This window comes from Paenibacillus etheri (genome assembly GCF_001012825.1).
Taxonomy (GTDB): domain Bacteria; phylum Bacillota; class Bacilli; order Paenibacillales; family Paenibacillaceae; genus Paenibacillus_AQ; species Paenibacillus_AQ etheri.
Window position 1 is genome coordinate 47556 of record NZ_LCZJ02000043.1, and the last position, 57671, is coordinate 105226.

Consider the following 57671-nt stretch of genomic DNA (forward strand, 5'->3'; position numbering starts at 1 on the left):
ACTGGCACTGCTATGATAAAATAAGAATACTGTTTATGTATCGTGATAACCTCAATTACCATAGATAGTGATGCTTAGGCGTAGGAGGTGGAAGTGAATGGATATCTTTTTGAAAGTTATGCTCCTGATTTTTTCCGTCGGTCTTATTGCGGTCGTTCTTCTGCAAAAGGGGAAAAGCGCGGGTCTTTCCGGTGCCATCTCCGGCGGTGCTGAGCATCTCTTTGGTAAAACAAAAGCTCGTGGTATGGAACTCGTACTACAACGTGTAACGGTTGGACTTGCTGCAGGATTCTTCATTATGGCGATTCTAGCTGCTGTTTTCATTGACTAAAGTACCTACAGTAAGCCCTCGCTCTGTTCTGAATGGAATAGAGCGAAGGCTTTTTTGTTATAATAAAAGGAGATAAAGCACCTGTAGGTGCTTTTCTTTGCATAGTAGAAAGAATAAGATTCGGTACGTTAGAGCCGTAATAAACTCGTTTTCTTCACTTTTGAATGAAATTTCGTACTGTGTTTACCTTTGGATAACAGTAACAGGGATGCGCAGGATTGATTTCGTGTATACTAGGGTATGAAGTAGGTAAAGGTAAATTTTACTTGGCACTATTACAGAGCAGGACAAGACATACATATTTGCCAGCGGCTTGGAGCCGCGGAGGGCTGGGGTGACGAACATGATAACACAAGAAATATTACTCGATTTCATGCGGGAAACTGCATATAAACCAATGACCTATGAAGAGCTGGTAAGCCATTTTGCTCTAGAAGATAGCACAGGGTTTAAAAAGTTCGAGGAACTACTAATTGAATTAGAGCAGGACGGAAGAATTGTACTAACTCGGAATGCACGTTATGGCGTGCCGGAACGGATGGATTTACTGAGAGGCCGGTTACAGGCTCATGCGAAAGGCTTCGCTTTTCTTATCCCGGATGATCGTGATCATCCTGACGTATATATCCATGCGAATGATCTTAAGGGAGCTATGAATGGAGATATCGTCCTAATCCGTATTACCTCTAAAAGTCCGTCCGGCGGACGTATGGAAGGTGAAGTAGAACGTATTGTAAAACGTGGCGTGTTACAGACAGTAGGCGTATTTCAAAACATGGAGACCTATGGCTTTGTGCTGCCTGATGATAAACGGATTAATCGTGATATCTTTATTCCGAAGCAATCCTTCATGGGGGCGGTAGACGGTCAAAAGGTCGTTGTACGTATCGTGAATTATCCAGAAGGACGATCAGCGGCAGAAGGCGAAATTATTGAGATCCTGGGTCATAAGGATGATCCAGGAGTTGATATTCTATCTATCATCCGTAAGCATCAGCTGCCAGAGGCATTTCCCGCTGAAGTGATGAACGAAGCGGACAACGCTCCGGATTCAATCACAGAAGAGGAAATTGCTGAGCAGGGACGACGCGACTTGCGCGGACTAAACATTGTCACGATTGATGGCGAAGATGCTAAGGACCTGGATGATGCGGTTAATGTTCAGCGGCTGGAGAACGGACATTACAAGCTAGGCGTGCATATTGCGGATGTAGGGTATTATGTGCGTGAGAGCTCTGAGCTCGATAAAGAGGCCTATGATCGGGGCTGTAGTGTGTACTTAGTGGATCGGGTTATCCCGATGCTTCCTCACCGTTTGTCTAACGGAATTTGTAGTTTGAATCCGCAGGTAGACCGCTTAACGATGTCCTGTGAGATGGAATTTAACGAACAAATGAAGGTCGTGAAGCACGATGTCTTTACAAGTGTGATTCGCACCAAGGAAAGAATGACTTATTCCAATGTTCGCAAAATTTTGGAGGATGAAGATCCCGAATTGCTGGAGCGCTATAGTCCCCTAATTGATGATTTCCGTCTCATGAAAGAATTAGCGATGAAGCTGCGTGATGCACGGATGCGGCGGGGTGCGGTTGATTTTGACTTTGAAGAGAGCAAAATCATCGTGGATGAGAACGGCAAGGCTGTAGATATTGTAAAGCGTGAGCGTTCTGTAGCCGAGCAGATTATCGAGGAATTTATGCTCGCGGCAAATGAAACGGTGGCTGAGCATTTCCATTGGTTGAAGGTCCCGTTCCTTTACCGGATTCACGAAGATCCGGACCCTGAGAAGCTGCAGAATTTTATGGCTTTTGCGGCCAATTTCGGATATCACGTGAAGGGCCGTGGCAATTCGGTTCATCCGCGTGCTCTGCAGGATCTGTTGGAGCAAATCCAAGGGACTAAAGAGCAGACCGTTATTAGCACAATGATGCTGCGCTCCATGAAGCAGGCGAAATACGATGCAGAGAGCACAGGCCATTTCGGACTTGCAGCAGAATACTATTCCCACTTCACTTCTCCGATTCGCCGTTACCCCGATCTGGTCATTCACCGCGTAATGCGTGAAGTGATTGAGAACGGGGGGGCGCTGAGTCAGAAACGACATGATTATTTGGCCGGCCGGATGCCTGACATTGCTCAGCAGTCCTCGGAACGTGAACGTGTAGCGGTAGAAGCAGAACGCGATACGGAGCAGCTGAAGAAAGCTGAATACATGCAGGATAAAGTAGGCGAGGAATTCGAGGCTATGGTCAGCAGTGTGACCAGCTTCGGAATGTTCATAGAGCTGGATAATACTGTCGAAGGCCTTATCCGTCTCAGTGCAATGAGCGACGATTATTATCACTTTGACGAGGCCCATATGGCGCTCATTGGCGAGCGCACATCACGGGTGTTCCGTATTGGCGACGAGGTAAAGATTCGAGTCGCCAAGGTAAATATGGATGACCACACGATCGATTTCGAGTTGGTCGATATGAAACCACGCGCGCCAGGCGAGCATCGCGGCGGTGGTTTTGGAGGCGGCCGCGGTGGCAAAGGCGGCCGTCCAGGTGGCGGCGGCTTCAAGGCGCCAGCCGGGGGTAAAGGCGGCGCGGGCAGCAAGGGCCGCGGCGGTAAAGGCAAGCCCGGCGCTGCTGTAGGCGCGGGCAAGGGCAAGCCGGGCGCTGGTGTGCGCGCCGGTGAAGGGCCGCGCGAAGCGGCCGGTGTTGGCGCACCGGGCGGACGCGGAAAGCGGAAGCGCGGGCGTAATGCCGGCGAGGACGCGAGCCGGGTAGTTACGACGCCGGGCGGAAGCACCGGCGCAGAGCGCGGGGGTGAAGCCGGCGGCAACGCAGGCGCGCCACGTGAGCGCAGCGGCGGGCGAGGCCGCGGCGGTGACAACGGCGGTGCCGGTGGTGGACGCGGCATCAGCTTCGGCTTTGGCTCCGGCAAAGGCGGATACGGCGTTCCTGCGTCCGAGTCTTCCGGCGGCGAAGTTCGCGGTCTGGACGGCAGCACGAAGTTCCGCAGCCGTGAGGACCGCGGCGGTAACTTTGGTGGTGGAGAAGGCCGTGGCGGCGCTCCAACAGGTAAAGGTCGCCGGAAAAAGAAGAACAAAAGCGGTGTTTTCATCGGTCAATCCGTGACACCGGGCAACATTCAGACGTCGGAACAAGCCACTTCTAAACGTAGTGACACTACAGGTAGCGCTCCAGACGGAGCTCCTCGTAAGAGAAAGAAGAAATAAATAACGTTTTTGGGCTACGTTTCGTAGCTCTATGATACAAGATTAAGCACCGCCCCTTTTGATGGGGGCGGTGCTTTTTTAATTTTTTTTTCATCTCAAGTGTGAAATTCTTCTGACCGAGACTATAGGCTATCACAAGTTTGTTTAGTACTAGTCAGAAGCTTTGTGACAGCGCAGTTTTGTCAATATGATATATGAATTGGAGCAAAGTGACCAATATTATCACGATGCTTATTTTAATTGCACTTTGTACATCTAAATCTGACCAGTATCTTCAAAACGGCATGATTTCAAGTTTTTAACTGCAGAAAGTACAATTAAACAACCTTCGAGCGTCTAAATAAGCTGAATAGATGTAATAAGTACATTTATATAGTTTTATCGTTAGCGTCGGGGGGATAGAGAACGAATTGAATTGGTTAAGAGGCGATTGTGTTTATGGGCAATATCGCAACACAAACGTCCATTTCGTAAACAAATGTAATTAAAGTTAACTATTGGGTAATCTTACTGACAAACAGTTGTCAAAATGGATGAGATAGGATTACCTGATCCTTCCTTGCGTACAATCGATTCCATTTGTTACAATATAGATCAGACGTTCGATGACTATGTCGGTTAAGATTAGAGAGACATGGTTCCTTTAACTTATGAATATGATTCAAGGAGTGATTCTCATGGGTAAAAAAGCAGACGGGAAAGTACTTGCCCAGAACAAAAAAGCTTCCCATGATTATTTTATCGAGGATACTTATGAAGCTGGCTTGGTGCTGACAGGCACAGAGATCAAGTCGCTGCGTAATGGCCGCGCTAATATTGGAGATGCTTTTGCTACGATCCGTAACGGTGAGATTCAGATTCACAACATGCATATCAGCCCTTTTGAACAAGGTAATCGTGCTAACCCTACTGACCCGACTCGCACACGTAAATTGCTAATGCATAAGGAGCAAATTCATAAACTGCTGGGCTTGTCCAAGCGGGATGGATTTACGATTGTGCCACTTAAGGTTTACGTGCGAAATGGCTATGCGAAGCTATTGATTGGTCTTGGTAAAGGTAAGAAGGAGTACGATAAACGTGACTCTGCTGCTAAGCGTGATGCTCAGCGTGATATCCAGCGTGTATTGCGTGAGAAGCAAAAGATCGCCAGATAATCTAGGTGTAGTAGACGATTCAAATGAGTTCCAGTTTCCACCTTCAATTCCTTTAACCCACGTGTTAAAGTATTGATAAATGTGCTATACTGAGTAAGTAAGATTATTGCTTCGTTACAGACTTCTTGAAGAAGAAGCTGTGGATTGGATCTCTCTTGCTTGGAAGATCCGCTTGATCCGAAGCGCCCTTTTTAATGAGGGGCCGTTCTTGGATTCGACGGGGGTAGTTCGAGCATGAGTAGCGAGTAGTGGGGACGCGTCCGCTTCATCAACGCTAAAGCCTATTAAACGGCAAACAACAAAACAACTACGCTTTCGCAGCCTAAGAAACTGCGCGCGTGCTTCTACCCTGCATCGCCCATGTGACAGGGATAGGGGCTAACAAGTAGTGGGATACGCCGTCTGGTCTCCGCCTGGGGTCAACGGAAGAAGATAATCAGGCTGACCCAACGTATAGCCGGTTACGGGGCGATACTCGGGTGACATCAAAACTGTGACTACACTCGTAGAAGCTTATGTGCCGTTATCTTCGGACAGGGGTTCGACTCCCCTCGGCTCCATATGGAGTAAAAGTAAAAGACACCCCTAAAGGTGTCTTTTTTACTTTTAAATATTTTTTAAAAAATGGTTAGTCAGCTTGTTATCATAATAGATTAACCTGCTACTATTTGTATTCTCATTATCTTGAATTTTGCCGCATGAAAATCGCTGGATGTAGGTGAAAAGAAGGGGGAGAGATTTCCTGTTCATTTAAGTGTTATGCTATTGGTAATCATTGAATGTAATAGGAATGGATCCAATTAAAATCACTGCATTCTTATCACTATATTTCTGAAACCATAATACTTCAAAGGTTAAGGAATTTACATGCAGTTTAGTGAACTCGCTCTTAGGAAAACTCAGGCCCAATTTAAATGTGGCTAAAGTATCACTAACACTGACTTGTTCAAAATCAATAGTCTTACGTAGAGAAATTAAATCATCAGGAAGAATTATATCAACATCTTGCTCCGCACTTTTCTCTTTGTAATTAAATTGAGCAGAATAAGTGATTTTGCCTAATTTATTTTGGAAATTTCCTGAATCAAGGAACTTAAGTTTGTTTTCGGGTATATTTTCTTGTGATATATACTTTTGTAAAATGTATTGACCCGTATTAATTATAACAGTTCTTCCATTATCAAGAGTTAGTTGTGCTTTATTAAAAGAAGGTATAAATTCATTCAAAGTAAAGTAAAGTTTGTTATCAAGAATGTTAGGAGAATTAACAGTAGTTTTATTGGTGACCTGCTCATTATCTTGAATAAGAGAAATTTCTTTAATATTCATATTGTCTACAGAATATGGTAGGAAAAGAGTGATTTTTTTATTAGCCGTTGTGGGGCTCTCCACAAACAGAAGATAATTTGATTCATTAAGTGTATATGATTGAATCTTTTTAAGAATAGTATCTTCAACTTGATCTTTTTTTGTAATATTTTTCTGCGAAGTGCAAGACACAGCTATAAATACAATTAGAACTAGAGACATTATAGTAAGTAAACGTTTCAATAGCGCACACATCCTTGTTTAATATTAAAAGAGAAGCCACTTTACTTAAAGTGGCCACCACTCTGTTCATTCTATTTAGTGAGGAATAGGATTACACCAGAACCAAAACTCAGAGCCTCCATTTAAATCAATGCTCGAAGAACGGAATGTTTCGATGATCCATGCAGTATCGTAATATACATAATTACGCTTAATGGTTTTTACAGCACTTTTTAAAGAGTAAACATGATATCCTTCAGTAGTAAACTCTTGAGTGAATGTTTTGGAAAAAGTCTGTCCTACAGCTAAACTCATGGATGCCTTTGCAACAGCAGAAAACCAATATTCAAGGCTGCCAGTTAATGTTGTGGTTAATGAAGAGCTTGTTTGAAGGGTGATTTTAATTTTACTATCAGAATCATTGTTGTAAGTATCCATATTTTGTCCTGAATAATATGTCTCTGATCCTTCCATAATCGAGGTGTTTGTAGGTGTAGCTAATAATGAAATGCGATTACTAACAGAGGGCTCAGAAGTCTGTTCTAGATCTTCTTGTGAGGCGTAGGGGGCGTAGAGGATACCATCAATGTATAACCTGCCATCTTCATCATATGTTTCAACAGGTGCTCTAAAGTGTCCGGTAACCTCAGTGTCTTCTGATGCTGCAAAAGCAGATGTAGAGATTGCACTTGATAATAACAATGCTCCCAGCAAGATTTTGGCTGTTTTTTTCATAATAACAACTTCGTTATCAATATTTGGTCGGCCAACCCGTTACCAAATATATCATATATACCAAAAAATACATCTATTTTTTTATTTGGATTATATTAAATATTTTAGGCGTTTTTGAGGGTTTCTCAATACGAAAGCGTTCAGTCTTCACTGATACTCCATATGAGCCGAGGGAGGACTTGAAGTCCAAAATCACATGTATCCAGTTTTACATCCTTTAAAAATTTTCCATTCAACTAATACTATCCATTCTTTGAAACAATCTATTAAAAATACTGATTAAAATTACCTTTAGGGTGTTTTTTCGTTTTAGGTTAGTTTTTGGAGTTGAAGAAATGCGTGACGACTAACATTTTTAACTATTAGGTCTTGAAGAATGAGCAGGAAAACCATAAGAATTTAAAGGCAAACCTATCAAACGCAAGGTATGACTAGTTTGAACCTGAATCGTTCTCCTAGACAACCAAAAAACTTACGGAGGAACAACGTCGTCAGTGAGCCTCGATGCTCGAACAGCAACAGCCCGCAAATTTGAAGCCCGGTACACCTAGACTCTTTCGTCGCCGAGTGGATCAAACGGTAATTTGGTGTCATTATGAGCGTTCCAGGATCAGTGCACGGATAAACTAACCTATACGCTTACCAATACCAACGAAGAGGCTCAAGCATTTTTAAAAAAGCAAACCCTCACAGCTCAAGAAGCAGGTGGAGGCTTAAAAGATCGATCATTTGCTCTTTGAAGACGAATCCATGATTCACTCTTATTAAGCAAATCATCTCTCTAGCTTTGTAAGGCTTATGATCACGCATGAAAGTTATAGATTAGTTGTTTAAGAAAGCATGGATTCTATACACTGTAACTACACTAGTAGAAGCTTATGTGCCGTTATCTTCGGACAGGGATTCGACTCCCCTCGGCTCAATACCCTTCCATTGCAAAAAGCATCGATCCACTAGATCGGTGCTTTTTGTATGTGGATAGCAGATTGATTCTGCGACCAGCGTGAAGGTACTTTCTACGTGAGGAACACGTTTATTTCAATTATTCATGTACAATTTACGAAGTAACTTGGCCGCGGATTTCTCCATTTGGATTTTGTATGGTGTGTACATTGACATAAGCATTGCCTCTTTCAAATTCACGGACTAGATCGCGGATCGTCTTTCCATCTAGAGGGCCGATTAAATCATTACGAGTCAGAGTCCCGCGAATAACTCCTCGTCTTACAGAAATTCCAAATTTCGACGGGCCGAATAGAAAGGCGACTATAGGACCGTTTTCATTTCTTCGTCCAAGATGAATATGGGCTTGGGTTACTCGGTTTATATTTCGGATGACAAGTCTAAAAAATAATTTATCACCAGCACGGTTAAGCTGAATAATAGTATTTCCAGTAGAAATTGTCCTTACAGGTGGTACTTCGTTTCTTCCTTTCAAGAAAGCCCTAAACGTTTTGATATTCCTCACCCCTCTTCGTTGATACGGTTATTCTATTCCGTATGGAAGGAGAGGATTGTTCAACCGTCTAGGGTTTGATTAATTTTTTGTAAATGAATAGGGCGATACTCGGGTGACATCAAAACTGTGACTACACTCGTAGAAGCTTATGTGCCGTTATCTTCGGACAGGGGTTCGACTCCCCTCGGCTCCATCGAAAACCCCGCTCCCAGAGCGGGGTTTTTACGTCTATAGATAGAAAATGTAGTCCAAATGTAGTCCGGACTATTTTGGCTACCCTATTGCTAGGGGGATCAGTAGTCCATTGTCCTCGGAAGCTGAAGCACAGAAACTGCTAAATCAATTCGAATATAACCAGCAGCGCAATTTATTGGTACAGACTATAAAGATGACGCTCTCTGAATTTCTGGAGCATTGGATGGAAAAATACGTTAAATATACTGTGAAGAGACAACCACTTAAGGATATAAGAATATTATCGAGCCTCCAGCTTGGCCTGCTTCTCTTCGAGCGTAAGCTCCCGTTTAAGAGGTCTTCCTGATGCTGGGCTTCTTGTATCCTGCAAACCTAAGATTCCGTTTTCCTAGTAGCTCGCACGCTATCTCTTTCCTGAGGATTCAACTCTTTGGATTCCAATGATGGTTACGTCAAAACCACATTCTTCAAATAATTCTCTCGGCAGCTTGCCCATGTTATTCTCTGAGATAAACAATTGCTTAAACGCATCCGTATACGTAATTGCCTTTGAAGACATGTTCCTCACATAAGGATTGTTAGTTAACTGCTTGATTTCTTTATCTGTGAACATTTTCTTGCTATAAACAAAAATACCCTACCGAGAGACTTTTTAAAAGTGTCTACTCGATAGGGTACAGTTTAATGCAGTGGAGCTGAGCTGTTTCTATTCAATTGCAGCTGCAGCCTGCATGATGAAAGGGAGAGAAAGGGCATTTGCAGATGCTGTAATCCAGTTATGGTCTTAAATTCGGTGTATGTACAGGAACTGTTCTTGCTTTCGTAGCTTGCTCAAAGGAATAAGCTAGGTTAAGCAGCGTTTGCTCGCTGTATGCTGTTCCCAAGAATGAGATGCCCACCGGTACGCCTGCTTTTACCGTTCCCGCAGGTACGGTTACTTCAGGGAAACCTGTAGCAGATGCTACGTAGCTCGCTGCATAAGTATCATACGCATTGCAGACATAAGTAGGGTCTTCTTTGTCAAAGCGGTTGGAAGCAGGGCAGGCCATCGTAGGGAAGACGATTGCGTCCAGGTTGTTTTTCTTCATAATCATTTCAATTTCTTTACGGGTCTCCGGCATTTCTTTCTTAACGATTTTCTTGTACTCGTTGGAATATAGAGTATCTGCTTTAGCCAATGCTGTCTTCAAGCCTTCTAAACGAGCAGGGTTAACAGGTGTTGCCGAGTTCAATACTTCAGGAGATTCACTAATATCGATTACTTCTCGCAGCGTTTTAGGTCCACCGGCAGGAAGCGAGCGCAAATATTTTTCAAACTGTATTTTGAATTCCGCATCCCCGACCGGTCCAAGAACTGGAGTCCAGAGGTACTTGGTTTGTTTGGAGAATGTGACAGGCACTACTTCCGTTCCCATGCTTTTCATTTTAGCAATCGCTTGATTCGTAATTGCATCTACTTCATCATTGCCGCCGAAGAAGTCAGTCGCCACACCGATACGCGCCTGCTTCAGCGAAGAAGCGTTCAGTGCTTTGGCGTAGTCTTGAACATAGCGGTTCGCGGATTTTGTCGCATAATCTGCTTTGTCTGTTCCAGCCATCGTAGTAAGCACTAAGCTAGCGTCTTCGACACTACGTGCCAAAGGACCAGTTACATCCAAAGAAAGGGAAGAAGGGACAACGCCGCTGCGACTAGTCAATCCCATAGTTGGTCTGATACCTACTAGCCCGGTAACATTGGCTGGACCTCTGACGGAACCGGAAGTATCCGTTCCAAGTCCGAATACTGCAAAGTTAGCCGCTACCGCTGCTGCACTACCGCTGCTGGAACCGGAAGCATCACGGTTCAGATTGTAAGGATTAATTGTCAAACCGCCCATGGAGCTATAGCCCAGTCTGCCATAGGAAGCGGCGAGCTCGGACATGTTTGTTTTAGCAATTACAATGGCTCCGGCATCGATAAGCTTCTGTACGGTGAATGAATTCTTAGTAGGGTTTTCATTCTTCAGAGCTACAGCCCCAGCTGTGGTCGGCATGCCAACCACATCATAGTTATCCTTTACGACAAAAGGAATGCCGTGAAGCTTGCTTCTTGGTCCTTTCGATTTTCGCTCGGTATCGAGTACCTTTGCTGTTTCAAGAGCTTGGTTGTTAACCGTAATAATAGAATTTATAACAGGGCCTTGTTTATCAAAGGCTTCAATACGTTTCAGATAGTATTCCACAAGCTCTTCCGATGTAATTTGCTTTGTGTCCAGAGCTTTTGTGACTTCATCGATGCTTTTCTCAAACGGATCAAACGTACTTTTTGCTATTTCGGCATTTGCATGATTCCATGGCAAAATCGAGAAAACTAGCAAAATAGCTAGTAAAGCTTTGAAGTTTATATATTTTTTTCTCAAGTGTCTTGCCTCCTGATGTCTTTTTTTTAATTAGTTCTTAATGCTCATTTTCTCTCCCTGTAACAGTTATCGTCATTTCTTCTGAATAAATGAATGGAATTCGACAATATATAACAAAAGCCATCCTTTTACCGATAGTTATGTATAGACAAAATTCATGTTTACATAACAAGATGGAGGAGAAACAACTTGAGAAAGAAACTACAGTGGAATCTAAAGCTTCAACTATTGGTTACGATGGTGGTCCTGGTATTGCTGTCAACATTATCAATGGGACTCGGGATCAACCGGCAAGTTAAGGAGGATATGACGGAGGATTTCTATGATGCAACTCGAAAGGAAATCGAACAAGTTAGCGGTGCTATAGACTTGTACTTTACTACCGTGAATGAATCGGTTGAATACTTTGCAAAGAGCTCACTCGTCAAGAAGATTGACAGTTCCATCACCTCTTATGTGGATGTAGTAGGAGCAGATGGAACTCTTCAGATGACTCCAGCTAAAAATGGAGGTATAGAAGCTAAGATTTATAACTTTTTCTTGGAATATTCTAAGACACATCTAAATGTGCCTTATATCTATTTGGGAACAAAGGATGGCGGATACATACAATGGCCGGATGGTACTTCCACCGATAAATTTGAACCGAGATCAAGAGCCTGGTACACCCAGGCGGTTGAGAATCCCGACAAAATTGTACGCTCGGGTGCTTACGCTGCCTTTACTACAGGTACACCGATCGTCAGCTCTTCGGTTACCATTAAGGATGACACAGGTAACATCGTTGGTGTCCAAGGTGTAGATGTAAGTTTGGACTTTCTGACCGATACCATCAATAACATGAAGATCGGTAAAGCCGGCTATGTCATCTTGGCAGACCAAACCGGTACGATCCTCGCAAATCCTAAGAACCCGGAAATCAACTTTACAAATCTAAAGGCTCTGGGTATAGCCGAATTTGCTGACATTGACAAACTGGCAGGTAAAAATTTGGACATCACCTTGAATAAGGAGAACTACAATGCTAGTGTCTACGTATCACCGGAGAATGGTTGGAAATATATTGCAATCATGGACGAGAGTGAAGTGGCGGAATCAGTCAATGCGATCCAAAACATTATTTTCCTCATCATGGTTGTTATCGCTGTTATCGCTATCGGAGTAGCTTTGTATTTAGCTGGCGCGATTACGAAGCCGTTAAATGCGGCTGTTCAGTATTTGCAGCAAATCGGCAGTGGTGACTTGGCGGTCGATATTCCGCAATCTATGCTGAACAAGCGAAGTGAAGTAGGCACCATGGTACGGGCTATTGATGCGATGAAGCAGGATATGCAGAACATGATCGGCGGCATTTCTACTTCGGGGAAAATTGTTTCTCAATCGGCGGATAAACTTACAGACAGCATGGATCAGACACAAAATGCTTCCTCACTCATTACCGAGTCCATCATTCAACTTGCTTCCGCTTCTAGTGATGAAGCTAACAATGTTATGGAGGGCTCTGAAAAAGTTGAACAGCTCGGCGGAGCGATCGATCAAGTTACTGCATCCGCTCAGGATATCCTGGATCTTGCTCGTCGTACAGCGGAATTGAACCAACGCGGTATCGTCATTGTACAGGAGTTAGTAGGGAAATTTAACAGCACACAACGAGCTTCTGAGGAAACAGCACAAGCTATTCATCATGTGAGTGGTAGTACTAGTGAAATCAGCGGCATACTCGGTACGATTCTTGAAATCTCCGGTCAGACAAATTTGCTGGCTCTAAATGCGTCCATCGAGGCTTCAAGAGCAGGTGAACATGGGCGGGGATTCTCTGTGGTAGCTGCCGAGATCCGCAAGCTCGCGGAGCAATCAGCTTCTGCTGCGAATAATATCAGTCACATTATTTCAACTGTAAAAAACCAGGTGGGAGCGGCTGTTCAGGCCATGGGCACATCCCGCGAACTATTTATAGACCAGGAAACGGCGGTTCGAGAAACCGAATCCATCTTTAACGATATTATGGTGTCCGTGAACAGCCAAATGGAAATGACAAACCAGGTTGACGGCCAGGTCCAGTTGATGGTTGAAAAACGCCATGAACTCACAGACATTTTCACCAGTATCTCAGCGATTACGGAAGAGAATGCTGCCATTACCCAAGAGGTGTCCGCGGCAGCAGAGGAACAGCTGGCTACGATTGATGACATAGCAGGTTATCTGACTCAGCTGCAGGGACTTTCTAAGGATCTGGAGGACAATATTAAGAAATTCAACATCCATAACCAATGATGTACTCCCCTCATGGGAGAGAAACTCTTTAGAACAAAACAAACCAGCCAGCCAGAGGAAGAGACTTCCTCTGGCTGTTTTTTCTAATTCCCTATTATTACATTCATAACTAGCTCAATACCATAACCAAGAATCTTTTAAGGAAAAGAGCAGTGGACACAGATGATCATCTGTGTCCACTGCTCTTTTTTCTTCTGTAATCAGCTTGGCCACTGTCGTGATAAAGTTGGATTACTTAATAATCTATCAAGGTTGTACAATTATGAGGAGGAGCCATGGCTATACAAAACCACTATCCTCCACCGCATGATGTTGAGATTATTTCATGAGGTGACTTAGGCATCATGTGGTTCACCGTGCTGTCTGTAACAGCATGTTCTAAAGTCATCCGTATCGGGCGGCTTTAACTAGATTTTTATCACATACGAGCAATTCATTTTATACTTTAAACTTCGTAACGAGAGCTTCCAAGCTTTGAGAATCTTTGCTAAGCAAGTCAGTAAGTGAAGCAACCTCCTGAACTAAGGAGTTTTGCTTGGCAGTCATAGTGTTCACAGCTTTAACTCCTGTAAGCGATTCTTCAGCTACAGTTGCCATTTCGGAAACAGATGCTGCAATTTCTTCTGAGCCTGCCGCCATTTGTTCGCTGATAGCAGAAACCTCATGAACTTGCAAAGCAACTCTCTGAGTGGATTTCAAAATGTTTTCAAATGATTCGATTGCTTCTTCCATCTTCTTTTGGCCTGTCAATACTTCTCCCGTCACTTGCTGCATCGCACGTTCAGTTTCTTGAGAGTCTTTCACAAGATCTTGAAGCAATTCGAATATTTGTCCTGTTGAAGTAAAGGAATGCTCTGCCAGCTTTCGGATTTCGCTGGCCACTACCGAAAAGCCTCTTCCATGTTCGCCTGCTCTTGCCGCTTCAATTGAAGCATTTAACGCAAGCAAATTCGTTTGACTCGATATTTCTGTGATGGTGCTAACAATTTTTTCAATATGAGAAGAGCGTTCTTTCAAATTAGATACGATTTCTACAGTAGAACTTACAGAATCGCTAATTTGGGCCATCTGCTTGCTAACTTGCTGTATAAAGTTCACACCGCTTGCTGCCTCTTTCTCCGTCTCCGTTGCGGCATCAGCAAGATCCTCTGCGGATTCGGCGACACGCTGCACACCTGTAGACATTTCATTGATTGCATGTGAAGCATCAAGTGTGCTTTGCACTGATGTTGCCGCCCCTCGCTCAATACTGGCTCCCTGTCTCGTAATTTCCTCTGTTGCACTTGCAGTTTCTTTCGTATTTTCAACCAGTTTACTCGACGAACTCAATACACTACGGGAGGTATCGCGGACATCTTTAATAATGGATTGCAGAGTCTCCAACATAGCATTTAAGGATTTTGAGATTTCTCCGATTTCATCCCTGCCGGAGTAATCCAGTCTTCCGGTAAGATCACCCCCGTTTTTCGCAATTTCGGCGATTTTTTCATTGACTAACTTAAGCGGTTTTAACTTAACAAAAATAATAATAAGTATTGCAAGTAATGCTGCAAATGTAATTATAAGTAAAAGAACAGTTGCCGTAAGCATCAAGCTTGCTTTTTGCTTTGCAGCGTTTGCTTCATTTTCCGCTCTAGTATTCATCTTTTGTTGAAACTGCTGCAGCGGCTTCATGATGATCTTTTTGTTTGCATCGTAATTGCTGTCAAACATGAGTTCCCGGGCTTTGGTAAAATCTTTGCCTTCCACAGCTTTCATTGCCGCACTTTCTGTTTTGACAAGAGTATCCGAATTTTGTTTTGACTGTGATATAAGATCCAGCTCTTCTTTGGGCGCACCCAATTCAGTTAATTTCTCCACTACATGATCTCTCGTTTTGGTCTCGTTTACTTCCTTCCAATAGTTGTCATAATGGACTTTATTTCCGAACTGCACGAAAGCTCTTGCTTCGTTAGTCAAATAGTCCGAAGAGTTGGCTAAATCGATACCTAATTGCTTGAATTCTACTTGCCTTTTTACAGCGACGCGTTCCTGCGCTACGCTCTTTTGAAGGTTATACATACTAATTCCGTTCAGGACCGTCAGAAAAATAAAAAATCCACTCATCGTTTTAAGCCAGGTAGAAATTTTCATATTAGCCCACTCCTTCATTATGAAAAAAGACCTTATTTCATTTTATCGGTTGACTTTATTCGACAAAAGATAGGTCTTTATACCTGTTTGAAATGATGTAATAAATAGTAAATGCAAATGTCTAAAACGAGCTTGTTGATCTTATTTTAATGATGCAGGTACCGGATAAGTAAAATCCACATAAAATTATGAAAAGTTACAAAAAAGGATAAATATGGTCATTACTATCTCTACTAAGGATAAGTGTCGTTCCTTTGGAAATGATGAGGAGCCTTATCGTAATAATCTTGAGCTATGGGAAAATGAAAAGTTAATTAAGAGTAAACAGTATGTATGTAGACCGAATGTAGACAAGGATTTATGGGGAACTAAATGTTTCATTATTGTAGACATGTTGTCTACATCAAAAATTATATCATTCACTTTGAGTTAATAATTAGTGGCATATTTTCCGAAACTACATCTATAAGAGCTCGAACTGTTATAAGATTATGGCATTAAGCATCCAAAAACAGTCGGAGGAATTACTATCATGAGTTTTACTATTGATTATGTTAAAAACAAAAACAGAATTATTGTAACATCGGACGGTATGGAAGTTGAGGATGCCCTTGCGTATGCGGAACAATTTCCGAAAGTACTGAAGAAAACTAAGCGAGGGTTTACAGGTATGACTGTAATTACTGGTGGCCTGGTATTTAAGCAAGAAGTGTTGGCAATTCTTGCTCCAACTGGTGAAGATGCTGTGAAAGCTGGGAGCTCTACAAAACACAAATGGGTGTATGTTGCGCCTACCGCGTTCTACAAAACGCAAATGCATCGTATGTTTAAAGATATTGCAAACTTGTACGAATCGATAGAAGAAGCTGAAGCGTATCTTGATTCTGCAGGCAATTAGCAACTTCTAAAAATTAAAAGGATCCAGCCATCGGCTGTAGCGGCAAAGGTACTTTCTGCGTATTGAAGAAGCACTGTACGAAGCTCGATATATTCAGGAATTCAGGATTAACTTATATAATTGCATCACTATACTAAGGAGTATTCCTATTATCAGACTGACTCATTAAATGCTGGTTAGAATGCTTCTAGGGTGACTTCAAAACTGTGACTACACTCGTAGAAGCTTATGCCGTTATTTTCGGACAGGGGTTCGACTCCCCTCGGCTCCATATGGAGTATCAGTGAAAGACACCTTGAAGGGTGTCTTTGTTCATGTTTTCAGAGTATGATCTGGACTATGCTTGGCGGTTTAAAAAAATGAGTATCTTGATAGTCCAGTATCTTTCGTATATGGAATTAAAGATTGCAGTGTAGAAGGCATGCTCCTCCTGTAATCAAAGATGATAAGCTCTGGGAATACTACTCATTCAGTCTTAGAGTTTGTGAAGACCAAAAAAATTTAAGGCTCTATTTATGGATAAAAAAGGCAAAGATAATATGGGATGAGTTAATAAGGAGATATAAATGAAAACCAGTATACTTATGCTATAATTTAATAAAGTGTTTCTGTGCTTTTAGAAAAATTGGATAAAGGATGCATTGACCAACCATGTATGAGAATCAGACTTCTATGCACCACAAGCTGTTTATTATCGGCGCAGGTGCTGCCGGACTAATGGCCGCCGTTACTGTGCGTGATATGGGTATCGATACTGCCATTCTGGAGAGTAACGACCGGATTGGAAAGAAGATATTAATGACAGGTGATGGCCGCTGCAACATTACGAATGAATCCACTGCAACGGGTACGGATGAAGCAATCGCTTTATCGCGTAAGTATCACAGTAATCAGGCCGGATTTCCACTTGCGGTATTGCAGCAATTTGGCATCCGTCAAACCATAGATTTTTTCTCCTTCCTCGGGCTTCCGCTTACAAGATTGAAGGAGGGCTTGATGTATCCAATGTCGCTGCAGGCAGCAGCGGTGCTGGATATTTTCCAGCTTGCGCTGGAGGATCGGAATGTTCCGGTATACCTCAATAACAAAGTGTTGGATGTTACTGTTTCGAAGAATCATCCGCGCTTCAAGATAAAATGCCAAACGGAGACAGAGGAGGAGGTTGTTTATACTAGCGACTATCTACTTCTATCTGCGGGTGGTCTTGCCGGTCCAAATGCGGGAAAAGAACCTCCTGGGTATACACTTGCCGAACGTCTGGGACACACCCTGATTGAGCCTTTGCCGGCCATTGTGCAATTGAAGCTGCAATATCCGAATATGAGGGCACTGACAACTATCAAATCTCAGGGACAAGCTCATATCATTGTGAACGGTAAAGTCATCTGCAGTGAACAGGGTGAAATTGCCTTCACGGATTATGGTATTACCGGCCCGCCAATTCTTCAGCTAAGCAGGAAGGCTGCGTATCATCTTGCAAGAGGAGAACAGGTAACATTGTCGGTTGATCTGATGCCGGGCCGCACGGAGGAAGAGTTGGTTGAGTTTTTAGAAAGGCTCTGGGAGACCTTTGGACACCGGACTGTGGCGGATTGCCTTGTTGGCATCTTCAATAAGAAGCTTGTTTCTGTCCTACTAAAAGAGACTGGCTTAGATCAACAGCCAGAGCTGCTTTGCCAGGATCTATCGATGAAAACCAAGGGGAAATTTTATCGAATCTTGAAGCGTTGGGAATTTAAAGTGACGGATACCAATGGCTTTACGAATGCGCAAGTGACAGCCGGCGGCATTGATACGTCGGAACTCATCGAAGGAACGCTGGAATCCAAGCTGGTGCCTGGGCTGTATTTGGCTGGCGAAGTGATGGATGTGGACGGAGATTTCGGCGGCTATAACCTGCAATGGGCCTGGAGTTCCGGATATGTGGCCGCCATGGCGCTAGCTAAGTCAATTCAATAAATTTATTAGGAAAAGGGATGCATCAATTAACATGTATAAGGATCAGACTTCTAAGCACCACGAGCTGTTCATTATCGGTGGGGGTGCTGCAGGTCTAATGGCTGCAGTTACAGCGAGGGATCAAGGTATTGATACAGCAATTATTGAAAGCAATGACCGGCTTGGGAAGAAAATAATAACGACGGGTAACGGGCGTTGCAACATTACGAACCAATCCACCGCCACCGGTACGGATGAAGCGGCCGCTTTATCACGCAAGTATCACAGTAATCAGGAAGGATTCCCAATACATGTATTGCGGCAATTCGGTGTCCGCCAAACGATCGAATTTTTCTCCTCGCTCGGGCTTCCTTTTGTAAGCTTGGAGAATGGCCGGATGTATCCGATGTCGCTGCAGGCGGCTTCGGTGCCGGGTGTATTTAAGCTGGCGCTGGAGGATCGGAATGTTCCCGTATATTATAAACATAAAGTGTTGGATGTTACCGTTTCGGCGGGACATCCGCGGTTCGCGATAACCTGCCAGACGGAGACAGAGGAACAGGTTGTGTATACCAGCGACTATCTTTTTCTATGTGCAGGCGGCCTTACCGCTCCCAAAACGGGAACGGACGGCTCCGGTTATACGCTTGTCCAACGTCTGGGGCACACCCTGATCAACCCGGTGCCAGGCATTGTACAATTGAAGCTGGATTATCCGTATTTGAAGGAACTATCGGGCATCAAATTTGAGGGAGAGGCCCATGTTATCGTAAACAATGAAGTCATCCGCACTGAGTCTGGTGAGATTCTTTTTACGGACTATGGTATCTCGGGCCCGCCCATACTTCAGCTCAGCAGAAAGGCTGCGTATAATCTCGGAATAGGAGAATCGGTGACATTGTCGGTTGATTTAATGCCGGAGCGCACGGAGGAAGAGTTAATTGATTTTCTGGAGATCCACTGGGGGATCTTCGGACACCGGACGGTTGCCGATTCTTTTGTGGGCATCGTCAGCAAGAAACTGATTCCAGTTCTGCTGAAGGAGGCTGGAATTGATCAACAGCTGCATCTGCTTTGTCAGGATCTATCGTGGAAAACCAAGAAAATATTCTATCGAATCTTGAAACGTTGGGAATTTAAAGTGACCGATACCAATAGCTTCACGAATGCACAAACAACAGCCGGTGGCATCGATACGACGGAGCTAATCGAAGGAACGTTAGAATCTAAGTTAGTCCCTGGGCTGTATTTGGCAGGTGAAGTGATGGATGTCGATGGAGATTGCGGCGGCTATAACCTGCAATGGGCCTGGAGCTCCGGCTATGCCGCAGCGATGGCACTTGCTAAACGACGTGTTAGCGCCACGTAAAAGGATAGATGGTTGCTGACTCTTGGCATGTTGCGGTGGAATACTTGCATGCATTGAACACAGGGCGGCTAATGGATTTACCGTGACACGCCTCGGTTCCATATAGAGTAAATAAAAGACACCTTGTGAGGTGTCTTTTTTCAATTAATTCTTATTCCAATATTCCCAGACTGCTCCCCCTGTTGCATTCGCTGAAAGGCTTGAAATGTGTCTTGTAAAGGATACACACTATCAATGATAGGGCGTATCGAGTGGAGTTCCATAAATTGAAGCATCGCAATAAACTCTTCACTGCTTCCCATTGAGGTGCCGATGATACTGATTTGGGGGTAAAATATAGATCGTACTGCTATTTCCATTCGATCTCCTGAGCTTGCTCCAAACGTAACGATACGGCCATTTGGCTTAATGATATCAAAGTACTGTTGGAACGTCGCTGGTCCGATACTATCCAGGATGAGATCCACTGTTGCTACGTTCATACTTTCCTTCCAATCACTATGACTGTCAAAAGCATGATCTGCTCCATGTGCAAGAGCAGCTTGTCTTTTTGTCTCACGTCGTGATGTGACACTGACTTGTGCACCCGCTGCTGAAGCCATAAGCATGGCATACGTCGCCACACCGCCACCAATACCTGGAATAAGGATATGTTCACCTTGCTGTAAGCGGCCTCTCGTGAACAAAGCCCGATAGGCGGTCAAGGCAGACAAGGGCAACACGCCCGCTTCTTCCCAAGACAAATAGGCTGGCTTGCGGACGGCATTTTGCGCAGGGATGATGATAGACTCGGCAAATGTACCATCTGAAGGGCCGCCCACTATGGCCGGAGCGTTCGGGACATCGTGGGTAATTTCCCATCCGATACACGGATTAATGATTACATCGGTACCTACTGTAAGGGATGTTATGCCTTCACCTACCGCTTCAATTATACCCGCGCCATCAGAACCCATAATCAGGGGAGCATCCTCATTTGTTCGATCCGCCATGAGAAATAAGTCTCGATGATTTAACCCTGCCGTTTTCAGTCTTACTTTTACTTCGCCGAAGCCCGGCTGTTTGTCAACAACGTCTTCATATGTCAGGCTCTTCAAGCCGTTCATCCCAGCATGTACGATTGCTTTCATCCTAATTCCTCCAGTAATTCGTATTTCGATGTATCTATTTGAATTGTACAGAGTGGGAATCATACAGTAAAATGAACAAAACCGAATGTGAGTATCATAAATGATCATACCAAGCAGGTGACTTAGAAATGGAAAGCGGAGATTTAAGAATATTTCAGGCTGTGGCTCGAGAGGGGAGCATAACCAAGGCTGCGCAAATGTTGAGCTACGTACAGTCTAATGTGACAACTCGAATTCAGTATCTTGAGGCTCAGTTGAAAACACCCCTTTTTCGGAGATCCAATCGAGGAATGACGCTAACTTTGGCTGGTGAGAATTTACTGGGATATACGGATAAAATACTGACTCTGATGGACGAGGCTGTGAAAACTACACAATACTCGGACCATCCTGCAGGGCCGCTTCGGATAGGCTCCATTGAAGCGACAGCAGTCATTCATCTGACGCCTCTATTGGCCGAGTATCAATCACGATATCCGGATGTTAATTTATCGCTCACTACGGGTGTGACACATGCGCTCTTACAAAAGGTGTTGGATTACGAGCTTGATGGAGCGTTCGTCTATGGTCCTGTTGATGATGCAGATATAGAACATATCGCGGCTTTTGAAGAGGAGTTGGTGTTGATCTCTGAGCCGGGACAAAATGAAATGTATGAGTTACTCATGAAGCCGATGTTGTTCTTTGACGTTGGATGTACGCATCGGGCAAAAGCAGAGAGTTTTCTTAGAGGCACTGGCCTGACCACATATCAGATTATGGAATTTGGCACATTAGCAGTTATTCTGGATGGCGTTTCCTCTGGACTTGGTGTGTCTATGCTGCCACAGTCAGCGATTGCCAAGGCGGAGGAGCAGGGCATAATCACTTCCCACCGCTTGCCTGAAGAGTACCGAGATTTGCAGGTATGGTTTGTGTATAGACATGACTCGATTTACTCAAGCGCGTTGACAAGGTTAATACAATTAGTTGAAACAAGGCAATAATAGTTAACCGCAACGATCGAAGCGTCGTATGTTAGTGCTAGACCATTTCATCAAACAATCTAAGTAACACGCAGCAGGAGGAAATGATGAATTTTATAAAAGATCAACTAGCAGGATACGGTGTAAGCGAACAAATGACAGGTTATCTTTCGAATATAATCATGGTCTTATTTATAGCACTACTCTCTGTACTGGCCAATTTAATAGCCAAAAAAATCGTACTGAAGATAATTATTCATGTCATTAGTAAGGACCGGTATTCGTGGGATAATATCGTTTTGGAGAAAAAAGTGTTTCACAAGCTGTCGCATCTGGCGCCAGCCTTCATCATCTATTATTCTGCGTCTATCTTTCCGCTATATCAGGCTTTTATTGAAAAATCCGCCCTAACTTATATGATCATCGTAACAATCACCGTGTTTAATGCACTACTTAATGCCATCGATGCTATTTATCGCTCGTTTGAGGTCTCCAAGATTAGACCGATCAAGGGATACATTCAGGTTGCAAAGATTATTCTATTTATCATTGGTGTTATTGTAGTGATCTCTAATCTCATTGGTCAGAATCCACTGATTATTCTTAGTGGGTTAGGTGCATTATCAGCTGTTTTTATGCTAATTTTTAAAGATTCTATATTGGGCTTGGTGGCAGGTATTCAATTATCATCTAATGATATGGTGCGTGTAGGTGACTGGATCGAAATGCCTAAATATAATGCGGATGGTGATGTAATTGACATTACATTGAATACGGTAAAGGTTATGAATTTCGATAAAACAATCACCATGATTCCTAGTTACGCCCTCATTTCAGACTCGTTCAAAAATTGGAGGGGCATGCAAGTATCTGGCGGCAGAAGGATTAAACGAAGCGTCCATATCGATACCAGCAGCATATGCTTTTGTACAAAAGAAATGGTGGAGGAATTCCAGAAGATTCACTACCTTACCGATTTTATAATGACAAGATTAAATGAAATTCATGTCTATAATATCGAACATCAAATCAATACGGAGAGTAAAGTAAACGGAAGACATCTTACGAATGTGGGTGTATTCAGAGAATATATCCATGAATATCTGAGGAATCATCCTAAAATTCATAAGGATATGACGCTGATCGTCAGGCAGTTAGCACCGGGAGATAACGGTCTACCACTGGAAATTTATGCTTTCAGTAATGATATTAACTGGGGAGTATATGAATCGGTTCAAGCGGATATCTTCGACCATATTTTTGCGGTTATGCCGACATTTGGACTTCGTGCTTTCCAAAATCCAACCGGCCATGATATCGCTCGCTTAAAAGAAAGCAAAGAGTATTCGTCAGAATACTGAAGATAAGGTAAGAGGTCATTGAAACGATTTGCAGGAGAAGACATTTCTAAATATCAGTAAAAAAGCGACCATCGTGGTCGCTTTTTTACGTTTTTTTCATTTTGGAAAGAATCATAAAACGTGCACTTTATTGAGGTTTGGCATAGCTGAAGACTTTAATGAAAGTTCCCAGATTCATTTTCTGAGAATTTGCCATCGCTGTTATGCAGAGCTTGTTTGCGGCGATCATTACGGGCTTGCTGCTGCTGTTGGGCCTCCAGGCTGTTTACAGGTGTGGCTTCCAGTTCTTTTACTGTGTTGATTAGATTCTTGTCTGGTTGATTTTTGCTCAATTGAAAGCTCCTCCCTTGAATATCTACTGGTTGTGAATTTTATTATGTGCTGGCTACTGCCTGGCTATTCGTGTTGTATTTTCACAAGAGCCTAGGATACATTGCTGAGATTACGGGTGTATCAATGTTTTGTCCTATAATCATTAACTCAGAATACTGTTAGTGACTGCAACTTTTTAAACCTTGCCCCTCAAACCGCGCCCGGAAAACCCGCGCAATACAAGGGGGGTTTGCACCCCTATTGGTTTCATTGGTGTTTCACCACCTTTACCGCTACTCACCGAGCTGGTCTTGTTTCCGCTAAAGATACCCATTAGCAACATCAAAATCCCTTAAATATGTACAGCAAAAAACCTTGAATTAACAAGGTTCTTTAGTAGGTATTTTCATATCGTTAAACTCAACCGTTGAACATTCGCAATAGTGTAACGATGTCTTTCACAGAATCAGTTGCCTGTTCTTTCAGTTTTGCCCTTCATTCAATGGAGGAAGGTGATTGAATTTGCAGCACCGTACAATTTGTAGCCGAGCATAGCTATCGTTCGAATTCTAGCTAACGATGATCCCTATTTCCAACGCTTTCTGGATGGCTTCTTCCTTGTTGCGTACTCCTAGCTTAATAAAGGCTGAGGAGGCGTAGTTTCTGACCGTGCCGACCGACAAATACACCTTGGACGCTATCGTCTTGTACCCGAGCCCTTTGGCAACAAGCTGCAATAGTTCTATTTCCCTGTAAGTCAGGTCATAGTCGTTGACGGCTTTCAGTTGCGTTGATTCGACGCTCTTATCGAGCTTCTCGAATATTTTATGGGACATTCCCTTTTCGATTAATGTGCCTCCTCTGTGAATAAGCCGGATGGTATCTGCCAGCTCTAACGGTTCAGTTGATTTTAGCAGGAAGCCGTCCGCACCGCTGCGCAGTAAGTCCAATGCTTGCTCCGCATCCTGGAAAGTCGTGAAAATCAATACGCGTATATGCGGCCATTGTTGCTTGATCATTTTGGTTGTCTCGGCTCCATTCATGCGTGGCATATCCAAATCCATTAGCACTACGTGGGGCTGGAGGCGTCCGCACAGGTTGACGGCTTGTTCGCCATCCTCTGCCGAGCCGACTACGTTCAAGTCTTGGTACTTGTCGAGCAGCATCTGCAGACTTTCCCGAATAAAAGGTTGGTCGTCGACGATCAACAGCTGAATAAGGCCGTTCTCCATTTCCGCTTTTCGCGGCAACGTACAGGTGACAAGCGTACCTTCCCCTGGTTTTGTATAGACGAACACTTGACCTTGCAAATTCATGGCCCGCTCCTTCATCGCGTTCATGCCGAAGCCCTCCTGCCATTCTTCCATCCCTCTTCCGTTGTCATGCACCTCCAATCTTGTATCTTGGTGCCCAAATTGCAAAGAAACGGTGATATCCGTCGCCTGACCGTGACGAACCGCATTCGTAAGCGACTCCTGCAAGCAGCGAATGAACGCCATTTTCGCTTGTCGGGACAGTCGGGACTCCTCTCCGAACGCACGAAAGCTTACCTCGACCCGGGCATGCTCCTGAAATTCAACTCCAAGCTTTTGCAGAGCTTGGATCAAGGAAAGCGACTGTTGTGGAGACTCCATTTGATGCAAGTAGCCCCTCACTTCCTCTATACTTTTACGGCCCAACTCAAGCAAGGAATCCAGCCTCTGTATACCCTTTTCAGTAGCAAGCTCGGAGCGGAACGCTTCCATTCCCATGATGATGGAAGTATATGCATGACCGACAGTATCGTGAAGCTCTCTCGACAGCCTGTTTCGCTCTTCTGCCAGCGTAATACGCTCGATTTGGGACATATATTGCTCAAGCACCGCGTTTTGCTTGCGGATCGTTTCATTTTGCCGATGATTGACGGTCAATAAATGAAAAGCGAATCCCATCACATAAGCAAGTCCGTAGTAGATTACCATGAGCCAATAGCTGTAATTTGGCGAAACAACATAAAAAATTTCGGGTATTACCAAGACCGTTGCTGGTGCCGTCCAATGATAGGACAGACGAGCGCTATTCGCTGCGATCAGAAAGACTGATACAAGAAATGAAGGGAAAGCTTCTGGAAACAACGAGGTTAAATGTACGCATAGCCCGCCAAAGAGCAGTATCTCTGTGAATAAATAATATTTGTAGTTGAGCAGCAAGCAAACCCAGGGAATGGAGAAAGCAGCAATCTCCCAAAAAATAACGATCCATAAAGGCAGCGCTAGACCTTCCTGAAACCTGATCGTCGTGAGAATGAGCGAAACGCTAGTAATAAGGCGGAGCCCAAGCATAATCCAATCGTACCAAAACCATTTTTTGACCATTTCCAACAATTCTTTCAACCCCTAAGCAGCTATCTGTTATTATGAACCAAACCTTTGTGCAGTGTATAATTGGCTGTTTACGCTCCGTCACCTGCATAAAGGTCGGAAAAAAAGCTATCGGTCTAGCTGTTGAATCATGGTTCGCGTATAACCTCCGAATGTTTTCGCCAACCGGTCACCCAACTTGACGCTTATTGCGGCAAGCACCGCTCCCAGAACCATGATAAGGAGTGATTTCTCAAAAGTATCTACTTGCATGAAAAGGATATTCATATCGATGTATCGATACAAAATTGGTGCCAATAGGAATGCAAGCGGTGTTAAATAGAGAACGGCTACGCTGACGAGACTGACGAGTCCGATCCCCAACTTCTGCATTAACCAAAAGACGGCGAGCCAATTGCGACGATCCGTAAGTTCTAATTTGGCATGAACCCAAATCGATGCATCCGTTGTTATTTTTTTGTTGTAAGGTGCTGTCGTAATATCTGTATAAATTTTCGTCTGCGTGCGTTCGAATTGGATGAAGGTTGTCGTAGTTCGCAATACTCGAGTAAATAGTGGAATGCCGATTACTATAAATGAAAGACTTAAACTGAACGACAGAGCTACCATATAAAAGCAAAAGTAAAACAAACCTGTAATGAAAGTTAATAATAAAAAACAACCATTTTGGATGAAACCTGATTTCATAAGGTTCATCGCTCCTCTCCGTGTAATAGCGGTATTGTATGGTTTGGCTTCTTCCGTCAACCGCACCAGTGTAAAAATGTTATGTGACATTCAGAATATATCCAACCTGCTCAACTTCAGCAAAAAAAGTAAACGCCATAGACGGAAACACTTTTCTGAAGTTGTTAATGCGATTTGATTACGGGTTTATAGGTGAATCAGCTCCTCTTTAAAAAATAGGTTGGTGTGGTTGCCTACTGCTCAATACTAACCGCACAGCTGTCACTCCATAAAGTGACAACATGTCATCATTTGCTTTGTGATATGTTGGCGCTGATCGATTCGTTAGCGAGCATTACATCACATGAAAATCGTGAAGAGTTGTAACTAGCTTAAATGATAATGAGTGAGTGACAATTGGACTACTGAAGGTGACCCAATATGCTTGTATGCAGATAGAGTCGTACTTCAAAAAAATCCATGAGGTGAATACAATGAACAAAAGAAGAAAAATGAATTACGGTGGAGTTGCCGTAATGTTAAGTGCAGCAATTCTAACTGCAGGTTGCAGTACGAGACCAGCTGAAAAGTCGGATCAATTAGGAACAACCCAAGCAGTTGAGACAGCTCAACTATCTCAAAATAATATTGCAAAATCACTTGAATTGCAGGCGAAGCAACTGAAGACGGTAGATCCAAAACAACCATTGGATGATTTAAAACCGTTAAAAGACATGATAGGGAATGCAAATTATGTTGGTTTAGGAGAGGCTACTCACGGAAGCTCGGAGATTTTTATGATGAAGCATCGACTCGTGAAGTATTTGGTCACTGAGCTGGGATTCACCAATTTTGGGATTGAAGAGGATTGGGGCAACGGTTTAAAGCTGAACGAGTATATCCAAACGGGAAAAGGCGACCCTAGGGAGTTTTTGAAGCTGTTGTACCCAACTGATGAGATCGTCGCTATGGTAGAATGGATGCGGGAATACAACTCTGATCCTGTAAATAAAAAGAAAATTCAATTCATCGGACTCGACTTAAAAATGCTGGATCAAAGTGTCTTCGATAAAGTGATCAACTATGTAAAGGAGCATCATCCTGATTTGCTGCCCGAAGTCGAGCAAAGCTACAAAGAGTTGTCATCGGTGGCAGGTAATCTACAGGAATATATGAAGCTGACTACTGAAGTGAGAGAAAAGCATATGGCTAATGCGCAAAAAGTAGTCAAACTACTTGAAGACAAAACGAAGTCGAATAATGAGACTGATTCACACGAGCTAGCTTGGGTGAAAGGGACGACTAAGGTGATAGAGAATTTTTCGAAGATGGTGATTCCGGCTGACTATCCGAGCATGGTGAAGCTGCATGATCAGTATCTAGCCGAGCATGCTGTTTGGGCTCAAGAAAAATTTGGCGGCAAAACGATAGTTTGGGGGCACAATATTCACATAGCTAAAGGTGTTATCACTGAGAAGATGTATCCTAAAGTCGCCGGGGAGTTTCTGAAAGAACGTGTAGGTAATCAATATGTAGCAATTGGCTCCACCACCACGGAAGGCAAATTTACAGGATTTATATCATTCAGTGAAAATAAGATTGGAGCGGATACCATTCAGAAGAACGAGAACAGCTCCAATCATATGTTTGGACAAGTTCATTACGATCAGTTCCTGTTAGATCTCCGCAAATTGAATGGAGCCGCGCAGCAATGGGTAAAAGAAAAGCAGCCATTCTTTGATGGCGGTGCACAGATCATTCCTAACGTACCGCAATATGATGATGATGTTTCCCTTCAAGAGCAATTCGACATTATGGTTCATATCCAAAAAACGACCCCTTCGCATATCAAGTAATATGAAATAAAAAAGCGAATGTATGGGTGCATAATAATGATATTTTTTATGGATCAGCAGGGGGCGATGCGGACCAAGCCAAAGGTGACGGATCTACGGACCTCAAAAAAGGATCAACGTACTTCACCATCTCGTACAACCACTACTTTGATTCCGGAAAGGCTGCTCTAGTCGGACTAAGTGAGTCTGCTGAATTCTTTGTTACCTTCCACCATAACTGGTTCGATCATTCGGACTCCCGTCATCCGCGGATCAGAGTGGCCTCTGTTCATGTCTATATTAACTTCTATGATGGAGTCTCGAAATATGGTGTCGCCGTTACAACCGGAGCTTCGGCTTTTGTGGAATTAGGAATACTAGAGACCCAATGCTTAGTTCTTTACAGGACCGTGCTGCATAAACTTTTCAGGCAGCAGTTCTACATGTCTTGGATTCAAAAAATAGAAATTACAGAGTTTGATTGTTTGCGAGACGAAGGAATTCAAGCTCCATTCCTAGAGGAACGGAGCTTTTTTTCGTGTTCATTTAGAAGCAGGGATTGCAAGCTCAAACCAGTGTAGACCCAAAATCTTCCGTTCCACTGAAACCCCGCAACCGAGGACAAACAACCAGCAATTGCTCCCGGGCTGACAGCAAAGGGCGAAACGGCAGATTGCTGAGGAATGAGTTCCGGGGGAGGTGAGCTGGGTGCCGTGAGTCCCGGTTGCCCTGGTAATCCCGGGAATCCTAAGGGGCTTGGAGGTGGTGAAAATGACATGCGACTCACTTAACTTCTTCACATAGATCGGAGACTGCTTTGTTTTTGGTTAGTTGTAATAAAAGGTCATAGAATTGTTTTCTTTGCTCTAACGAAAGGTTCTCCAGCATGTTGGCAGCGACTGTATCTTGGAAAGCAAGAACTTCCTCAATAGTGGATTGTGCAAGCTCCGTAAGCTGGATCAGTGTAGCTCGTCGGTCGGTTGGATCAGGAATTCGAACGAGGAGCTTATCCTGCTCAAGTGCATCAACAAAATCAGTAACGGTGCGTGCTTTGATCCCTAACTTAACAGCTAACTCATTCATACGGATATTGCCTGTTTCGGCAACGACTGAAAGCAGACGTAACCTGGGACCGGAGAGATGATAAGGTGTATTAAGTGCTAATAAATGGGATTGAAATTCTGTTTTAATGTAGTTAGTTGATCTCATTAATATGTGGATGACGTCTATCGCCTTGGGGTGATCTGTGTTCATGGATGTAGTACCTCCTTGACTTTATTGTCAATTTTTTATTCTCAAATTCATGGCAACGGTGATTATGTGTGCACTCTTAATGAGTATACTCTTATAAGGTGTATCCAGCTATACTTCCATGTAAATGATATAACTTGACAGGTAAGAAAATAATGAGTATCCTCAGTAATATACAATACTGAGGATGCTCATTATTTATCATTTTACTTATATTTCATTATGAATTTAATCAGAAAAGAGGTTTAGATTATGACGGATACATTATCACAAAATGCAGATAAGCTGCTAAAAATACTTGTAGTTACCTTAATATTCTCGGTTATGAACGGTACGATGTTCAATGTAGCTCTTCCTGAGATTGGTAAAGAGTTTAATCTCGTTCCTTCGCAAGTTAGTTGGATTATGACCAGTTATATGGTGGTTTACGCGGTAGGTTCCATCGTCATGGGGAAATTGGCGGATAAATATCGGTTGAAGGATTTGTTAACGTATGGACTGCTTATATTCGCTCTCGGTTCATTAATAGGTCTGCTTGCTAGTGAGTTTTGGATTATTATTTTGGGCCGTGTAATTCAAGCTGCCGGTGCTTCCGTTCTTCCTGCAACAGCAATGATCATTCCGATCCGGTATTTTGCTCCCGAGAAGAGGGGGAGAGCACTTGGGACTTCTGCGGTTGGGTTAGCGCTGGGTAATGCTTTGGGGCCGGTCGCTGCAGGCCTAATCACCAGCTTTGGAAGCTGGAGACTCATGTTCGTCCTTTCCTTGCTTCCGCTACTGACGCTTCCTTTCTTTCGGAAGTATTTAGATAATGTGAGAGGGAATGCAGGAAGTATTGATGTCCTTGGTGGTGGGTTACTAGCTGCAGCAGTCGCAATCTTCTTGCTTGCCATCACACAGATGCAAGTTTGGTTGTTCCTCGGGGGACTTGTCTTACTAGCCTTATTTATCATTCGGATTCGGAAAGCTGTGGAGCCCTTTATTAAACCCGTTTTGTTCCGCAACAAAACTTATTCGATCGGGTTGTTGCTTGCTTTTACGACGACAGCTATGAGCTTTAGCATGACATTCATGACACCACAATTTCTAGCGGCAGTGAATGGCTTGTCCCCTTCGACCATTGGATTCGTGTTAGTGCCAGCTGCTATTGCTTCAGCTATCATGGGACGCAAGGGAGGCAGGTTGGCTGATGATCGCGGCAATTTCGCACTTGTGTTCGTCGCTTCCGTATTGTTATTTCTAGCTTTCTCCCTACTCTCTACTTTTATTGGATTATCAGCATATTTCATTGCCATCATTTTAATATTAGGGAACGTGGGTCAGACTTTCATGCAAATCTCGATGTCCAATACGATTTCGCGGACGCTGCCAAAGGAGGAAACAGGAGTGGGTATGGGATTACTCTCTATGATCAATTTTATCTCTGGCGCGATGGCCATGAGTGTGGTCGGGAAAATGCTCGACAAGGGCACTGCCGCTGTGCAGATCAATCCGTTGAATACTAATGGTGCTGCCCATGTGTATAGTAATATTTTTCTCGTCATGTCCCTAGTGATTATTGCGGTAGTTGTGATTTACCGTTATCAGTTTGGCACGGGTGCTCCCGGGTCAATGAATAATAAGAAAAAAATGGAGGTTTAATATGAGTAAGGAGTAAGAAACCGTGGAGGTTATAATAGATACAAAGAAGAACCGATGCTTATTAACCTACAGTACAATAGACCCCGTATCTTACGATGGGTGGGGTCTATTTTTTTTGGCGTAAGGCTGGATGGGAAAACTGTGGAGTCGGTATTATTGAAAGGTGATTTAAATGTTAAAGCTTATGGTTGGTTCATTCTAGCAGGAGCTATGCTATCTACGTATCAACAAAAAATGCGATATAAGCAAACACTGGGCTGATTTTCTGAGTCTTTTGATGTTCTGAAGTTAATCAAGCAAATAAAACCATTTTATGGTATGTTTTCTGCGATGGATGTTATAACTTGGGAGCTGCATAAGGATGGTAGGGAATACGACTGACAAAGAACGGACGATATTTGATCATGCTGGAAATACGATTAAGACAGAAGATCGAGAGATTCGAATTCTTGCCAAGTATGAGGAGCCGCTGGTAGTCTTGCTAGGAAATGTGCTCAGCGATGAGGAATGCAATGAGTTAATTGCATATTCTAGGGAGCGATTGCAACGTTCAAGGATAGGCGAAGACCATGCGGTTAATCCAATTAGAACGAGCAGTGGTGTGTTCTGTGAGGAGAATGAGACGGTTACAAGAATCGAGAAACGATTCTCTCAAATTATGAATATTCCTATCGAGCATGGTGATGGCTTGCAAGTTCTGCTGTATATCCCTGGCCAAGAGTATCTACCCCATCATGATTTCTTCACACAAACGAGTCGAGCAAGTAGCAATAATCGAATTAGTACGCTCGTGATGTATTTGAATGATGTGGAGGAAGGTGGAGAAACAGCTTTCCCAATGCTTAATTTATCAGTGAGTCCAAACAAAGGTATGGCGGTCTACTTCGAATATTTTTACGATAATCATGAATTGAACGAGTCTACCTTGCATGCAGGTACGCCAGTGATCAAAGGCGAAAAGTGGGTTGCAACGATGTGGATGAGAAGACAAGTCCTTCGCTCATCATAGAGGTAAGAACATGTACTAAGTTCCACATGGAGTATCAGTAAAGACACCTTAAAAGGTGTCTTTTTTCGTTTAACTGCAATGTCTACTCCACTAAAACACCATTAATGAACGTCATAGTTTTATCTTTGAATTCAAGGATAAACTTGTTTGGGTAATCAAGATCGGCATGAATCTCAGTCCCCAACATAACTTTCTTTCCTACATTATCAAAGGGATTGTGAATCAAGCCTCTAGGGGTATACCTAGTTTCAGAACCGATCACATTATTATTTTCATCACGGATAAATTTAGTTTTCCCTGAGAATACCAAGTCCTTGCCGTTTTCCAAAGTCAGATGAACCTCCAGACGAGTCTTTGTCTTCTGATAATCGATGCTCACATCTTTAGAGGATACAGGGAAACCAATCACAAAAAGTCCAATAAGAGCTGCAGCCAGTATGATCACCGTTAAAATGGAAAAGACGAGAGTCTTTATATTTTTTGTTTTCACCTTTTTAAAATAATTAAGTTTGTTAACCTCTTCTTCATCAACAATAGGCACGTTTAAATTTGCTGTTGTGGTCATTTCATTATATGACTGAAGGCAGCTTTCGCAGGTTTGCAGATGTTTTTCAATCTCTTCGTTGCTATGTAAAGAGGTTAGCTTTTCGATATAGGAGGGCAATAAATCCTGAATGATCTCGCATTTCATGAAGATCTTCCTTTCATCAATTTTTGTTTTCCACGGTAAAAGGTAACTCTTGCCCAGGTCTCGTCCCTTCCAAGAATTTCGCCAATTTCCCGAAAACTGAATTCCCCGGTCAAACGCAGATACAATACTTCCTTGGTATTTGGATCAAGTAAATGAAGCTGTTTAAATAACTCCATTTTGTCTTGAGCTAAAATAAATTGGGATTCTGTTGAATTTGCGTTAGAAAAAGGAGGGTCTTCTAATTCACAAGTCTTCCTTTTGTTCTGCTTGTCCAGTTCCTGATACCACACATGCTTAGCAATCTGACAAAGCCATACGTATACTTTGCAGGTTCCATCATATTTGTGTATGGACTTTACAGCTCTATAAAAGGTTTCTTGGGTGATTTCTTCTGCCAGTAAATGATTATGACAAAAACTAAATACGAATTTATATACTTGGGTTGAATATTCCCTGTATAATTCCTCGTTGTCCTGCATCCGTTCACCTCCTCATGTTATATATCCGTAAAATGCTACAAACGTTACAGCCTTTTTTAATTTTTGAAATTAAAATATTTATGAATTAAGTAGATGACTATAGTTGGGACTCTTGCAGCGGATCGATCTATTCACGATTACTTTATATTCTAATCTAGTGGGCTTTAATGTATCGATTCCGTTTCCCTTTTCACTGCTTTTATAGCTACGATTATGGGATTAATATTACTGTACAAACCTATTATAGGTGTAGAAATATTAGGGGCTTTGTTTTTAGTTGGAGTTATGCTAAATACGTATCAACGAGAAATGCGATATAAGCAAACGATGGGCTGATTTTTTATTTGCAGGAATCTACTGGCTAGATTTGAAAAAAGCTCTAGTATAACAATGAAAATCAGGAAGGTTTTCCCTTCATTTTGTCGAAAACAACCTCAAGAGCTAAAGATTTGAATACCTAGATGGAATTAGAAGATGCAACGGTTCTAAACATTAGCGGGGGAAGAGATAACTTATGAATGTCTTGATAGATAAAACACTTGCCAGTTTAGGCAAGTCGCTGGCAATCCTTATGAAGAATAAAATAGCGCAGTCCAAATTTGGTCGTGATCTGAAGGAAAAGTGGTTCGAAGATAATTACCATACTAAAACAGTAGAAATATTCACGGCAGCTGTTAACGATGCTAGATATACCTATAACCTTCCTGATGAACTATTTGGTGATTTAATATCTGATAGCGATAATCGGGACGAAGTATTTCGTTGGATCCTTGAAGGTGTCCGACCTGGACATTTTGATAAAAGAAAGCTTAATGTGGAAGTGTACATGGAGGGTAATCAAAGATATCAGGACCTCATCTATCCCTTTTTTGAAACGATACTTAATCGTTTAGAGCATTATAAAGAGACGTATTGGAGTCCGGAGTTTCTGGAGATTCTGAATCAAATTGAGGAACTGAAGACGGTAAATCATATAGGTTTTCAGTCGTTAACGGATATGCAAACTATGATGGCAGTCAAACAGGATAGAATGTATGAATTGATTCAAGATAACTCAGAAAGCACGTATAAATACAAGTATACTCAGGAGTGGTTCGGAGATCGGGTCAGGGAAAATATGAGGAATATTGGGCAAAGATATTCTGAGGATTTAAACCTGGAGCTGAAGGCATCAGAGATCATCGACGCGATGGAATGGAACGAGAAATTCAGATCTAGCATTGTGGAGAAGTGCAACAGTATATCGGCCAGTATTATGTTTAGGTGTTCTGATGAATCCATTGTTGAAAGCTTGAAGCGAATTGAAGAAGTAAAGAAAGAAATTGCATTATCTAAGAATCTTGATGAATGTTTACAAGAACTAGAGAATATCATTTCGCTGTTAAAAAAGCATCTCGACACTAATCCGCATACATTTGGTGCAGGGCTTTTGAGAAAAGAGGTCAGTGACTTCTACACCTCGTATATAGACAGTAACCTTTTCCAAATCGCACGAAATCCTTTTGTACTAATATCCGGAGAGGCTGGCGTTGGTAAATCACACTTCATGGCTGATCAAGTATCTAAGAGACTTTCTGCTGATAAATTAAGCATTTTTTTGTTAGGCCAGTTATTCCATTCTGAGGATACGATCCTGTCACAGATTAGGAAGCAATTAGATATTGCTAGTGATGAAACAATGGAAGATGTATTTAAAGCATTCAATGATTATGGAGCAGAGAAGAATGAGAGGGTCATCATTTTTATCGACGCGCTTAACGAGGGGAGAGGCAAGCGTTATTGGCTGAACTCAATTGGGGGCTTTATCGAAGGGTTAAGGAAATATAGCAACATTGCTTTAGTTATGAGTATAAGGGATACCTATGAAAGTCAAATCATACCCGAAGGATTTTATGAGATTAATAATGTGATTAAGGTTGAGTTTGAGGGCTTTGATAATACGGATCAAGCCATTCTTAAGTTTTTCAATTATTATAAAATACCTATGAATTTAAATGATTATTTAAAATATGAATTTAGAAATCCCTTATTCTTGAAAGTGTACTGTATGTCATATGACAGGAATGCTGCTACAGGCACAGAAAGTATTGAAGGGATCTTCAATAACTATTTCAAAAAGATTAATCAAAATTTACAAGCAAGGATCGAAAATTATCCTAAGCATGGAAATTTGGTTGTCGAAGCTTTAGGCTATTTCATTGACTCTAAGCTTAAGCATAAAGGCGACCAGGTCTATTTCTTTTATGAAGTTGCTGCCAGGGATATTAATCAGGCTATGGTATACCATGGATTAGGTGTAAACTTCTTTGACGAGTTAATCAATGAGAAGATTATTGCAGTCAACAGTATAACTTATCACGGCGAAGAAAAAGAAATAGTCTACATCGCATTTGAATTATTTGAAGAATTTATCACTGCCAAGAAGATCGTTGAAGTAAATAAAGTGGCCACATATACTAGCTCAAATGATTTAGAAAGTTTCTTCTCACATCAAAATCCATACTTTCATTTGTTGTCCGATAAGTTCTCGAATCGAGGCGTATTTCAGTCATTAGCTGTGCAAATTCCAGATGCGGTAGACATTAAATATACGGAACAATTTGAAATGTTCAATTGGCCAAAGCATATATTGAAGTACAGGGAGATTGATTTTGTAACAGTCTTCTATAATAGTCTTACTTGGAGAAAACCTGAGAGAATAAACGGTATAACACATTCATTTATATTAAATAAAACTTTATGCATGAGCTATACGGAGCCTAACAGAATGTACGATTTCTGGGATGTCGTCCTTAAATTTACCGTCGTCAAAAATCATTTCTATAATGCAGATTATTTATATAAGCAATTAATTGTGCTTAAACTTGATGAATTTAACGCTTTTTGGACAGTTTACGTCAGTAAGTTTTTTGATGAGAATGAAAGCTTTAAGAGGATTATGAGTTGGGCCAGTAAGGATCATATAAATCATTCTCAGCTAGATGATGAGTCGATACGATTGTTAGGAATGAATATTACATGGTTTACGGCAAGTACATGTTCTCGTGTAAGGGATGTATCGATAAAAGTAATGGTAGCACTCTTTACTGACCGAATTGATATTCTGTTAGAAATCATCAAGAAGTTTAGAAGAGTAGAAGATGCTTATGTGTTAGAAGCACTTTTTTGTGCTGCCTATGGAAGTGTGCTGAGTACGCGCTGTATGGATCATGTTAAAATTCTGGCTGAATATATTTATGAGGAGTTTTTTGATGGAAAAGAAGTAATTCCTCATGCTATGATTCGAAATTATATGACTGGAATTCTAGGGTTTGCTTTGTATAAGGGACTTTGTGACCATATTCATGTCGATGAGATAAAACCACCTTTTAAGAACCGGTACAGTTACTATGAAGTGACGCAGGACGAAATTAATGCGCTTAGAAAAAAGCCGTCAGATGCCGCTATTGATAGCCTAGATCCACATTATTCTTATCGTAGCCGGGAAGATCTAGATGTAGAGGGAGCTTTTAGCTATCAAAAAAAAATTATAGTTAACTTGGAATCCAGTTATAATAACGTTCCTATTCAACAAAGGGGAAAAATTGATTTTGAACTAACGGAAATCATTGATCAAATATTACCGCAGTACAGGGAGAATTTTGTTCGAATGGTTATCAAGGAAATTTTCAGAATGGGATATAATTTTGTGAAATTTGGAGAGTTTGACTATGACACTAATCATAGTGACAATAACAGCTTAGGACAGAAGTATGAATGGATAGCCCTAAATAAGATTCTCGCCATTTATTTGGATAGCAAGCAATATATTCGCGGAAGATTTTCCAATGATTCGATTGTAAAATTTGAGGGCGTCTGGCAGTTGTTATTTTTTAGAAAAATAGACCCAAGTATAGACTACTTCAGCCCTTTTGACACGCGGAATTATAAGTATAATAAAGATATAGTACTTGAGGAACTATTGAACAATTTCAGTAGATACGCCGAGAAGAAATTAAATCAGATGGAATGGATTTCAGTGAATAGTATTAGATATCATTACAATAATAATTTTTATAGATGTTCTCCCCTACTATTGAATACCAGCGAATTAGAAGCATTTAAATGTTATATACAAGATCTTGATAGGCTGAATGAGAGAGGCTTAGAAGATTTATATGCCAAGGAAATATACTGGTCGGAAGCATATAAGAGCCTACTTAAAGAAAAAATTGATATGGAAGACCATGAATTTAGTCAAAATAAAGTGACTGATATTTATTGTTGGGATATTAATGATGGTGCTATGGACAACTATATTGAGTTTAGTATTTTATCTCCGTTGATGTTTACAGAACTGAAGCTTTCGATCGGTAGCAGTGTCTTTGAACTGCTCGATGAACATGATGAAATTGCAAGCCTACAGTTATATGAGCAAAATTATGAGGACATACTCTTAATTAGGAGAGATTTATTAGTTAGATGGTTAATCCGTTCAGATAAAGTGATCGTGTGGCCATTCTTAAATGGTGAGGATACTAAAATAATCATTTTTGACGGTTTAAAGTTCCATAATGCTTAGATATTACATAAGAATTAACACGTATTCTGTTGTCAAGCAAAAATAAAGGGCTAACCTAAAGGGACATATCAATTGTCGCCTTTTGGGTCAGCCCCTTTTTACGTTCTATTTTCCACTAGGCAATAATTTATTCAATAAGATCGCAGCCAATGAAGCCGCTAGGATAGGTGAGCCCAATAAATATTGCACAAATGAAGGTAAGGAATGTAGGTAGTCGCCAGGAATGAGTACCAAAGCTAACGTGATAATCATAGGTATTGCGATAATATACATTTCTTTTTCGCCAATCGTTACGTTTTTCATCACCTGCACACCATTAATTGCAATGATCCCGCAGACGATAGCGAAGACGCCGCCGATTACAGCGGAAGGAATCGAAGAGATCAGAGCAGCTAATTTACCAGAACAACCGAAGAGGACAAACCATCCTCCTACAGCGAGGAAAACTCGACGGCTGGCAACACCTGTGATGGAAATAATACCAGCATTCGTTGAATAGCCTGTAACAGGTGTTGATCCGAGTGCAGAAGCAATAAGACAGCCAATCCCTTCACCGATAACCCCTTTGTTAATATGTTCGTCTGTTAAAGGCTTATTGATTACGTTGCTGACAGCAAACCAGGTACCTGTTGTTTCAGCTAGCAGTACGAGATAAATAATGACCATGGTGATAATAGCCGAAAAGTTGAACGAGAATCCGAAATCTACAAAAGCGATGCGCGGCATGCTAAACCAGTTCGCTTTGCTGATCGCTGAGAAATCTAACACACCCATCACATTAGCAGAAATACATCCAACTACTAACGCCATCATGACGGAAATAATTCGGAAGATAGACCCTTTGTTACGGAACATAGAACCGAGAATCACGAATAAAAGGAGTGTACCTGCTGAAATAAGGGCTAACAAAACGTTCTGATTGATTGAAGCACCTGAAGCTCCATAGATATTGTCTCTTATAGCAACAGGTAATAAAGAAAGTCCAACGATGAATATGATCGTACCACCTACAATGGGTGGGATAAAGTTCTTAACGATTTTATTGAAAATCCCAACATAGCCCAAAATAATAACTAGAATCGCACCGATTAAGCTGGCACCTAACACGGAACTCCAACCCAGCTCCCCGCCGCCACTAGCGGCATAAATACTGACGATTGCACCAAGTGGAACGTAAGAAGGACCTTGAGCGATCGGAAGCTTCATACAGAAATAAGTCTGTACAATCGTTGCAAGTCCAGCAGCAATAAAGGTAGATTGAATCAACGCGCTTGACTGATTCGGTTGTAAGCCGATTAACATTGCAATCAGGAAAGGAACCACATAAACGTCCATTGCCAATACATGTTGAAAGCCTAGGATGATGGATTTACCGAAGGAGACTTTTTCATCGGGTAGCACGGTTAATAGTTGTGACTTTAATGGCGCTTGATCTTGTACGTTTGCTTGTGTTTCCACTCAGATGCCCACCTTATATTTTCTAGTTTTATCGATCCTTAACGTGAATGAACCTTTTCACCCTGTACCCAGACTTCACGGATATTCTCAGGTCGAGCTAAATACATCATTTTTTGAAATATGTCGTGTAAATCTTCATTCCCATCAAAAATAGGCAATCTAGCCGATGGTAATTTCGTATCAATAATTTGAACATCCCATGTATAGCCTTCTAGTATTCGACCGATAGGTAAGCTTAAACTTTTACCACCGCCAGCAGTAGCAAGATAGAAAGCTTCATCAATCTTAATCCGTGATCCTAGTAATCCACGCTCTTGTGCAGGAAGGGAAGGATTAACGCCATCCTCTAGCATTCTTGAAGACATTACAGCCTGTCTTATGTTATCGAAGAGACTAGGTGAAAAACCTCCGGAAATATCAGACCCTAAACCAATCTCTACTCCTTTGGAGTGGAAATGAGCGATAGGGATGACACTATTGGCAAAATAAGCGTTTGATATCGGACAATGCGCAATAGCCGTTCCTGTCTCTGCAAATAACTCTACATCGTCTTCTTCTAAAAAATTACAATGTGCCATGACAGATTTATCACGGAGCAGACCGAAATCATGCAAGGCAAAAGCATCGTTCTTCTGGAATCGTTCTTGTACATAACCATGTGCCCAATCACTTTCACTACAGTGCGATTGAATATGAGTATCATATTTGGCGGCTAAGTCTCCTAAACCTTGCAAAGCCTCATTTGTACAGCTAGGAATGAACCTAGGTGTCACTACTGGATAAACGCCCTGCTTAGTAGATTTGGCTAGTTCTTTTACCGCAAGTATAAATTCTTCCGTATCTTTAAGTGAGGTGTAGGTGTCAGTGTCGCGATAGTATTCTGGATTTCCTTGAGGATCGTCCATTACCACTTTTCCAACGAGTCCGCGTTGCCCTTTATCCGCACATATTTGGGCTAATAGTAAACTGGCTTCTTTATGCACCGTTGCAAAATAAAGGGCTGTAGTGGTTCCGTTCGCGAGTAAAGTATCAACCATATCATCGTAGACCTTTTTGGAAAAATCCAGGTCCGAAAATTTAGACTCCAGTGGGAAGGTGTACGTATTTAACCAATCATAGAGTGGAATATCTAATGCAGTTCCAGATTGAGCCCACTGCGGGGCGTGAACATGCAAGTCGATAAAGCCAGGCAAAAAATACTGACCTTCAGCTAATCGATGAAAGTTGTCTTGGTCTTGATAAGTATCTAGTAAAGGTTGATAGTCGGGCTCTTCTGGAGAAACGATCTTTTCTATCATTCCATCTGTATTAATGCAGTAGAGGTGGTCTTTTAAAATTTGAATTTCCTTTGGTGATTTGCTTGAAAATGAAGTGCCTAGGAATATTTGCATATATTCAGTCATGATTTCCGCCTTAATGTTCGTCTTTTGATGTTCGTTTGTTATTATAATCCGTAAAAAATGATAAGTCTATACCTAAAGTCGAACGAAGACGAATATTGGGGCTGGCTTATGCTCTAATTAGATCAAAATCTATGAATTTACATACGCTCTTCGGCAATCCCATTCGGAGAGACTTCGAGGATAATATCCTATTTCGCTTGTTATCATCACGTGAAATGTATGCGGTTACTTACTTATGCTATAATACTTATAGATTAATTAGGTTAAGCGCCAAGAAAAATAGGTTAGGAGTGTTACTGAAATGAAAAGATATAATATTATGCGCCCAATTATGCTAATTGTTGTCGCGTTGCTTACGAGAAGCTTAGTTACTAACCTGTGTATTTTGTTTGGTATGCAGGCTGAAGTAGCGAGTAGTATAGGTACGCTTGGCATGGTCATCGCCGGTTTAGTGATGTATAATCGCATGAACATTCGCCGTCGAAAATAACGAATAAATTTCTGGAATCCGATCCATACGGTTGAAGTTATGCCCTAATTCCATTATAGATATCGGTGACTAAGGTAAGACTGGGGAATTTTTCTCGGTCTTATTTTTTTTGTTTTGTACAAAATAGAAAGCATAACCTTATCAAAAATTTCTAATGATATTTAAATACGGCAAACTAAATGCAAAAAAATAAAATTTTGGGAGTGGGAAAATGGTGTTATCCATGGAATGTGATTACTCATCAAAAGTTTATTTAGAAAAACTCAATGCCTATTGGCGTGCGACCAACTATGTTTCCGTAGGTCAACTGTATTTGAAAGATAACCCGTTGTTAAAGGAGCCGATCAAGGATGTAGATTTAAAGATTAAGCCCATCGGACATTGGGGCACTATTCCTGGACAAAACTTTATTTATGCCCATTTGAACCGTGTAATTACTAAATATGATTTGAACATGTTCTATATTGAAGGTCCTGGTCACGGTGGTCAGGTTATGGTTTCCAATTCCTATCTGGATGGTAGTTACACGGAAATTTATCCTGAAATTACGCAAGATACCACAGGTATGAAGAAATTGTTCAAACAATTCTCATTCCCAGGTGGGATTGCTTCACATGCCGCTCCTGAAACACCTGGCTCTATTCATGAGGGCGGCGAATTAGGTTATTCTCTTTCTCATGGTGTCGGTGCCATACTGGATAATCCCGATTTGATATCGGCTGTTGTGATTGGCGATGGCGAGGCTGAAACTGGACCACTAGCTACTTCATGGTTCTCCAACAGATTCATCAACCCAGTTACCGATGGTGCGGTCCTGCCGATCTTGCACATGAACGGATTCAAAATCAGTAACCCAACGATCTTATCTCGTCAATCGAAAGAAGAAATTACCGCCTACTTTAAAGGTATGGGGTGGCAACCATTCTTTATTGAAGGTGAAGATCCTGATCTAATGCATCCAGAAATGGCCAAGGTGCTCGATACTATCGTCGAAAGAATTGAAGAGATTCAAAAAAATGCGCGTGAGAACAATGATCTTACTCGTCCGGTCTGGCCAATGCTGGTCTTCCGCTCTCCTAAGGGTTGGACGGGTCCAGAGCAATGGGAAGGTATACCCATTAAAAATTCGTTCCGTGCCCATCAGGTGCCAATTCCGGTTGACCAAAAAAACATGAAATACGCGCCAGCTTTGCTGGAGTGGCTGAACAGCTATAGACCGGAAGAGTTATTCGACGACAATGGCCGTTTGAAAGCTGAAATTGCCGAGATCCTGCCTTCAGGAGACCGCCGTATGGCAATGAATCCTGTAACTAACGCCGGCAACCTGATTAAAGACCTGCATTTGCCAGATTACCGCAACTTTGCGCTTGATAATTCCGTACCAGGTCAAGTTTTTGCACAAGATATGTCCGTTCTGGGTAAATACCTGAAAGAAGTTATTTCTCTTAACGAAGGAAATCGCAATTTCAGAATTTTCGGACCGGATGAAACAATGTCTAATCGTCTGAGGTCTATCTTTGAAGTAACCAAACGGCAATGGCTGGATCAAATTAAGGAACCAAATGATGAATTCCTCTCATCTTATGGCCGTGTTATCGATTCTCAATTGTCCGAGCATCAGGCAGAAGGTTTTCTTGAAGGGTATGTGTTGACTGGCCGTCATGGTTTCTTTGCAAGTTATGAAGCTTTCTTGCGTGTAGTGGATTCTATGATTACTCAACATTTCAAATGGCTGCGTAAGGCAACGGATCAAAGCTGGCGTGCAGATATCCCATCCTTAAATGTGGTGGCAACTTCAACCGTTTTCCAACAAGACCACAATGGTTACTCTCACCAAGATCCAGGTATTTTAGGTCACTTAGCTGACAAGAAGTCTGAATTTATCCGTGAGTATTTACCTGCGGATGCGAACTCCTTGCTGGCTGTCTTTGATACTGTCTTAAACGACCGTCAAAAAATAAACCTAATCGTTACGTCAAAACAACCGCGACTGCAGTGGTTTAGTGCTGACGAAGCACAAGAATTGGTTGGAAAAGGCCTGAAGATTATTGATTGGGCTAGCACTGATCAAGGTGGAGAGCCGGATGTTGTCATTGCTTCTGCAGGTACAGAACCAACAATCGAAAGCTTGGCAGCAATCTCCATCCTGCATGAGAAACTGCCTGAGCTTAGGATTAGATATATCAACGTGGTGGATTTATTAAAACTTAGAAGTCGAAAACAGGATCCTCGTGGCTTATCTGACGAAGAGTTTGATCAGTTTTTTACAAAAGACAAACCTGTTATCTTCGCTTTCCACGGTTATGAAGGTCTGATAAGAGACTTTTTCTTTGAGCGTCATAACCATAATCTGCATGTACATGGATACCGTGAGAATGGGGACATTACAACTCCATTCGATATGCGTGTATTGAATCAGATGGATCGCTTTAACCTGACGAAGGAGACTATTCTCGTCTTGCCTGATGCGGATGAGCATAAGACCATCTTGGATGAAATGGATGCGATCCTTAAGAAACATCATCAATACATTCGTGAAGAGGGAAATGATTTACCAGAAATAGAGAACTGGGTGTGGAAGCCACTGAAATAAAAGCATGGTGTAACCGATGTAGTGAAGTAAAAGACATCTTAGGGTGTCTTTTACTTTTCATACTAATTTTTACCTTTGACAGAATGAATGCGATTTCATATTATATATGTAACCGGTTACCTAGGTCTCGATAATCATAAAATCTATATACTTGTCGCATCATAAAGAGGAATTATATTTTTTTTAGAATATGTAACCGGTTCCACACACCTCAAGAGGTCTCATCCGTCATTATTTCTCCAAACAAGCACGAAGCAGAAATGCTTATGAAGTCCCCTGGTTTTCGCGAAGAGTACAAAGAAAATCTAATTGTCACAAACGGAAAAGATGGAATTATTTATCGCGAAAATGGAGAAAATAGTTTTTATCAAAGCACGCCAGAGGTTCAAGCAGTAGATACCATGGGTACAGGGTCGGTGCTAAAGGAGGATGCCTTAACAATTCATGAGCTGAGGGTATACAAGGGGGCGATTCTTGAATGCTAAGAAAAGAAGCAAACGCATTAACACCACAGATGTATGCTGAGCTTCGCCGAAAAGTAGATTTTCAAGAATATTCATTAGAAGATGTCGCAAAGGCCTTAGAAAAGACGCTATTTTCAGTTGTTATATTCGATGATCATAAACCAATTGGTATTGGTCGAATTGTCGGTGACGATAGAATTGTGTTTTTCATTAAGGATGTAGTAGTTGATCCTGAATACCAGAAGCAATCCATTGGATATACTATTATGCATTCCTTAATGAATTACATTCAGGAAAAAGCGTGCGAGAACGCATATATAGGTTTAATGGCTACGCCGAATACAGAGAAATTCTACGAGAAATTCGGATTTATTCAACGTCCTAATCAGGATTTTGGCCACGGAATGGTTAAATTTGTAGATAAATCATATAAAATTGATAACCCGATGGAGGATAAATAATATGTTAAAAAGACCAATTATTATTGATACAGATCCTGGGATTGATGACGCAGTAGCTATAGCTATTGCTTTGTATAGTGAAGAACTTGATGTCAAGCTAATCACAACTGTAGCAGGGAATGTAGGCGTAGACAAAGTAACAAACAATGCATTAAAGCTGCTGAAATATTTTAAAAAGGAAGTTCCCGTTGCCATGGGTGCGGCTGCCCCGCTGATTAGAACACCTCAAGATGCGAGTAATGTGCATGGTGTTAGCGGAATGGAAGGTTTTGATTTTGAAGAGCCTACAAATGATCTCCTGCTTGAAGAGAATGCAGTTAATGCCATGTATAAGGTGATTAAAGATAGTGCAACCCCGATTACGCTTGTTCCGATTGGGCCGCTTACGAATATTGCATTATTGTTGAAAATTTATCCCGAAGTAAAAAATAATATTCAAGATATCGTTCTAATGGGGGGATCAGCCTCTAGAGGAAATATGGGCGTAATGTCTGAATTTAATATTCATGTGGATCCAGAAGCTGCAAAAATTGTCTTTGATAGTGGACTTCCAATTGTTATGGCAGGTTTAGACGTTGGCTGGAAAGCGCTTGTATTACCAGAAGACTCTGCTCAATTAGAAAACATGAACGATGTCGGAAAAATGATTCATAGCCTCTTTAAGCGGTACCGGGGCGGCAGTATGAAGACAGGATTGAAAATGTATGATAGCTGTGCTATTGCCTATTTGTTAAAACCAGAAATGTTTGAAACGATTGATACTCACGTGGATATTGAACTGAACGGCAGTATGACAGCAGGAACAACAATCGTTGATTTGAAAGGATATTTAGGTAAACCTAATAATGCTAAAGTATGTCTTGATATCGATCAGCAATTATTTCGAGAATGGTTATTAGATAGCTTGAGAAAGTGCAACTAACGAACTAATACCAACTAAATGGGGGACAGCGCGATGGACATAATCATGTATGGCTCAGCGATTCTGGCGATTGTTATTATTGTATATATGTTAATAAAGCAGATGGATATTAAGATTACACTATTCTTCATTGGTATTGTTCTAATGTTCATTGGAATAGTAATGGGTAATGGAATTAGTGCTAAAGGGTTTGAATCTTCGGGTGCTGTATGGTTAGATCCATTGGTAGCCATAGCAGACCAGTTTAAATCTTCACTCACTTCTGCTGGTTTTATCATTCTTATTCTTGGTGGATATACAGCATACATGTCCTATATTAATGCGAATGATGTGACCGTCAATGTATTAACGAAACCACTGGGTAAAGTTAAATCGGTGTATGTTCTTGTGCCAGTGGTCTTTTTGCTTGGTAATTTGTTGTCTCTTGTTATACCAAGTGCCTCAAACCTGGCTATAATCTTACTTGCAACATTATTCCCTGTCTTGAAAAAAGCTGGAATGACAACGTTATCGGCAGCTGCGATTATTGCTACATCTGCGACCATCGTACCAACGCCAATGGGCGGGGATAACGTGGCAATTGCAACTGAATTAGCACAATATGCTGAGTATGCAGGTTTGACCGTAACAGATTATGTATTCCGTTACCACGCGTTAGTCTCCATCCCTACATTATTAGTAATGGCTGTTGTACATTATTTCTGGCAAAAACGTATGGATAAAAAGATGGGCGTCGACACAGAACACGCAGAAGTTGAACTAAAGGATGTTAAGCTAGTGGAAGGTGGAAAGCTGTTTACAACGGTTTACGCTTTGTTGCCAGTGCTTCCTATCCTGTTCTTGATCGTAGTATTTATACTTCAATCTGCATCTAGTATGACTATTAATATAAGCGTTGAGGTAGTTGCCTTATTATCTTTCGCTATTGCGATTGTTTGTGAATTAATCCGTAAAAGGAATGCAAAGCAAGTGTTAGATGGTACAGAGCATTTCTTTAAAGGCATGGGCAGCGCGGTTCCAATTGTTGTTCTGCTGGTTGCGGCTTCTGTATTCGTTACTGGATTGAAATCAATTGGACTTATTGAATCCTTGGAAACAGCGATGACTGGTATTCACGGTTCCAGCCTTGGATTTATTCTTCCACTCATTCTCGTTGCCTTGACTGCTCTAATCGTTATTTTGAGCGGTAGCGGTACGGCGCTCTTCTATTCGATGATTCCTTTATTGGTTCCTCTTGCTAACGCTGCGGGTATTAACCCGATTGCAGTTACAGTGCCAATGGGTCTTGCAGGTAACCTGTTTAGAGCAGTTTCTCCAGTCGCGGCCGTTGTTCTTATTGTTGCTGGCTCCGTTAAGAAGAATCCGATTGAGATTGTAAAACGCACATCTGTGCCAATGCTTGTGGGTGTAGTCTTTATGTTCATCCTGTCCATGATCGTATTTTTATAACTAGGATATCCGGCGTAGCATAGCTGCTGTTCTGGCTCCATTAAGTATTCAGAAGGGGATGTTCCATAGCCAATTTTCATGGCTATTAGGACATCCCCTTTCGCTATTTCTTAGACTTTTTATCCCTACACTCCCAGAGATTGTGGTAATATATTACAATTAGACGATTACCATATTGGAGGTATGTGAGTGAAGCATAAATGGATGAATTCGCCGTACACCTTTGCTTTAGGGATGTTTGCGATGATGGTTCCCAGTCAGGCTTTTAGTTCTTTTTACTTTTATTTTTATGTGGAGAAATTGGGCTTGGGCATTGGACTTGCTACACTGGCCAGAACAATCTTTCTGATCTGGGATGCGGTGAATAATCCGCTGTTTGGATACTGGTCAGACCGCACAAATACCCGCTATGGTCGGCGTAGACCCTGGGTGTTCGGCTCGATTCCGTTATTTATGCTGGCGTTTGTGCTGGTGTTCTCTCCTCCTGGCGGTTTATCCGAGAATGGACTCTTCACTTGGTTTCTAGTGACGCTTATTTTCTATGAGGCTGTGGCTACGGTCTTGTGGGTGAACTATGGTGCACTGCTTCCGGAGCTCTTCCGTGGAGATCGTATTCGGGCAAAAGCCTCTGCGATTCAGCAAGGGTATCAAGTGGTTGCTCTGTTAATTGGTACGGCTTTAACGCCTATCCTTTTTGCAGCGGTTAACTTCTCTAATATGGCTATTGTGTATGCCTGTGTCTTCGGCGTGTTTATGTTCTTATGTATGATGAATGTCCAAGAGAAGAAAGAGACTACTAAGACCGAACCTTTGAAGCTCATTCCGGCTTTTCGGGAGACGATTCGGAATAGGAAGTTCTGGGTGTTTAATATTTCGAACTCTTTTGCCCAAACGGTTAACGGACTTGTAAGCTCGATGATTCCTTTTTATGCAAAATATGTACTACATATCTCAGAAGCACAGGTGTCTATTATGCTCGCAGCTGTCTTTGTCTCGGTCATTCCGCTAGTGTTTGTGTGGTACTGGATCATTCGTAAGATGGATGGGGTCAAGGCATGGCGGCTATCGCTTATCCTATATGCTTTATCAGTCATTCCGCTATGGTTTGGTTATGATCTCGTAAGTGGTGTGGCCGCTGGCATTGTTGTCGGTTTCGGATTAGCAGGATTTCTAGTAACTCCAGCTATCGTAGGTGGCAAAATTATCGATGAGGATGCGGAGAAGACCGGTCTGAGAAGAGAAGGTATCTATACTGCGGTAAGCGGATTTATCACTCGTTCAAGCGGATTAATCTCGGCGTTGGCCTTTTTTATAGTAGGAATGATCTTTGGTTATAAGGGTGGTGATGACCCAGGGTCTGATCCAGAAGCAACGTTCCGGTATTTAATAAGTGTAGTACCGTTATGTCTACTAGCCATATCTGTTATCATATCTTTTACTATTAAATTTACATTTACGGGGCAATTGAGAGGTGAGGCTGACTATGATCAGAAAATTAATCATCAATTGTGATGATTTTGGGCAAAGCCCTGCCATGAATCAGGCGATTATGCATCTATTAGAAGAGGGAAAAGTATCTTCAGCGACGATAATGGCAGTGGCCCCTGGATTCGAGGAGGCTGCTGCATGGTGCAGCCGTAGGCAGCAACGTAATGTGGGCCTTCATCTGACGATGACTAGTGAGTTTGAGGCTTTACGCTGGAGCAGTCTGACTGGGGATTCTTCTCTACACGACGAGAGCGGGCATCAGTATAAGACGGTAAAAGAGTTCGAGCAAGGGGCACACACGAAAGCTGTATTGAAGGAGATTGTTGCACAGTACGAACGAGTGAGACAAGCTGGAATAACGATTAGTCATGTGGACAATCACATGGGAAGTTTATATGGCATGGAAACGGGACGCAGCTTGCTTCCGCAGACGTTGTGGAGAATTTCGCGCTGGGGATTGCCGTCACGATTTTTTCGATACATCCATCCAGAAGATCCTCTTCTGGGATCGCTGAAAAATATTGAACGTCCAGTTGCACTTGGATCCGGGCTGGCCGATACACTTGGAGTCCCGATTCCTGATTACTTGTTGTCGCATCCTTTTGGTGTGGAGGAGGGTGAGACGTACAATCGTTTCAAACAATCCATTATTGCTAAGCTGTATTCGCTACCTAATGGTGTTAGTGAAACCTATATTCATCCCGGAATCGACGATCCATGGATGCTTGCAAATATACCACATTGGGAGAAGCGAGTCTGGGAATATCGCCTACCCTTTGATGATGATTTTACCTATGCGATTCGTGATGCTAGTGTTGAATTGACGGATTATCGCTATGTACAAAAGCATTTAAAGCGCCCACGGGTAAAATCTGCGGGGAGACTTTTGAAGCGCTTGATAAGTTCATGAGAGAAAATAAAAGACACCTTGTGGGGTGTCTTTTGACTATCCCATTAAACCCTTCAGTCCATTCAAGAATGGGGAAATAGATTTAATCATATTGTAGCCCATTTTCACAACCGGCATGGTTCTTTGGATCATCCCTACGAAGCCCATAATTCTGCCAAATCCTGAAGCGCCTGAACTTGCAGCCTCGGTAGCCCCCGCAGCTCCACCTCCCATTCCGAAGAGTGAGCCGAATAACGGCATGAGTCCTGATACTTTCGCTTTCCGGGAGCGGGAAGAAGAGTGTTTTTTCGATTTTTTGTTTTTATTTTTACGTGGTTTGGAAAGGGTCAATCCATCCTTATCGAGGCCAGTTATCCATCCTACATACGTACGTCCATCATGAAGCGTAACGCACACAGGTCTACCCTTGAGCTGTTCAGCTCGCTTGCGAATTTTTGCTTTGTTTGACATTTGTGGATCACCTCATTGGTCTATTTAATTCTATATTACTCAGATATTCCGGTGTTGCTTGTGCGGGTTCATCATTAATATGAAAAGAAAGTCCAAAAAATTGATGAGGAGAGCTTCTACATAAATATCCATCTCACAGGTTTCTTCTCATAGTCAAAGCAACAGATGCTGATAGATCGAATGAATGACGCTACAGTCCTAGGTATCTCTCGTGATCGCCTTTATAATAGATGTTCTTCCGCTTATAAAATCCGAATACCAATTAATATGGGGGTGGAAGGATGTTATCTGCATGGATTGGGAGTATTACTTTTGCGGGAGCAGCGATTCTTTACATATTACTGTCTTTAGGATTACCTTATGGTGAATTTGCAATGGGTGGGAAACATAGAATCATGCCCTCACAGATGAGAGTTGCGTGTGCGATCTCAGTTGTCATACAGCTGATTGCAATTTTGTACTTACTGCAGGCAGGACATGTGATTTCTATTGGATTACCGTTTGATAGAGGTGTATGTTACTTTTTTTCAGTCTATTTAATTCTCAATACCGTAATGAATATATTATCGAAGAGTAAAAAAGAAAGACTTGTGATGACACCTTTGTCTTTAATCACGGCAATTTGCTTTGGGTTTACTGCCATCATGAGTGGATCTTGAGAGAGTTATCATCAGATAAAGATTCGACGCGTTTAGACTTTATGTATGCGCTTTCTTGGGACGCATCTGTATATGATGTGTTTTTTTGTATGTCTAGAGACTCTTGATCTAATAAAAATACAATGTGACCTAGGTCTTTCTTCACACGTAAATATATTTGACACAGCTTTATATTAATTTTACAATTCTATACTTTTTCGTCATGTCTGTGTGATATAATATCACAGAAAATATGTAAAAATGATAGGGGGAATAAATCTTTATGGGATGGAAGACACGATGGAACAAGCCTCTCGCTTCTGTATTAGCAACTGCAGTGCTTTCAGCACAGGTGCTAGGCGGGGTCGTTTTGGGTACGGTTTGGAGTCCGGATAAAGTAGCTGCTGCACCTGCTTCTGGAGCGAAGGTGGAGCTCCGTTTGATGAGCACAACGGATGTGCACACTAATGTGTATGGTTGGGATTATTTTAAGGGTGCACCATCTGTAACCGTCGGTCTTGATCGCACGGCAAGTCTGGTGAAACAAGCGAGAGCTGAAGAACCCGACAACCTCCTGCTTGATAATGGTGACTTGATTCAAGGAACTCCGCTGGGTACGTACGTGGCGAAGAAATCGGAACTGAAAGATCCGAATGAGATTCATCCGATGATTGCGGCTATGAATGTTATGGAATATGATGCTGCGACTTTTGGCAATCATGAATTCAATTATGGTTTGCAATTTTTAGATCGTACTATAAATGGTAGCGATGAGAATTCAATTACTGGTGCAAATTTCGATTATGTGAATGCGAACATATATAAAACAGATGGCACGAATGCCTTTGAACCTTTTGTTATCATACCTAAAACAATAGAAGACAGTAATGGTCAGAAACAAACGATTCAAGTCGGCCTGATCGGCCTGGTTACTCCACAGATCATGGAGTGGGACAAGGTTAATCTGGAGGGCAAAGTCAGAGTTGAAGATATTGCCGCAACGGCTGCGAAGTTTGTTCCAGAAATGAAAGCTGAAGGAGCAGATGTTATTGTCGCTATGGCTCATACTGGCTTTGATATTAATGCTGTTATAGGTGATGGTTCCGAGAATGACATTAATGCGCTAAGTAAGGTTCCGGGTATTGATGCGATCACATTCTCACATACCCATAAAGTATTCCCAACGGGAAATGACAGCACACTGGATGCTTTGTTCAAAGATCCGGATACTAAAAAGCCTTATAATAACGATAAGGCTGTGATCGATAATGTGAATGGTCACATTAATGGTACGCCTGCTGTACAAGCTGGCTACGGCGGTGCTTATTTAGGTCTAATTGATCTGGATATTGTATACGGTGATAAAGGCTGGGAAGTAGATAAGAAAAGCTCAAAAGCTTTAACTCGTTCTATCTATAAGACAGAGAATAAAGTGAATTATCCAACGGTCGAACCTGATCCAGCTGTAGATGATGCTGCTGCGGCAGCGCATAACGCTACTATTGCTTATACTGAACAGAAGCTGGGTGTTACAACGGCTCCAATGAACAGTTATTTTGCAATGGTTCAGGATGATCCTACGGTTCAGCTCGTAACGTATGCACAGAAGTGGTATGTTCAGAAGTATATTGATGTCAATGTTCCTCAATATAAGGACCTGCCGATTCTGAGTGTCGGCGCTCCATTTAAAGCAGGACGTAACGGCCCAGAAGAATACACTAGTATTGATGAAGGCAACTTGACTATCCGTAGCGCAAGCGACCTCTATCTATACGACAACACGCTCAAAGCGATCAAAGTTAAGGGTTCTGTTGTAAAAGAATGGCTGGAGATGAGCGCGGGTGCATTTAACCGCATCAAACTTGGAATCTCGACTCCACAGCCTCTGTTGAACCCGAAATTCCAAGTCTTTAACTTTGATGTAATCGATGGGATTCAATATAAAATTGATGTGACGAAAAACGCGAAGTACACTCCGGAAGGCGCGATTAATGATGCTTCATCGAGTCGTGTAACGGACGTGACTTACAATGATCAGCCTTTAGATCTTGATCAGGATTTCATTGTTGTCACTAACAATTATCGTGCAAGCGGTGGTGGTAACTTCCCGGGTGTTAAAGGCTCAGAATTGATAGTGGACTCTCAAGATGAGAATCGTCAGGTCTTGATGGACTATATCAGTGAAGCTGGAACGATTGATCCTACTGCTGATGGCAATTGGTCCTTGGCACCTATTAAGGGTAGTGTGAAAGTAACGTTCACTACAACGCCTAAAGCAGCAAGTGTACTTCCAACGAACATATACGATATGGGTCAGCAAAATGATAAAGGCTTTGGAATTTTCGAACTGGATCTAAGTGTGAAAACTCCTGCGCCAACTGCAGATGTTGAAGTTCACCTTATTGGAATCAATGACTTCCATGGTCAACTAGACACAGTTTCTACAGTGAGCAATAAGTCTGTAGGCACAGCAGCTTACCTCGCCACTTACTTGAAACAGGCTCGTGCAAAGTACGAGAACTCCTTGCTCTTCCATAACGGTGACTCCGTAGGAGCATCGGCACCTGTATCCTCGCTTGAGCGCGATGAGCCGACTCATGCTTGGATGAATATGATGAAATTTGATGTAGGTTCCTTGGGTAACCATGAGTTCGACCAAGGTGTTGATGCGCTAATGACACAGCTTTATGGTGGTGCTGATCCAAAGGATAAAAAAATTATCCATGCTGGTTCTGATTTTGATTATGTGAATGCTAATGCGGTGTATGCCAAAAACGGCGAACCGATTATCAATCCTTATGTAATCAAAGAAGTGGGTGGCGTCAAAATTGGATTTATAGGTCTTGTAACCAAATCTACACCAAGCAAAGTTGCACCTTCCGGTACAGTTGGTGTACATTTCCTCACTCCTGAAGAGGAAGTAGCGGCTGTTGAGAAATATGCGAAGGAACTCCAATCTAAGGACGTAGAGACGATCATCGTGCTTGCGCATGATCCAGCCTCTACTAAGGATGGCGTAACTACAGGTGAAGCTGCTGATCTGGCCAAAGCGCTTCCTGCGGATTCCCCGGTTGACGTTATCGTTGCTGGTGATAACCATGCGCTGGCAAACGGAACGGTAAACGGAAAGTTGATTGTACAAGCATACTCTTACGGCATGGCATTTGAAGATATTAAGTTGATCATTGATCCTAAAACAGGTGATGTGAAGAGTAAAACTGCTGTAGTAACCTCCACCTTCCATGACGGTGTAACACCAGATCCGGAAAGTGTGGCACTGGTTAATGCTTACCTTGAGAAGCATCCTGAGCTTACCCAACCAGTAGGTACAACTGACGGAAATATTACTCGTACGGATGCTTACACTAAAGAGGCTGCGCTTGGCAACCTGATTGCTGACGCTATGCGCACTGCTGATTTCGGCGATGGTGCAAAGGCTGCTGATTTTGCCTTTATGAATCCAGGTGGTATTCGTGCGGATCTTCCAAAGGGCCCTGTAACCTTCGGAGACCTTGCCAAAGTTCAGCCATTCGGCAATACGCTTGTGAAGCTGACACTGACAGGAGACCAGATCAAAACGTTGCTGCAACAGCAATGGAATGTGAAAGCTGACGGAAAGGCAGATATCAAAACGCTGCAAATTTCTGGACTGAAATATACAGCGAATATGTATCTTCCGGTAGCAGATCGCGTTGCCAATCTTACTTTGACTAACGGAACACCAATTAATCCTACGCAGAAATATACAGCAGTAGTGAATAACTTTATGGCTGCGGGTGGAGATAACTACAAAGTTCTGACTCAAGCGAGTGATTCACTGGCTGGTCCTATTGATTTGGATGTATTCTACGATTACATTGTGAAGACGTTTGATCGCAAAGAGATCAAGGCGGTCATTGAAGGTCGTATTACAAACAAAGAGAAGGCGGATGATACGGGATCAGGCAGTGGCGATGGAAGTTCTAACGTTGTAACTCCAACACCTACTCCAACCGTGAAACCAACAGCAACACCAGCTCCAACTACTACCCCAGCAGCAAGCTTCAAAGATCTGGGTAAGGTAGCTTGGGCGCAAGAAGCTATTCAAGCATTGGCTGCTAAGGGCATTATAAAAGGATTGGATGCAAATACTTTTGCGCCAACTAAAACAGTGACTAGAGCAGAGTTTATTACAATGCTGGTACGCGCACTGAATCTGACGGGTTCGGCAACAAACAGTTCATTCAGCGATGTTAAACAAGGAGTTTGGTACACGGATTCTATCGCTGCTGCGGTGAAGGCCGGACTTGTACAAGGCTCTGGAAATGGTAAATTTGAACCGGGTCGTGAAGTGACTCGTGAAGAGATGGCCATTATGATTGCTAATGCATTGAAAGATAAACTACAGCCGATTGATAAGAATGCAGCGCTGGGCAAGTTTGCAGACAAGTCCAGTATTGCTCCTTACGCACAGGACGCTATAGCACAACTGACCCAATTGGGAATTGTTAACGGTGTTGAGGGTGGTAAATTTGCACCTAAGGGCATAGCTAACCGCGCTCAAGCGGCAGTCATTATCTACCGTATGCTTGAACAAGCTTCATAATTTGATGATTCTGTAGAATAAGTGCATTGATGTCCTGGTGAGAGGGCATCGATGCACTTTTTGTTCAATTTGTTGTTGATCTTTCCGTGAAATCATGGTAACTTAAATTCTGCACTGCATGGTTCTTTTATATTTTGTGCGGTCGTGGCGGAATTGGCAGACGCGCACGGTTCAGGTCCGTGTGGGTTAATCCCCGTGGAGGTTCGAGTCCTCTCGACCGCATACCTAAGTGCATATAAATTAGCTGTACTTTTGAAGCGCTCTTCAACCTGAAGAGCCTTTTTCTATTTGTCGGGATATTTTAAATTTGGATAACTCTAATGTAAAAGAAGTGAAGCAAAGATGGAACCTAATGTAAATGTCAATACGAAGCGAAGTGTGCCATTTCTTGAAAAATATTTTTCAGGAGAATCGTTAGATTATCGCCATATGATTGCTTTATTTATCCCTATTCTGGTAGATCAGGCCTTTATAGTGGGGCTAAATCTAGTGAATACGGCCATGATCAGTTCGTCCGGTGTGGCAGCTATCAGTGCGGTGAACATGATTGATTCCCTTAATCTTTTTCTCATTAGTGTATTTATCGCAGTATCAACAGGTGGTACGGTTGTCGTAGCGCAGTATAAAGGAAGCGGCAATAGTCTTATGGTATCAAAAGCTACCGCAGGGGCCACTTCGTCGGTTTCCCTTATGGCGCCAGAGGTGATGCACAACGCCCGAACCTATTTGATTGGGAGCTGTATCTCCTATCTTGGTATAGCAGTTGTGGAGGCAGTGTGTGGTGCTCTTCGGGGAATCGGAAGGACGAGAGCCTCGCTTGCGCTATCGCTAATTATGCAAGTTCCACCGTACATTTCCTTAGATCGTTCAATCACGGCTACTTTCCATTTTCGATTAGCTAGTTCTGTGGCGAGGGTCTTTCCACCTTTACCGAAACCAATAATAATGGCGTCGAATTTGTCCATTGTAATACCTCCGGGTCATACAGGATGTGTTAAATTATTCGGTAAATAGCATGTTACTTTATTATTACCCTAAATCCGAAGGCCATTAAACGAATGATAAAGAGATTTGAAGACAAAAAAGAGATCTCCTATAAAGGAAATCTCTTGATGCATGTGCATTATTGACCCAAATATCTATTTTACCAAACTTCTCAGCCACCTGCTGTGTCATGCCTACCAGTTTATCGTGCTCCATTAGATTGGCTTGAATGAAGATCGACTCGGGTTGCTATGAGACTGTCTAGGTAGAGAGAGTGTAGGGAATCCCATGGTGATCACTGCACCGCCATCCTTACGGTTCCCCGCTGTAATCAGACCTCCGGAGCGCTCGACGATCGCACGGGATATGGCTAGTCCTAGTCCGGATTCGCCATCTTTTCCTTTTACAAATCGGTGGAACAGGTAGGGAAGTAGGTCTTCTGAAATGCCAGGACCATCATCGCTAACCGCTAGCATGACACGCCCGTTTTTGACTGTAGCATGAATATAGATATGCTGTTTTGCATAACGAGTTGCATTGGAAACTACATTAAGCAGTGCCTGTAACAGCTTATCTCTGTCGGCACGGATCGTAAGTGGTTCGCCATCGTCGTAGGACACACGTAGAGTTAGCCCTTTTTTTATCAAAAGAGGGTTCATCCGTTCAATCGTTTCTACGACTAAGTCGTCCAGAGAAATCTCGCTAGTTCTAAATATATCTTCCTCACTATCAAGCTTCGCAAGCAGGGTCATTTCTGTAACAAGCTTTTTCAGACGACTACTCTCACTCATAATAATATCCAGACCTTTATCGATGCCTTCCCCTTCGAAAATGCCATCCTTAATCCCTTCAGCATAACCAGAGATAGACATTAGTGGGGTCTTTAATTCGTGTGAGGCATTCTGAAAAAATTGCTTCTGTACGTGATTAAATCGATTCAATTCACCAGCCATGTCATATACCGATTGAGCAACGGCGCCAATCTCTCCACCAGCTTTGATCAGTTTAACCTCTGAGAAGTGGCGTTCCTTTACCTTTTTCAGCTCTTGCTGCAGCTTCATTAGAGGTTGGATTAGCTTTTTCGTGATAAACAGGCCGAATAGGAGCATAAATGCGCCTGCTGCACCGAAAACGATTAGTAGTCTTTTGAATAGAGCTTGTTCAATGCTTGTTACTGCGCTCATAGGTGTAAGCAGCGTTAGCGTCCCTGCTGGCGTAGCCTTCACTTCTGTTATATATCTTGCATCTGTTCCATTCCAAATATTCTGGAGGTCAGAGGTTTGACCAGCGACAAACTGCGTATTGGAATTTACCGCGATTGAACTCATATTTGATGAGGTGGACAGTACTTTTCCAGTCTCATCACTAAGAATGGCCTCAACGCTTGCAATACCTACAGAAGAAGGCATGATCGCGGGCAGCGCATGGAGCTCAGTTTCGATATTTCCCGTGTATGCGGTACCCTGAATCA

The 57671-nt window shown here is 42.3% G+C and carries 39 protein-coding genes, 1 tRNA gene, 1 other RNA gene and 5 pseudogenes (1 of these 46 only partly in view); 27 read left to right on the forward strand and 19 right to left on the reverse strand.

What is annotated here, in order from left to right:
- Nucleotides 1-97 precede the first annotated feature (97 nt).
- The 4 genes from secG (at nucleotide 98) to ssrA (ending at nucleotide 5277) form a co-directional block, all read left to right on the forward strand.
- Nucleotides 98-331 carry a preprotein translocase subunit SecG gene (gene secG, locus UQ64_RS26605; RefSeq protein WP_060626481.1) on the forward strand — a complete coding sequence of 78 codons (234 nt, stop codon included), beginning with the start codon at nucleotides 98-100 and terminating at the stop codon, nucleotides 329-331.
- Between the two features lie 343 nt (nucleotides 332-674).
- On the forward strand, nucleotides 675-3557 hold the full coding sequence (gene rnr / locus UQ64_RS26610) for a ribonuclease R (protein ID WP_060626580.1): 2883 nt from the start codon (nucleotides 675-677) through the stop codon (nucleotides 3555-3557).
- A 677-nt stretch (nucleotides 3558-4234) separates the two neighbouring features.
- Entirely contained in the window at nucleotides 4235-4714 is a 480-nt protein-coding gene (smpB, locus tag UQ64_RS26615; protein ID WP_060626483.1) for an SsrA-binding protein SmpB, read from the forward strand.
- 198 nt (nucleotides 4715-4912) lie between these two features.
- Nucleotides 4913-5277: a transfer-messenger RNA gene (gene ssrA / locus UQ64_RS26620) on the forward strand.
- A gap of 199 nt (nucleotides 5278-5476) precedes the next feature.
- Here ssrA and UQ64_RS26625 read toward each other — a convergent pair.
- The 5 genes and pseudogenes from UQ64_RS26625 to UQ64_RS26645 form a co-directional block, all read right to left on the reverse strand.
- Complete coding sequence (locus UQ64_RS26625; protein ID WP_060626485.1) at nucleotides 5477-6265, reverse strand: hypothetical protein; 789 nt, start codon at nucleotides 6263-6265, stop codon at nucleotides 5477-5479.
- A 75-nt stretch (nucleotides 6266-6340) separates the two neighbouring features.
- Entirely contained in the window at nucleotides 6341-6979 is a 639-nt protein-coding gene (locus UQ64_RS26630; protein WP_060626487.1) for a hypothetical protein, read from the reverse strand.
- 1057 nt (nucleotides 6980-8036) lie between these two features.
- Nucleotides 8037-8417: a CHRD domain-containing protein gene (locus UQ64_RS26635; RefSeq protein ID WP_245238262.1), complete on the reverse strand. Its 381-nt coding sequence runs from the start codon at nucleotides 8415-8417 to the stop codon at nucleotides 8037-8039.
- A 502-nt stretch (nucleotides 8418-8919) separates the two neighbouring features.
- Nucleotides 8920-9246 (reverse strand): annotated as a pseudogene (locus UQ64_RS32435) (HTH domain-containing protein); the annotation flags it as partial.
- A gap of 163 nt (nucleotides 9247-9409) precedes the next feature.
- Nucleotides 9410-11032, reverse strand: a complete 1623-nt coding sequence (locus tag UQ64_RS26645; protein ID WP_060626489.1) for an amidase family protein — start codon at nucleotides 11030-11032, stop codon at nucleotides 9410-9412.
- Nucleotides 11033-11221: 189 nt separating this feature from the next.
- On the opposite strand from UQ64_RS26645, the gene UQ64_RS26650 reads away from it, so the two are divergent.
- Nucleotides 11222-13306 carry a methyl-accepting chemotaxis protein gene (locus UQ64_RS26650; RefSeq protein WP_060626491.1) on the forward strand — a complete coding sequence of 695 codons (2085 nt, stop codon included), beginning with the start codon at nucleotides 11222-11224 and terminating at the stop codon, nucleotides 13304-13306.
- A 438-nt stretch (nucleotides 13307-13744) separates the two neighbouring features.
- Here UQ64_RS26650 and UQ64_RS26655 read toward each other — a convergent pair whose 3' ends face one another.
- The gene (locus UQ64_RS26655; RefSeq protein WP_060626492.1) at nucleotides 13745-15439 is read right to left on the reverse strand and encodes a methyl-accepting chemotaxis protein; all 1695 of its coding nucleotides are present in this window, start codon (nucleotides 15437-15439) and stop codon (nucleotides 13745-13747) included.
- A 532-nt stretch (nucleotides 15440-15971) separates the two neighbouring features.
- On the opposite strand from UQ64_RS26655, the gene UQ64_RS26665 reads away from it, so the two are divergent.
- The 3 genes from UQ64_RS26665 to UQ64_RS26675 all read left to right on the forward strand — a co-directional run bounded on the left by UQ64_RS26665 (nucleotide 15972) and on the right by UQ64_RS26675 (nucleotide 19644).
- Complete coding sequence (locus UQ64_RS26665; protein ID WP_060626496.1) at nucleotides 15972-16337, forward strand: hypothetical protein; 366 nt, start codon at nucleotides 15972-15974, stop codon at nucleotides 16335-16337.
- Nucleotides 16338-16988: 651 nt separating this feature from the next.
- Nucleotides 16989-18296 (forward strand): aminoacetone oxidase family FAD-binding enzyme, encoded by a 1308-nt coding sequence (locus tag UQ64_RS26670; protein ID WP_060626498.1) that lies wholly within the window; start codon nucleotides 16989-16991, stop codon nucleotides 18294-18296.
- 31 nt (nucleotides 18297-18327) lie between these two features.
- On the forward strand, nucleotides 18328-19644 hold the full coding sequence (locus UQ64_RS26675) for a BaiN/RdsA family NAD(P)/FAD-dependent oxidoreductase (protein ID WP_060626499.1): 1317 nt from the start codon (nucleotides 18328-18330) through the stop codon (nucleotides 19642-19644).
- Nucleotides 19645-19784: 140 nt separating this feature from the next.
- On the opposite strand, the gene UQ64_RS26680 is transcribed toward UQ64_RS26675, so the two are convergent.
- A complete protein-coding gene (locus UQ64_RS26680) occupies nucleotides 19785-20774 on the reverse strand; it encodes a zinc-binding dehydrogenase (RefSeq protein ID WP_060626500.1) in 990 nt (329 codons plus the stop codon).
- Nucleotides 20775-20902: 128 nt separating this feature from the next.
- Between UQ64_RS26680 and UQ64_RS26685 the strand changes: the two genes are divergently transcribed.
- The gene (locus UQ64_RS26685; protein ID WP_060626501.1) at nucleotides 20903-21760 is read left to right on the forward strand and encodes a LysR family transcriptional regulator; all 858 of its coding nucleotides are present in this window, start codon (nucleotides 20903-20905) and stop codon (nucleotides 21758-21760) included.
- Between the two features lie 86 nt (nucleotides 21761-21846).
- A complete protein-coding gene (locus UQ64_RS26690) occupies nucleotides 21847-23100 on the forward strand; it encodes a mechanosensitive ion channel family protein (RefSeq protein WP_060626502.1) in 1254 nt (417 codons plus the stop codon).
- 155 nt (nucleotides 23101-23255) lie between these two features.
- Here UQ64_RS26690 and UQ64_RS31405 read toward each other — a convergent pair whose 3' ends face one another.
- The 3 genes from UQ64_RS31405 to UQ64_RS26700 form a co-directional block, all read right to left on the reverse strand.
- Entirely contained in the window at nucleotides 23256-23432 is a 177-nt protein-coding gene (locus UQ64_RS31405) for a hypothetical protein (RefSeq protein WP_167348528.1), read from the reverse strand.
- Nucleotides 23433-23981: 549 nt separating this feature from the next.
- Nucleotides 23982-25775, reverse strand: a complete 1794-nt coding sequence (locus tag UQ64_RS26695) for a helix-turn-helix transcriptional regulator (RefSeq protein ID WP_060626503.1) — start codon at nucleotides 25773-25775, stop codon at nucleotides 23982-23984.
- Between the two features lie 105 nt (nucleotides 25776-25880).
- Nucleotides 25881-26459, reverse strand: a complete 579-nt coding sequence (locus tag UQ64_RS26700) for a sensor domain-containing protein (protein WP_060626582.1) — start codon at nucleotides 26457-26459, stop codon at nucleotides 25881-25883.
- A gap of 491 nt (nucleotides 26460-26950) precedes the next feature.
- Between UQ64_RS26700 and UQ64_RS26705 the strand changes: the two genes are divergently transcribed.
- The gene (locus UQ64_RS26705) at nucleotides 26951-28294 is read left to right on the forward strand and encodes an erythromycin esterase family protein (protein WP_425339625.1); all 1344 of its coding nucleotides are present in this window, start codon (nucleotides 26951-26953) and stop codon (nucleotides 28292-28294) included.
- 17 nt (nucleotides 28295-28311) lie between these two features.
- Nucleotides 28312-28679, forward strand: a pseudogene (locus UQ64_RS26710) (pectate lyase family protein); the annotation flags it as partial.
- A gap of 96 nt (nucleotides 28680-28775) precedes the next feature.
- On the opposite strand, the pseudogene UQ64_RS32440 reads toward UQ64_RS26710, so the two are convergent.
- Together UQ64_RS32440 and UQ64_RS26715 are read right to left on the reverse strand one after the other, a co-directional pair.
- Nucleotides 28776-29039, reverse strand: a pseudogene (locus UQ64_RS32440) (hypothetical protein); the annotation flags it as partial.
- A gap of 17 nt (nucleotides 29040-29056) precedes the next feature.
- Nucleotides 29057-29527: a MarR family winged helix-turn-helix transcriptional regulator gene (locus UQ64_RS26715; protein WP_060626506.1), complete on the reverse strand. Its 471-nt coding sequence runs from the start codon at nucleotides 29525-29527 to the stop codon at nucleotides 29057-29059.
- A gap of 249 nt (nucleotides 29528-29776) precedes the next feature.
- Here UQ64_RS26715 and UQ64_RS26720 point away from each other — a divergent pair, with 249 nt between their 5' ends.
- Both UQ64_RS26720 and UQ64_RS26730 read left to right on the forward strand, forming a co-directional pair.
- Entirely contained in the window at nucleotides 29777-31165 is a 1389-nt protein-coding gene (locus UQ64_RS26720) for an MFS transporter (protein ID WP_060626507.1), read from the forward strand.
- A gap of 361 nt (nucleotides 31166-31526) precedes the next feature.
- The gene (locus UQ64_RS26730) at nucleotides 31527-32174 is read left to right on the forward strand and encodes a 2OG-Fe(II) oxygenase (protein ID WP_060626509.1); all 648 of its coding nucleotides are present in this window, start codon (nucleotides 31527-31529) and stop codon (nucleotides 32172-32174) included.
- Between the two features lie 82 nt (nucleotides 32175-32256).
- Here the strand turns inward: UQ64_RS26730 and UQ64_RS26735 are convergent, their stop codons facing one another.
- Together UQ64_RS26735 and UQ64_RS26740 are read right to left on the reverse strand one after the other, a co-directional pair.
- Complete coding sequence (locus UQ64_RS26735) at nucleotides 32257-32865, reverse strand: zf-HC2 domain-containing protein (protein ID WP_060626510.1); 609 nt, start codon at nucleotides 32863-32865, stop codon at nucleotides 32257-32259.
- A complete protein-coding gene (locus tag UQ64_RS26740) occupies nucleotides 32862-33344 on the reverse strand; it encodes an RNA polymerase sigma factor (RefSeq protein WP_060626511.1) in 483 nt (160 codons plus the stop codon). The genes UQ64_RS26735 and UQ64_RS26740 overlap by 4 nt, the downstream gene beginning before the upstream one ends.
- Before the next feature lie 514 nt (nucleotides 33345-33858).
- On the opposite strand from UQ64_RS26740, the gene UQ64_RS26745 reads away from it, so the two are divergent.
- Complete coding sequence (locus tag UQ64_RS26745; RefSeq protein ID WP_060626512.1) at nucleotides 33859-37905, forward strand: NACHT domain-containing protein; 4047 nt, start codon at nucleotides 33859-33861, stop codon at nucleotides 37903-37905.
- A 105-nt stretch (nucleotides 37906-38010) separates the two neighbouring features.
- Here the strand turns inward: UQ64_RS26745 and UQ64_RS26750 are convergent, their stop codons facing one another.
- Both UQ64_RS26750 and guaD read right to left on the reverse strand, forming a co-directional pair.
- The gene (locus UQ64_RS26750) at nucleotides 38011-39363 is read right to left on the reverse strand and encodes a uracil-xanthine permease family protein (protein ID WP_060626513.1); all 1353 of its coding nucleotides are present in this window, start codon (nucleotides 39361-39363) and stop codon (nucleotides 38011-38013) included.
- 38 nt (nucleotides 39364-39401) lie between these two features.
- Nucleotides 39402-40766, reverse strand: a complete 1365-nt coding sequence (gene guaD / locus UQ64_RS26755; RefSeq protein ID WP_060626514.1) for a guanine deaminase — start codon at nucleotides 40764-40766, stop codon at nucleotides 39402-39404.
- A 319-nt stretch (nucleotides 40767-41085) separates the two neighbouring features.
- Here guaD and UQ64_RS26760 point away from each other — a divergent pair, with 319 nt between their 5' ends.
- The 8 genes from UQ64_RS26760 to UQ64_RS26795 all read left to right on the forward strand — a co-directional run bounded on the left by UQ64_RS26760 (nucleotide 41086) and on the right by UQ64_RS26795 (nucleotide 49543).
- Nucleotides 41086-41256: a hypothetical protein gene (locus UQ64_RS26760; protein ID WP_245238264.1), complete on the forward strand. Its 171-nt coding sequence runs from the start codon at nucleotides 41086-41088 to the stop codon at nucleotides 41254-41256.
- 211 nt (nucleotides 41257-41467) lie between these two features.
- Complete coding sequence (locus UQ64_RS26765; protein ID WP_209445889.1) at nucleotides 41468-43849, forward strand: phosphoketolase family protein; 2382 nt, start codon at nucleotides 41468-41470, stop codon at nucleotides 43847-43849.
- Between the two features lie 233 nt (nucleotides 43850-44082).
- Nucleotides 44083-44334 (forward strand): PfkB family carbohydrate kinase, encoded by a 252-nt coding sequence (locus UQ64_RS26770; protein WP_280818262.1) that lies wholly within the window; start codon nucleotides 44083-44085, stop codon nucleotides 44332-44334.
- On the forward strand, nucleotides 44328-44774 hold the full coding sequence (locus UQ64_RS26775) for a GNAT family N-acetyltransferase (RefSeq protein ID WP_060626517.1): 447 nt from the start codon (nucleotides 44328-44330) through the stop codon (nucleotides 44772-44774). Before UQ64_RS26770 ends, UQ64_RS26775 begins: the two co-directional genes overlap by 7 nt.
- Before the next feature lies 1 nt (nucleotide 44775).
- Complete coding sequence (gene rihC / locus UQ64_RS26780) at nucleotides 44776-45696, forward strand: ribonucleoside hydrolase RihC (RefSeq protein ID WP_060626518.1); 921 nt, start codon at nucleotides 44776-44778, stop codon at nucleotides 45694-45696.
- 33 nt (nucleotides 45697-45729) lie between these two features.
- Nucleotides 45730-47145, forward strand: a complete 1416-nt coding sequence (gene dcuC / locus UQ64_RS26785; protein WP_060626519.1) for a C4-dicarboxylate transporter DcuC — start codon at nucleotides 45730-45732, stop codon at nucleotides 47143-47145.
- Nucleotides 47146-47334: 189 nt separating this feature from the next.
- Nucleotides 47335-48657, forward strand: coding sequence for an MFS transporter (locus UQ64_RS26790; protein WP_060626520.1), 1323 nt, complete (start codon nucleotides 47335-47337; stop codon nucleotides 48655-48657).
- Nucleotides 48629-49543 carry a polysaccharide deacetylase family protein gene (locus UQ64_RS26795; protein WP_060626521.1) on the forward strand — a complete coding sequence of 305 codons (915 nt, stop codon included), beginning with the start codon at nucleotides 48629-48631 and terminating at the stop codon, nucleotides 49541-49543. The genes UQ64_RS26790 and UQ64_RS26795 overlap by 29 nt, the downstream gene beginning before the upstream one ends.
- Before the next feature lie 36 nt (nucleotides 49544-49579).
- On the opposite strand, the gene UQ64_RS26800 is transcribed toward UQ64_RS26795, so the two are convergent.
- Nucleotides 49580-49993: an LSm family protein gene (locus UQ64_RS26800; RefSeq protein ID WP_060626522.1), complete on the reverse strand. Its 414-nt coding sequence runs from the start codon at nucleotides 49991-49993 to the stop codon at nucleotides 49580-49582.
- A 281-nt stretch (nucleotides 49994-50274) separates the two neighbouring features.
- Between UQ64_RS26800 and UQ64_RS26805 the strand changes: the two genes are divergently transcribed.
- The 4 genes and pseudogenes from UQ64_RS26805 to UQ64_RS26820 form a co-directional block, all read left to right on the forward strand.
- The gene (locus tag UQ64_RS26805; RefSeq protein WP_060626523.1) at nucleotides 50275-50652 is read left to right on the forward strand and encodes a hypothetical protein; all 378 of its coding nucleotides are present in this window, start codon (nucleotides 50275-50277) and stop codon (nucleotides 50650-50652) included.
- A gap of 262 nt (nucleotides 50653-50914) precedes the next feature.
- A complete protein-coding gene (locus UQ64_RS26810; protein WP_060626524.1) occupies nucleotides 50915-55216 on the forward strand; it encodes a bifunctional 2',3'-cyclic-nucleotide 2'-phosphodiesterase/3'-nucleotidase in 4302 nt (1433 codons plus the stop codon).
- A 138-nt stretch (nucleotides 55217-55354) separates the two neighbouring features.
- Nucleotides 55355-55438: transfer RNA gene (locus UQ64_RS26815), tRNA-Leu, on the forward strand.
- Between the two features lie 120 nt (nucleotides 55439-55558).
- A pseudogene (locus UQ64_RS26820) lies at nucleotides 55559-56059 on the forward strand (MATE family efflux transporter); the annotation flags it as partial.
- Here UQ64_RS26820 and UQ64_RS32445 read toward each other — a convergent pair.
- Together UQ64_RS32445 and UQ64_RS26825 are read right to left on the reverse strand one after the other, a co-directional pair.
- Nucleotides 56050-56181, reverse strand: a pseudogene (locus UQ64_RS32445) (hypothiocyanous acid reductase MerA); the annotation flags it as partial. The pseudogenes UQ64_RS26820 and UQ64_RS32445 overlap by 10 nt on opposite strands.
- Before the next feature lie 234 nt (nucleotides 56182-56415).
- Nucleotides 56416-57671, reverse strand: partial view of a sensor histidine kinase gene (locus tag UQ64_RS26825; protein WP_082651340.1) — the 3' portion only. It continues 157 nt past the right edge of the window; 1256 of the gene's 1413 nt are visible here — the last part of the coding sequence; its start codon lies off the right edge, out of view — the gene reads right to left on this strand; its stop codon occupies nucleotides 56416-56418.

Bases quoted from the DNA above. Each gene is read 5' to 3' on its own strand.
- secG (WP_060626481.1), top strand. From the start codon at position 98: ATGGATATCTTTTTGAAAGTTATGCTCCTGATTTTTTCCGTCGGTCTT.
- rnr (WP_060626580.1), top strand. From the start codon at position 675: ATGATAACACAAGAAATATTACTCGATTTCATGCGGGAAACTGCATAT.
- smpB (WP_060626483.1), top strand. From the start codon at position 4,235: ATGGGTAAAAAAGCAGACGGGAAAGTACTTGCCCAGAACAAAAAAGCT.
- UQ64_RS26630 (WP_060626487.1), bottom strand. From the start codon at position 6,979: ATGAAAAAAACAGCCAAAATCTTGCTGGGAGCATTGTTATTATCAAGT.
- UQ64_RS26655 (WP_060626492.1), bottom strand. From the start codon at position 15,439: ATGAAAATTTCTACCTGGCTTAAAACGATGAGTGGATTTTTTATTTTT.
- UQ64_RS26665 (WP_060626496.1), top strand. From the start codon at position 15,972: ATGAGTTTTACTATTGATTATGTTAAAAACAAAAACAGAATTATTGTA.
- UQ64_RS26670 (WP_060626498.1), top strand. From the start codon at position 16,989: ATGTATGAGAATCAGACTTCTATGCACCACAAGCTGTTTATTATCGGC.
- UQ64_RS26675 (WP_060626499.1), top strand. From the start codon at position 18,328: ATGTATAAGGATCAGACTTCTAAGCACCACGAGCTGTTCATTATCGGT.
- UQ64_RS26680 (WP_060626500.1), bottom strand. From the start codon at position 20,774: ATGAAAGCAATCGTACATGCTGGGATGAACGGCTTGAAGAGCCTGACA.
- UQ64_RS26685 (WP_060626501.1), top strand. From the start codon at position 20,903: ATGGAAAGCGGAGATTTAAGAATATTTCAGGCTGTGGCTCGAGAGGGG.
- UQ64_RS26690 (WP_060626502.1), top strand. From the start codon at position 21,847: ATGAATTTTATAAAAGATCAACTAGCAGGATACGGTGTAAGCGAACAA.
- UQ64_RS26700 (WP_060626582.1), bottom strand. From the start codon at position 26,459: ATGAAATCAGGTTTCATCCAAAATGGTTGTTTTTTATTATTAACTTTC.
- UQ64_RS26705 (WP_425339625.1), top strand. From the start codon at position 26,951: ATGAATTACGGTGGAGTTGCCGTAATGTTAAGTGCAGCAATTCTAACT.
- UQ64_RS26715 (WP_060626506.1), bottom strand. From the start codon at position 29,527: ATGAACACAGATCACCCCAAGGCGATAGACGTCATCCACATATTAATG.
- UQ64_RS26720 (WP_060626507.1), top strand. From the start codon at position 29,777: ATGACGGATACATTATCACAAAATGCAGATAAGCTGCTAAAAATACTT.
- UQ64_RS26730 (WP_060626509.1), top strand. From the start codon at position 31,527: ATGGTAGGGAATACGACTGACAAAGAACGGACGATATTTGATCATGCT.
- UQ64_RS26735 (WP_060626510.1), bottom strand. From the start codon at position 32,865: ATGAAATGCGAGATCATTCAGGATTTATTGCCCTCCTATATCGAAAAG.
- UQ64_RS26740 (WP_060626511.1), bottom strand. From the start codon at position 33,344: ATGCAGGACAACGAGGAATTATACAGGGAATATTCAACCCAAGTATAT.
- UQ64_RS26745 (WP_060626512.1), top strand. From the start codon at position 33,859: ATGAATGTCTTGATAGATAAAACACTTGCCAGTTTAGGCAAGTCGCTG.
- guaD (WP_060626514.1), bottom strand. From the start codon at position 40,766: ATGACTGAATATATGCAAATATTCCTAGGCACTTCATTTTCAAGCAAA.
- UQ64_RS26760 (WP_245238264.1), top strand. From the start codon at position 41,086: ATGCGCCCAATTATGCTAATTGTTGTCGCGTTGCTTACGAGAAGCTTA.
- UQ64_RS26765 (WP_209445889.1), top strand. From the start codon at position 41,468: ATGGTGTTATCCATGGAATGTGATTACTCATCAAAAGTTTATTTAGAA.
- UQ64_RS26775 (WP_060626517.1), top strand. From the start codon at position 44,328: ATGCTAAGAAAAGAAGCAAACGCATTAACACCACAGATGTATGCTGAG.
- rihC (WP_060626518.1), top strand. From the start codon at position 44,776: ATGTTAAAAAGACCAATTATTATTGATACAGATCCTGGGATTGATGAC.
- dcuC (WP_060626519.1), top strand. From the start codon at position 45,730: ATGGACATAATCATGTATGGCTCAGCGATTCTGGCGATTGTTATTATT.
- UQ64_RS26795 (WP_060626521.1), top strand. From the start codon at position 48,629: ATGATCAGAAAATTAATCATCAATTGTGATGATTTTGGGCAAAGCCCT.
- UQ64_RS26800 (WP_060626522.1), bottom strand. From the start codon at position 49,993: ATGTCAAACAAAGCAAAAATTCGCAAGCGAGCTGAACAGCTCAAGGGT.
- UQ64_RS26805 (WP_060626523.1), top strand. From the start codon at position 50,275: ATGTTATCTGCATGGATTGGGAGTATTACTTTTGCGGGAGCAGCGATT.
- UQ64_RS26810 (WP_060626524.1), top strand. From the start codon at position 50,915: ATGGGATGGAAGACACGATGGAACAAGCCTCTCGCTTCTGTATTAGCA.